Origin of the sequence: Paenibacillus taichungensis, from assembly GCF_013359905.1 — a bacterium.
In the GTDB taxonomy this organism is placed as follows: domain Bacteria; phylum Bacillota; class Bacilli; order Paenibacillales; family Paenibacillaceae; genus Paenibacillus; species Paenibacillus taichungensis.
The window spans coordinates 115,344-173,014 of the sequence record NZ_JABMCC010000121.1; the positions used below are offsets into that span (position 1 = coordinate 115,344).

At 45.9% G+C, this 57,671-nt stretch carries 52 protein-coding genes (2 of these 52 cut by a window edge); 37 read left to right on the forward strand and 15 right to left on the reverse strand.

The genetic code is table 11. The features are described 5' to 3' along the window. From HP548_RS28230 to HP548_RS28240, 3 genes are all read left to right on the forward strand, one after another. Positions 1-1,828, forward strand: partial view of a DEAD/DEAH box helicase family protein gene (locus HP548_RS28230; RefSeq protein ID WP_175383507.1) — the 3' portion only. It extends 632 nt beyond the left edge of the window; the window shows 1,828 of its 2,460 coding nt (coding positions 633-2,460); the start codon falls outside the window, past its left edge; the stop codon is at positions 1,826-1,828. A gap of 521 nt (positions 1,829-2,349) precedes the next feature. After that, positions 2,350-3,540, forward strand: coding sequence for a matrixin family metalloprotease (locus tag HP548_RS28235; protein ID WP_175383508.1), 1,191 nt, complete (start codon positions 2,350-2,352; stop codon positions 3,538-3,540). Positions 3,541-3,767: 227 nt separating this feature from the next. Then, positions 3,768-4,151 carry a hypothetical protein gene (locus HP548_RS28240; protein ID WP_175383509.1) on the forward strand — a complete coding sequence of 128 codons (384 nt, stop codon included), beginning with the start codon at positions 3,768-3,770 and terminating at the stop codon, positions 4,149-4,151. Between the two features lie 396 nt (positions 4,152-4,547). On the opposite strand, the gene HP548_RS28245 is transcribed toward HP548_RS28240, so the two are convergent. From HP548_RS28245 to HP548_RS28260, 4 genes are all read right to left on the reverse strand, one after another. After that, complete coding sequence (locus HP548_RS28245; RefSeq protein ID WP_175383510.1) at positions 4,548-4,886, reverse strand: hypothetical protein; 339 nt, start codon at positions 4,884-4,886, stop codon at positions 4,548-4,550. A gap of 329 nt (positions 4,887-5,215) precedes the next feature. Next, positions 5,216-5,983: a MerR family transcriptional regulator gene (locus tag HP548_RS28250; RefSeq protein WP_175383511.1), complete on the reverse strand. Its 768-nt coding sequence runs from the start codon at positions 5,981-5,983 to the stop codon at positions 5,216-5,218. Beyond that, positions 5,958-6,884: a DUF2268 domain-containing protein gene (locus HP548_RS28255; RefSeq protein ID WP_175383512.1), complete on the reverse strand. Its 927-nt coding sequence runs from the start codon at positions 6,882-6,884 to the stop codon at positions 5,958-5,960. The genes HP548_RS28250 and HP548_RS28255 overlap by 26 nt, the downstream gene beginning before the upstream one ends. Before the next feature lie 204 nt (positions 6,885-7,088). Further along, positions 7,089-7,553, reverse strand: a complete 465-nt coding sequence (locus tag HP548_RS28260; protein WP_175383513.1) for a hypothetical protein — start codon at positions 7,551-7,553, stop codon at positions 7,089-7,091. A gap of 135 nt (positions 7,554-7,688) precedes the next feature. Here HP548_RS28260 and HP548_RS28265 point away from each other — a divergent pair, with 135 nt between their 5' ends. The 6 genes from HP548_RS28265 to HP548_RS28290 all read left to right on the forward strand — a co-directional run bounded on the left by HP548_RS28265 (position 7,689) and on the right by HP548_RS28290 (position 12,936). Next, positions 7,689-8,429, forward strand: coding sequence for a hypothetical protein (locus tag HP548_RS28265; protein WP_175383514.1), 741 nt, complete (start codon positions 7,689-7,691; stop codon positions 8,427-8,429). Between the two features lie 31 nt (positions 8,430-8,460). Continuing rightward, positions 8,461-9,225: a hypothetical protein gene (locus tag HP548_RS28270; protein WP_175383515.1), complete on the forward strand. Its 765-nt coding sequence runs from the start codon at positions 8,461-8,463 to the stop codon at positions 9,223-9,225. Positions 9,226-9,378: 153 nt separating this feature from the next. Continuing rightward, positions 9,379-9,870 carry a MarR family winged helix-turn-helix transcriptional regulator gene (locus tag HP548_RS28275; protein ID WP_175383516.1) on the forward strand — a complete coding sequence of 164 codons (492 nt, stop codon included), beginning with the start codon at positions 9,379-9,381 and terminating at the stop codon, positions 9,868-9,870. A gap of 162 nt (positions 9,871-10,032) precedes the next feature. Continuing rightward, positions 10,033-10,851 carry an NAD(P)H-binding protein gene (locus HP548_RS28280; protein WP_175383517.1) on the forward strand — a complete coding sequence of 273 codons (819 nt, stop codon included), beginning with the start codon at positions 10,033-10,035 and terminating at the stop codon, positions 10,849-10,851. Positions 10,852-11,055: 204 nt separating this feature from the next. Next, a complete protein-coding gene (locus HP548_RS28285; protein WP_175383518.1) occupies positions 11,056-12,354 on the forward strand; it encodes a galactokinase in 1,299 nt (432 codons plus the stop codon). Between the two features lie 300 nt (positions 12,355-12,654). After that, positions 12,655-12,936, forward strand: a complete 282-nt coding sequence (locus HP548_RS28290) for a hypothetical protein (protein ID WP_175383519.1) — start codon at positions 12,655-12,657, stop codon at positions 12,934-12,936. A gap of 413 nt (positions 12,937-13,349) precedes the next feature. On the opposite strand, the gene HP548_RS28295 is transcribed toward HP548_RS28290, so the two are convergent. After that, on the reverse strand, positions 13,350-13,664 hold the full coding sequence (locus HP548_RS28295; protein ID WP_125477260.1) for a DUF1433 domain-containing protein: 315 nt from the start codon (positions 13,662-13,664) through the stop codon (positions 13,350-13,352). A 94-nt stretch (positions 13,665-13,758) separates the two neighbouring features. Here HP548_RS28295 and HP548_RS28300 point away from each other — a divergent pair, with 94 nt between their 5' ends. Beyond that, on the forward strand, positions 13,759-15,114 hold the full coding sequence (locus HP548_RS28300) for a lipase family protein (protein WP_175383520.1): 1,356 nt from the start codon (positions 13,759-13,761) through the stop codon (positions 15,112-15,114). A 40-nt stretch (positions 15,115-15,154) separates the two neighbouring features. Further along, positions 15,155-15,451 (forward strand): WXG100 family type VII secretion target, encoded by a 297-nt coding sequence (locus HP548_RS28305; protein ID WP_175383521.1) that lies wholly within the window; start codon positions 15,155-15,157, stop codon positions 15,449-15,451. Between the two features lie 106 nt (positions 15,452-15,557). On the opposite strand, the gene HP548_RS28310 is transcribed toward HP548_RS28305, so the two are convergent. After that, positions 15,558-16,088, reverse strand: coding sequence for a hypothetical protein (locus HP548_RS28310; RefSeq protein ID WP_175383522.1), 531 nt, complete (start codon positions 16,086-16,088; stop codon positions 15,558-15,560). Between the two features lie 148 nt (positions 16,089-16,236). On the opposite strand from HP548_RS28310, the gene HP548_RS28315 reads away from it, so the two are divergent. Together HP548_RS28315 and HP548_RS28320 are read left to right on the forward strand one after the other, a co-directional pair. Then, positions 16,237-16,605 carry a hypothetical protein gene (locus tag HP548_RS28315; protein WP_175383523.1) on the forward strand — a complete coding sequence of 123 codons (369 nt, stop codon included), beginning with the start codon at positions 16,237-16,239 and terminating at the stop codon, positions 16,603-16,605. Positions 16,606-16,797: 192 nt separating this feature from the next. Continuing rightward, positions 16,798-17,127: a hypothetical protein gene (locus HP548_RS28320; RefSeq protein ID WP_175383524.1), complete on the forward strand. Its 330-nt coding sequence runs from the start codon at positions 16,798-16,800 to the stop codon at positions 17,125-17,127. Between the two features lie 145 nt (positions 17,128-17,272). Here HP548_RS28320 and HP548_RS28325 read toward each other — a convergent pair whose 3' ends face one another. From HP548_RS28325 to HP548_RS28335, 3 genes are read right to left on the reverse strand one after another with little or no spacing between them, the layout of a single operon-like run. After that, a complete protein-coding gene (locus HP548_RS28325) occupies positions 17,273-18,436 on the reverse strand; it encodes a Ger(x)C family spore germination protein (RefSeq protein WP_175383525.1) in 1,164 nt (387 codons plus the stop codon). Continuing rightward, entirely contained in the window at positions 18,433-19,938 is a 1,506-nt protein-coding gene (locus HP548_RS28330) for a spore germination protein (protein WP_175383526.1), read from the reverse strand. The genes HP548_RS28325 and HP548_RS28330 overlap by 4 nt, the downstream gene beginning before the upstream one ends. Beyond that, positions 19,895-21,031, reverse strand: coding sequence for an endospore germination permease (locus HP548_RS28335; protein WP_076290323.1), 1,137 nt, complete (start codon positions 21,029-21,031; stop codon positions 19,895-19,897). Before HP548_RS28335 ends, HP548_RS28330 begins: the two co-directional genes overlap by 44 nt. Positions 21,032-21,227: 196 nt before the next feature. Here HP548_RS28335 and HP548_RS28340 point away from each other — a divergent pair, with 196 nt between their 5' ends. The 5 genes from HP548_RS28340 to HP548_RS28360 all read left to right on the forward strand — a co-directional run bounded on the left by HP548_RS28340 (position 21,228) and on the right by HP548_RS28360 (position 28,509). Next, a complete protein-coding gene (locus HP548_RS28340) occupies positions 21,228-22,121 on the forward strand; it encodes an NAD(P)-dependent oxidoreductase (RefSeq protein ID WP_175383527.1) in 894 nt (297 codons plus the stop codon). Between the two features lie 248 nt (positions 22,122-22,369). Continuing rightward, a complete protein-coding gene (locus HP548_RS28345) occupies positions 22,370-23,104 on the forward strand; it encodes a nuclease-related domain-containing protein (RefSeq protein ID WP_175383528.1) in 735 nt (244 codons plus the stop codon). Positions 23,105-23,442: 338 nt separating this feature from the next. Further along, positions 23,443-24,342 carry a hypothetical protein gene (locus HP548_RS28350; RefSeq protein ID WP_175383529.1) on the forward strand — a complete coding sequence of 300 codons (900 nt, stop codon included), beginning with the start codon at positions 23,443-23,445 and terminating at the stop codon, positions 24,340-24,342. A gap of 581 nt (positions 24,343-24,923) precedes the next feature. After that, entirely contained in the window at positions 24,924-26,687 is a 1,764-nt protein-coding gene (locus HP548_RS28355; RefSeq protein ID WP_175383530.1) for an ABC transporter ATP-binding protein, read from the forward strand. Next, a complete protein-coding gene (locus tag HP548_RS28360; protein WP_175383531.1) occupies positions 26,668-28,509 on the forward strand; it encodes an ABC transporter ATP-binding protein in 1,842 nt (613 codons plus the stop codon). Before HP548_RS28355 ends, HP548_RS28360 begins: the two co-directional genes overlap by 20 nt. Positions 28,510-28,641: 132 nt before the next feature. Here the strand turns inward: HP548_RS28360 and HP548_RS28365 are convergent, their stop codons facing one another. Further along, positions 28,642-30,633 carry a DUF4832 domain-containing protein gene (locus tag HP548_RS28365; RefSeq protein ID WP_175383532.1) on the reverse strand — a complete coding sequence of 664 codons (1,992 nt, stop codon included), beginning with the start codon at positions 30,631-30,633 and terminating at the stop codon, positions 28,642-28,644. A gap of 642 nt (positions 30,634-31,275) precedes the next feature. Here HP548_RS28365 and HP548_RS28370 point away from each other — a divergent pair. The 5 genes from HP548_RS28370 (at position 31,276) to HP548_RS28390 (ending at position 36,820) form a co-directional block, all read left to right on the forward strand. Then, positions 31,276-32,376 (forward strand): Gfo/Idh/MocA family protein, encoded by a 1,101-nt coding sequence (locus HP548_RS28370; RefSeq protein ID WP_175383533.1) that lies wholly within the window; start codon positions 31,276-31,278, stop codon positions 32,374-32,376. Between the two features lie 11 nt (positions 32,377-32,387). Next, entirely contained in the window at positions 32,388-33,278 is an 891-nt protein-coding gene (locus HP548_RS28375) for a carbohydrate ABC transporter permease (protein WP_072735121.1), read from the forward strand. A 12-nt stretch (positions 33,279-33,290) separates the two neighbouring features. After that, complete coding sequence (locus HP548_RS28380) at positions 33,291-34,124, forward strand: carbohydrate ABC transporter permease (protein WP_175383534.1); 834 nt, start codon at positions 33,291-33,293, stop codon at positions 34,122-34,124. Positions 34,125-34,194: 70 nt separating this feature from the next. Beyond that, positions 34,195-35,538, forward strand: a complete 1,344-nt coding sequence (locus tag HP548_RS28385; RefSeq protein ID WP_175383535.1) for an ABC transporter substrate-binding protein — start codon at positions 34,195-34,197, stop codon at positions 35,536-35,538. A gap of 253 nt (positions 35,539-35,791) precedes the next feature. Next, positions 35,792-36,820, forward strand: coding sequence for a LacI family DNA-binding transcriptional regulator (locus tag HP548_RS28390; protein WP_099855532.1), 1,029 nt, complete (start codon positions 35,792-35,794; stop codon positions 36,818-36,820). 60 nt (positions 36,821-36,880) lie between these two features. Here HP548_RS28390 and arr read toward each other — a convergent pair whose 3' ends face one another. Continuing rightward, entirely contained in the window at positions 36,881-37,297 is a 417-nt protein-coding gene (arr, locus tag HP548_RS28395; RefSeq protein WP_076290309.1) for an NAD(+)--rifampin ADP-ribosyltransferase, read from the reverse strand. A gap of 240 nt (positions 37,298-37,537) precedes the next feature. Continuing rightward, the gene (locus HP548_RS28400) at positions 37,538-38,443 is read right to left on the reverse strand and encodes a helix-turn-helix transcriptional regulator (protein ID WP_175383536.1); all 906 of its coding nucleotides are present in this window, start codon (positions 38,441-38,443) and stop codon (positions 37,538-37,540) included. 202 nt (positions 38,444-38,645) lie between these two features. Here HP548_RS28400 and HP548_RS28405 point away from each other — a divergent pair, with 202 nt between their 5' ends. The 3 genes from HP548_RS28405 to HP548_RS28415 are packed head-to-tail and all read left to right on the forward strand — an operon-like array spanning position 38,646 to position 41,239. Then, positions 38,646-39,272, forward strand: coding sequence for a carbohydrate-binding family 9-like protein (locus HP548_RS28405; RefSeq protein WP_343054946.1), 627 nt, complete (start codon positions 38,646-38,648; stop codon positions 39,270-39,272). A gap of 50 nt (positions 39,273-39,322) precedes the next feature. Continuing rightward, entirely contained in the window at positions 39,323-40,171 is an 849-nt protein-coding gene (locus HP548_RS28410; protein ID WP_175383538.1) for a sugar phosphate isomerase/epimerase family protein, read from the forward strand. Positions 40,172-40,228: 57 nt separating this feature from the next. Beyond that, positions 40,229-41,239 (forward strand): Gfo/Idh/MocA family protein, encoded by a 1,011-nt coding sequence (locus HP548_RS28415; RefSeq protein WP_175383539.1) that lies wholly within the window; start codon positions 40,229-40,231, stop codon positions 41,237-41,239. Positions 41,240-41,333: 94 nt separating this feature from the next. Here HP548_RS28415 and HP548_RS28420 read toward each other — a convergent pair whose 3' ends face one another. Beyond that, positions 41,334-42,980, reverse strand: coding sequence for a bifunctional metallophosphatase/5'-nucleotidase (locus HP548_RS28420; protein WP_175383540.1), 1,647 nt, complete (start codon positions 42,978-42,980; stop codon positions 41,334-41,336). 219 nt (positions 42,981-43,199) lie between these two features. Between HP548_RS28420 and HP548_RS28425 the strand changes: the two genes are divergently transcribed. The 5 genes from HP548_RS28425 (at position 43,200) to HP548_RS28445 (ending at position 47,344) form a co-directional block, all read left to right on the forward strand. Beyond that, positions 43,200-44,216: a phosphate/phosphite/phosphonate ABC transporter substrate-binding protein gene (locus HP548_RS28425; protein WP_409347683.1), complete on the forward strand. Its 1,017-nt coding sequence runs from the start codon at positions 43,200-43,202 to the stop codon at positions 44,214-44,216. Positions 44,217-44,389: 173 nt separating this feature from the next. Further along, the gene (gene phnC, locus HP548_RS28430) at positions 44,390-45,190 is read left to right on the forward strand and encodes a phosphonate ABC transporter ATP-binding protein (RefSeq protein ID WP_063565947.1); all 801 of its coding nucleotides are present in this window, start codon (positions 44,390-44,392) and stop codon (positions 45,188-45,190) included. After that, on the forward strand, positions 45,187-46,050 hold the full coding sequence (phnE, locus tag HP548_RS28435; protein ID WP_246318256.1) for a phosphonate ABC transporter, permease protein PhnE: 864 nt from the start codon (positions 45,187-45,189) through the stop codon (positions 46,048-46,050). The genes phnC and phnE (HP548_RS28435) overlap by 4 nt, the downstream gene beginning before the upstream one ends. Then, entirely contained in the window at positions 46,050-46,853 is an 804-nt protein-coding gene (gene phnE / locus HP548_RS28440) for a phosphonate ABC transporter, permease protein PhnE (protein ID WP_409347684.1), read from the forward strand. The genes phnE (HP548_RS28435) and phnE (HP548_RS28440) overlap by 1 nt, the downstream gene beginning before the upstream one ends. A gap of 161 nt (positions 46,854-47,014) precedes the next feature. Then, complete coding sequence (locus HP548_RS28445) at positions 47,015-47,344, forward strand: hypothetical protein (RefSeq protein WP_175383542.1); 330 nt, start codon at positions 47,015-47,017, stop codon at positions 47,342-47,344. Positions 47,345-47,435: 91 nt separating this feature from the next. Here HP548_RS28445 and HP548_RS28450 read toward each other — a convergent pair whose 3' ends face one another. Together HP548_RS28450 and HP548_RS28455 are read right to left on the reverse strand one after the other, a co-directional pair. Beyond that, a complete protein-coding gene (locus HP548_RS28450; protein ID WP_246318257.1) occupies positions 47,436-50,246 on the reverse strand; it encodes a chitinase N-terminal domain-containing protein in 2,811 nt (936 codons plus the stop codon). A 205-nt stretch (positions 50,247-50,451) separates the two neighbouring features. After that, on the reverse strand, positions 50,452-50,928 hold the full coding sequence (locus HP548_RS28455; protein WP_175383543.1) for a sigma-70 family RNA polymerase sigma factor: 477 nt from the start codon (positions 50,926-50,928) through the stop codon (positions 50,452-50,454). A 206-nt stretch (positions 50,929-51,134) separates the two neighbouring features. Between HP548_RS28455 and HP548_RS28460 the strand changes: the two genes are divergently transcribed. The 6 genes from HP548_RS28460 to HP548_RS28485 form a co-directional block, all read left to right on the forward strand. Further along, positions 51,135-51,848: a response regulator transcription factor gene (locus HP548_RS28460; RefSeq protein WP_175383544.1), complete on the forward strand. Its 714-nt coding sequence runs from the start codon at positions 51,135-51,137 to the stop codon at positions 51,846-51,848. Then, on the forward strand, positions 51,845-53,308 hold the full coding sequence (locus HP548_RS28465; protein WP_076290300.1) for a sensor histidine kinase: 1,464 nt from the start codon (positions 51,845-51,847) through the stop codon (positions 53,306-53,308). The genes HP548_RS28460 and HP548_RS28465 overlap by 4 nt, the downstream gene beginning before the upstream one ends. Continuing rightward, positions 53,305-54,462, forward strand: a complete 1,158-nt coding sequence (locus HP548_RS28470; protein WP_076290299.1) for a hypothetical protein — start codon at positions 53,305-53,307, stop codon at positions 54,460-54,462. The genes HP548_RS28465 and HP548_RS28470 overlap by 4 nt, the downstream gene beginning before the upstream one ends. Positions 54,463-54,695: 233 nt before the next feature. Beyond that, positions 54,696-55,400: an ABC transporter ATP-binding protein gene (locus HP548_RS28475; protein ID WP_175383545.1), complete on the forward strand. Its 705-nt coding sequence runs from the start codon at positions 54,696-54,698 to the stop codon at positions 55,398-55,400. Then, positions 55,397-56,761, forward strand: a complete 1,365-nt coding sequence (locus HP548_RS28480; protein WP_175383546.1) for an FtsX-like permease family protein — start codon at positions 55,397-55,399, stop codon at positions 56,759-56,761. The genes HP548_RS28475 and HP548_RS28480 overlap by 4 nt, the downstream gene beginning before the upstream one ends. A gap of 53 nt (positions 56,762-56,814) precedes the next feature. After that, positions 56,815-57,671, forward strand: the 5' portion of a protein-coding gene (locus HP548_RS28485; RefSeq protein WP_175383547.1) for an efflux RND transporter periplasmic adaptor subunit. 253 nt of this gene lie beyond the right edge of the window; only the first 857 of its 1,110 coding nucleotides appear in the window; the start codon lies at positions 56,815-56,817; its stop codon lies beyond the right edge, outside the window.

Sequence of the window (57,671 nt, forward strand, 5' to 3'; positions counted from 1 at the left end):
GCTGGTGCCGATTCAACCGCGCTTTGCTCAGTTGGATGCCCTCGAAGCACTTCATGGCACGATGGAGGAGCAGTACGACAAGGCGATGGTCGTTATGGCGACCGGGCTTGGCAAAACGTATCTGGCGGGTTTCTTCTCCCAGCGGTTCCAGCGGATGTTGTTTGTGGCGCATCGTGAAGAGATTCTGTTCCAGGCGAAGAAGTCTTTTCAACGGATCATGCCGGAGCGCAGTCATGGGATCTATAACGGGCAGTATAAGGATGGGACGGCGGATTGTGTGTATGCTTCGATCTTTACGCTGAGTATGCAGAAGCACCGGGATGGTTTTGCAGCGGATGCATTCGATCAGATCGTGGTAGATGAGTTCCATCATGCGGCGGCGAAGACGTATATGTCGGTGATTGAGCATTTTCAGCCAAGGTTCCTGTTGGGCATCACGGCGACCCCGGATCGACTGGATGGCAAGGATGTGTATGCGCTCTGTGATGGGAATGTGGCGTACCAGATGCATTTTATCGAAGCGATCCGGCGAGGTTGGCTGGCGCCATTTCAATATTACGGGGTATTCGACGATACGGATTATTCGCAGATTCGCTGGATCGGGACAAAGTATGATGAGGAACAGCTCATGGCCGTTCAATTGCAAGAGGAGCACGTAGAGACGATCTATGCAGCCTGGGTCCGGCACAAACAGACGAGAACAATTGGCTTTTGCTTGTCGATCCGGCAGGCGGATTATTTGGCTGCGTATTTCCGAAGTCAGGGCGTGAAGGTACTCAGTTTGCATTCGCGCACATCGGAGATGTCGCGGGAGGAAGCCATTCGACAGCTTGATGCGGGTGAGCTGGAGGTTGTGCTGACGGTGGATCTGTTCAATGAAGGTACGGATATTCCACGTGTGGATACGCTATTGTTCGTGCGTCCAACCGAGTCGCTCACGGTGTTCACCCAACAGGTGGGGCGTGGTCTACGACTGGCGGAGGGCAAATCGCATTGTGTCATCATCGACCTGATCGGGAACTACCGGAATGCGGATGTGAAGCTGAACCTTCTGGATGTGCGCGGAGATGAGGAACGAAGCGGAAAAGCGATGGATTCGGCAGTGCCTGAGGTTCCGGCTAACTGTGGGATTCATCTGGAGACCCGGGTGGTGAACCTACTTCAGGAGCTAAGCCGCAAACGGCTACCGCGCCGCGAGAAGCTGCATCAGGATTTTCTGGATGTGAAGCGAGAGCTGGGGCGTATTCCGACGTATCTGGAACTGCACCTGATGGGGCGTTCGAAGAGTGTCGGGTATCGGAGCGAGTTTGGTTCGTATGTTGGATTTCTGTATTGGGCGGAGTTGTTGTCTCCGACTGTGGGAGAGATGTACGTCCGGCATGAGGCATGGCTGCGCGATGTAGAGAAGACGGTCATGAACAAAAGCTATAAGATGATCGTACTGCTGTACATGTTGGAGCGAGGCGAAGCGCACTGGATGGACCCGATCACGCCGGGGGAGATGGCAAGCTTTTTCCATACGTACCTGACGGAGAAGGAATACCGGAAACGGAAAGACTTTTCAGACAAGGACAAGCTTGCGCTCTGGGAATGGAACGAGAGGACGGCAACACGGATTGAGAAACTGATAATTGATATGCCGATGTCTATGTGGAGCGTGGCGAAGGGTAGCATAACGCGATTCGAGGATGGCCTGTTCTCACTGAATGTGCAGGTGCAGGATGCGGAGGAACGGGCGTTGCTGTATCGCTGGACGCAGGAGATTTGTCTGTATCGGTTGCATGTGTATTTTGAACGTGGGACAGTAGCGGTTACATTAAGAGTTTAGTAATATTTTTATAACTAAATTATTCATCGATGATATTCCTTGATAGTACCCCCATCTTTTTTTGAAAAGATATATGAAGCAATTGGAACCATTTCGGAATCAAGAAATACTACTTTGTAGCATGAAACCATGTGATCGTGATCTCCATTTTCACTGATACTATACACCTCACGGGTCTCAAAGGTATATCTTTTCAAGCTGCCAAATAAAGCCCGGAAAAAATACCATAAAGGTAAGGGGGGGGGGGTGAGAAAATCGCCCTTTTTTTCTTAAAGATTGCGAATTAGATAAAAAATAACATTTTAATGAAACCTTTACCTTTTTGATAGGGTATATATGGTATGTGCCCTTTTGCTTAGTAAAGCCTAGCACAACTGAGAATATAGAACACATTGCTTTATAAGCATTTCACGGGGAACCTTTGAAGGGAGGTGCTCTTGTATGATCTAAGGTTCGAGTTCATTTCAGATCACTTTATTTTTAAGCTACTAAATTCTAGATTTATTGAGAGGGGAAACAAGATGTCTAAAAAACAATTGAAAAAACCTTTAATTATAGCTGGCTCATTACTTTTGTTAATGAGTAGCGCAGGAACGTCTTTCGCTGCCTACAGTCATGATTTGTACCCTAACTATTGGCCACAGGGAAGATCAAGTGTCACTTATTCTGTCCAATCTACTTTTGATTCTACTACCAAAACACAAATGCAAACTGCAATGAGCCAATGGAATAACGCATTGCCTTCAGGCAGCTTTCTTTACAAATCGGCTTCAGATACCAATGATTCGACACCAAGCCAAAACAACATCAATACGATAACAAAATATCCTTACGGAGCTGATGGGTTTACCGGTGAACATGTGCCTTATCTCAATTCTGCCGGAAAAGTAATTGAATCAGATATAAGAATTAACAGCAGCCACAACTGGTCCAACTCTCCAAAACCAAATTATCGTGATATTCAAAGTACGATGACTCATGAATTCGGTCATTCTCTTCGTGTAGGGCATTCTCCGATTTATGAAGATACCATGTTTGGAGAGGGATCATTGAATACAGACTACAAAAGAACGTTGACAACTGCTGATCGGGAGGCAGCCCAAGCTTCAGTGTCGAGATGGTTAACTAATTCACTGAGAACAAATGATGATGAAAGCTCCAATTCAGATCTTAGTGATAAGGTTGTTGTTCATTCTGAAGCTGAAGTTATTCAATTTGATAAGAATCAGCTTGTAAATGAAGCTGATGTTATTGTGTCTGGAACAGTTATTTCTCAAGAAGTGAAAAAAGACTTTGAAGGATTCCCTGTCACAGATACTACCATTCGGGTTCAAACTGTTTATAAAGGAGAACCTGGTGAAACAGTAACAATACGGGTTAAGGGTGGGGAAACAGATAATATGATTTACACCCTCAATGAAGAAGCCTCTCCTACATTTAAAATTGGAGAAGAAGCCATTGTATTTCTTACTGGCAATAAAGGATCGAGACCGGATAAGAACGATTTCGGCTATTATTTGGTAGGACAAGCTCAAGGAAAGTTTGATTCTGGTATCCAGTCACAGTCACAAGGCGTAGTCAAAAATAGTACAGATACTCACAGTTTGGATCTTAACAATATTCAGAATGAAATTAATTTGATCGAAAAATATAACAAATTAAATAACATTCCGAAATTATATCTTCCAGAAGGTCAAGAAAGTAATATTTAACTTGAACGGTATAAAAAAGCAGCCCGAGTGGGCTGCTTTTTAAATTAAAATGCAACATTTATGGTTTTTATTACGTTTATTAGGTAACAAGTGCCAAGGAGGGGATTGTCATAAAAGTAAAGTCAATATATTTTATTCTCAGTGTTGTAGCGGTTTTTTTATTGTCAGCTTGCGGAAGTGGTGTTACTGGCTCAAGCCAGCAGAATGAACTAGGTGAACCTTACCGTGTGGCGTTGGATGAATTAATATCAACAGATAAGGCTCTTAATGAAAACATGGAGTATATCTCATTGGATTTCGATAAAGGACTTCCAATAAAGGATTCTGATAAAAAAAGCATCGAGGATTACCTTCAAAGCAAATATAATGTAAAGATATATAACCTAACCTATGAAGAATTGGTTGAAGAAGGACTGTCTGAACAGTCTGAAAGCAAGCTTAAAGGGGTTTTACTGAAAATTGAAAAGCAGGAGCAACAGTCAGATAATAACATTACCATAGAGGTCAGTAAGTATCGTTCCAATGAGGGTTCGCTCTCTGCAAAAATAACATTAATCTATGAGAAAGGTCAATGGAGAGTCGCTACTCATACTCCGACAAGAGAAAGTTAAAGAAAGTATTTATGGATCACCCAAACACTGGTAAAGTATTTTATAATAATTTCAAAAGCCCTACAAGGGCTTTTTTTGTCCTGTATTTTCTGATTTTACTACCCTTAAAGAAAAGTTAGAATTATACTACATTACATGTTCGTATGAGTGCGACCATATTAGGCGTATATAATCTGTAAAGGTATACCTTTAAGGACAAAGGAAAGGAAGCCTAGTGTTTACTAAGCTTCCTTGAAAACAGAAATTTAATGGGGTTTATGCTTTAGTCAGCATTATACAAATATTTATGAATACCGTCTTGTACTTTGTTGCTATGCCTCATTTCAGAATAGATAAGACTCAGTAAGACAGTTATCAGCACCAGTAAAACAGATACAATTTTTTGGAAATTATTCATTACCAATTATACCCTACGTTAAATGTGTTACTTAAATCAAACATGTGTTCAACAGCACTGTGCCATTCCGTGACATGGCTTATTTGGAGTCCTGTATAAGGATATGCAGAAGCTGCCTTCCAACTGGTGCCGAGTTGAAAGTTATCTGTTGACTGAAGATTCTGTAACCAATCTGGTGTAATTACCCATTTTGCTGTGTCTGTGCTTTCTTCGGTTGTAGCAAAAAACAGCCCTTCTTTTGGTTCAATAGGAGCTGCATACAAAGATGTGCTAGTCACTGTGAACATAAGAGATGCAGGCAAGCTTAATCTAAACAATTTCACCTTGCCCTGAAACATTTCTTCACTCTCCTAAAATTATTTAAGCAGAAAATGATTGTATGTAACATAATATATATGAAATCATTTTCCAACTCTAATAATGTATAACAAAATAAATCAAGAAAAGTTTCAGAAATATTATAAAATAGATTCGATTCACAAAAAAAAGGCGAATCGAAATGGTAATCGCCTTCTGATGATATTCTTGTTCCTCTGTGTCAGACAGTCCTCCGTAACTTATAAGCTTGACAAGTTATGGGCAAAAAAGAGAAGGAGCGTTGGATTCTAGGAACGGGTGTAATTAATCGCTTGTCGTGTTACCGCGTCTGGAGGAGCTTGAAAGCAACTTATGCTTCCCCACCCTCCACAAAAACCATAATCGCTTGATACAAAAACTTCAAAAATTCCTCATCACCAAACTGATCAAAATAACCCGCATAGCGACGATCCGTCGTATAGGCTTCTGCAATACATCTCAAAATCTCAGCATCACAACTCATAAATTGCTCCAGACAACTCTTCCATTCACGCACTAGCGCCTGCACCTCACCAGAAGCAGGGGACAGATCCTGATGCTTCGCCAATTTCCGAAATACCTGTTCCATGTTCACCGAGAACTGCTGGTAGGCTTGTTCTTGCTCTTCCGCAGATAGCTGGCTCACATTGGCTTCAAATTCCTGATATTTCTCGGTATCTCCATATACAAACTTCGCCTCGGATTCGTATTGCTCTTGAATGGACAGAATGGAAGAGTCGTCAAACAGATGAAGATGAGAGATATCCTTCCCATCTACATACTCGTCCAATTGGTCGATGATGGTTTCGAGCTTTTGTTTGCGTTGAACGAGTGTGCTGCGATGCTCTCTTAGGATATCTTTCTGTTCTTTTTTGGAGAGTTGCATCATGGCTGCAATGTCTTTCAAGGAGAAATTCATTTCTTTGAACAACAGAATCATTTGCAGTTTCCCGAGTGCCTCTTGATCGTAATACCGATAGCCATTGTCCTCGACTTTACTCGGTTTCAATAGATCCGTTTTATCGTAATAATGTAATGCGCGTTTGGTGATGCCTGTAATTTGAATGATATCTTTAACGGTGAAATAGGGTGTCTTCATTCCAAAAGTCCTTTGTTTCAGCAAGGATAACACTTGCCGGAGTAATGGTTGCTTCGGTGATCGGTGTACCTGTTTTGTTCAGATAATATTGAATTAAGTGATAACCGCAGGCATAGCCAGCCGCATAGGGCATACCTACGGGCGTGAAGTTTTGAATGATGGCAAGTTCATCGCCGTATAGATAGGGATTAATCTGGTCAAAACCGGTGACATGCAACTGGTCTTTCATTTTTGGTTTAATGAAGGTGTTCAAAGTCTCTATATCCGTTTTGGCTACCCATGGGCCTAGCAACTCTTCTCCATACAGGGATGTCGCAAAGCTCTCGGCCAGCCCCTCACTAACAATCATTTCCCCAAGGGTAATCTGTGGATCCCACTGGATAAATTGATACCTCACGTTATGATTGCATTCATGAGCTAACACGGATTGCATACGAGGTAGAGTATAGCTATTGGGGGTCAGGTTCGCAATAATATAACCCGGGATTCCACCATCTCCGCTGATGCCTTCGTTCATCATGAGTGACGGGCTATTCTTGTCGCCTAATAAAATCGTGTATAGATATTCGGAGACCGATAGCTCAATCCCGTGATCTGTAAAGGTAGATAAACTTCTACGAACAGCTTCATGACACTGTTGCCAAAATGCTTCAGACGAAATCGCTGCTAACGATTCGTTAATCTCAGGTGTGATATCTTCGGGAGCGATATTCAACAAGTTATTCATCATGATCACGTCGAAGCCGTAAGGCTCTTGAGATCGAAACGGAATCTGTTGTATGTTCCACTTGTTCATAAAGGGACCCATCATACGCTCGCGGTATAACTCCAATTTCTCATCGGGTGCAGCCTGGATGATCTCCTCATAGATTTGATCTGAACGTAACGCGATAATCTTCATCCTTGATCTCTCCTTTAGGTGAACTTGAGCCCATTATCAAGTATGACCTTACGTAACAGTCAAGGAGGAATTTGCGATACGTTTAAGTGCATTAATCGATCCGATTCTAAGATAAGTTGTAAAAAAAAATTGGCTGCAATCCAGATATCTATGGAGAACACAACCAAAAGTTTTTGAACGTTTATAATCCCCTCACACCGCACGTTATCCACGTTTCATTAATCCCCAAACTACATATATGAACAACGCAGCCAATAGAAACGCAGGTACGATAATGGGTTGTGCCAGGTTACCAACGGACATTGACGTGACCTGTGAACCAACCAAACTGACCGCGCCAACCCCAACAAACAAAGCGACATTCCATAAGGCAAAAGGGAGTAATCTTCCTACATTTCTTCGGTACCGCGTAATCATGATAATCATCACCAGTATGAAAAGAACTAGAAACAGTAATTCAGTAATTGACGTCCATCTTCCCAGTTGACTCATTGACTCGATCGCTTGGTCGCTTATGGAACCACCGGAAGTCCACTGTTGTGATTGAGCTATCCGATCCGATTCCAAGGAAACATAAATGCCATAAAATAAAATCATTAGTACGAGATACATAAGCATCGCTACGTTTATACGACGTTTATCTGGTTCTTTGTTTAAAATAACGTTCATAGATTCACCTCTTAACCTGAATAGTGGGTTATCTCATGAAAATAACATTGAAACCGATCTGACACCAAAAATGGATATCTTTGTAGTATAATCCATTTGGTTCTGGATCGAAACCATGCACGAAGGAGGAGTGCTATGAAAAAGAAAATGTTCTTTTTGCTACTAGTTATAGTACTCGTTACTTCAGAGGTAATTATGATATGGTTTTCTGGGTTAGAACCTCCCGCATATCAGGTGGAAAATGATAACGATACCAGCTCTTCAGGCTTGCATAACAAGGCATCATCAATACCCAATATCATTGAAATCACGAATGAAGAAGCAACCCTACAATTACCTCTTAACGACGTCCCAGAGTATAAGCGCTACCTGATGAACGAACAGGACTTCCAAACTGAAATAGATCGTACATATGTGGAAGTATTGGAGGTGCCTTCTTCGGAAACATATTCGATGCTAAAGTATGGCTGTGGAACCAAAGCTTGCTTTACCCTTCTCGTGAAGACTGATGATATAGGGACGCATAGCTTGCCGTTGCCTGAGGGCATTTTACAAGATTATAAACTTTCCTCTGACTATCAGCAGGTGTTAATTCGATATGCTTATGATGAAGGCGGTCTGGTCAAGAGACATATCCTTGTTGCTGTGGATCTCAAAAAATTAAAAATCATTCCATATGCATCAACTGATTTGGAAGAAGCATTTATGTTGAAACCGACCTGGCCAATCATCTCTTATGAATGGATAGACAATAACCATTTCACGATTGAAACAGCAGCATTAGAAACAAGTGAATATAACGTACTTAAGGATTGGTTTGATTCCAATGATCGTGAAACGAGGAAGGTAACCATTCGGTTAAATTCATTGGATTAATTTTAGCTATTTAGTGAGAGGGGACAGTGATTTGATAAAAGAAATAGCTTCATTGATATTGTTGAGTGCAGTTCTTTTTGGAGGATGCCAATCAGATTCGTTAGTTTCTATACAGCAGGAACAAGTAGTGTCTCCCACCATGCAGGTAACTAAGAAGCCGAAACAAGAAACAAATTCAAAATTAAAATTAATCGGACCTTCTGAGGATGGACAAGTAAAACTTTATGCAAATAAAGAAACGGAAGATGCAATTGAAAGAGTAACTCTAGATATAAACGGGCGCACAAAAGATTTTGATTGGAGCATCTCTCATTATTCGGGAACGGAGCCGCAGTTATTTTATACCGATCTTACCGGTGATGGTAAGGAAGAGGCTGTAATAATCATTCAGACTGGCCGAGGGACAGGCTTGAATAACTATGAAATTCATGTCGTTAACTCTGATAACTTAACTGAAATTAAAGTACAGCGTTATGAGGATATTGTTACTGAGCATATTGAATCGCGTATATCTAAAAATGATGATGGTACATTAGCTATTACAGTGAATTCAAAAGGACAAGTAGATAATTTCAATTATGATTTCGATCCAGCACCAGACTATAATCAAGATGAGCTTGCTTTCGGCGGTGTAGTTATTTATACAATGGATAATCACAAAATTAAATTAAGTCTTCCAGGCTCTATTGGTATATCTCCTACATATGTGTGTGACTTCAATATCACGTATACCTTCGATAAAGACGACAATGAATTTATTGTTGATCAGATTGAAGTTGAACCTGTTGAAAAATAGATAAAAAGCTTGTTCCAATTTTGGGGCAAGCTTTTTGGGCATTTGAATGAATTAATTCCATGGTCATAATTTAATGAATTGACATTTTTAATGGGGAAAGTTATCTTAGTCTAAATAGTTAAGTTATTAACTAAATGGAGAGGAACAGAACGTATGGATCATTTACAAGAAGAAAACTTGCCATTAATTGACTCTAAACGAGATGCGCTGCAGGAATATTTACTTCATCTGCCGCTGCCAAATGCAGCTTTTTTCACGATGGTTGAGGCGACTGCCAACCTGGTAGCCGTATCGGAAAAATACTGGCAATCTCAAGGGCTGAATGGAGCAAGAATCCGTGTGCTTGTGGAGATTGCCAAAGATGGGGGAACGATGCTACCTTCAGTGCTTGCCGAAAAGATTGGTGTTACCAAGGCCAACATTAGCTTACTGCTAACCCCACTGGAGCGTGATGGTTATATCGCAAGAGCTGAACATGCACGAGATGGTCGCAAGACAGTCATTTCCATTACCGATGCTGGGCGGACATTATTGAGTGGGCATCTGCCGGGAAACCGTGAAGCTGTGGCCAGACAGATGGGCAAGTTGGATGAACAGGAGCAGCATCAGTTGATTGTTTTATTACAGAAGCTGAACAGGTCTTAATACATTTTAAAACGATTTTAAGCTCATTCTGGGGCCGGATATATGGAAAGGAATATGATTAGTTCAGCGAGGAATATGTTGAAGTCCAGCTGATCATTCTGTCCATTTAGTTAATAGCTTAACTACTTAATGGTGATTCATTTATAGGAGGGGGAGAACACGATGTCTATTATGATTACTGGAGCGAATGGACAACTAGGCAATCTGATTATCGCAAATCTGCTAGCCAAGATCCCGGCTACCCAAATTATTGCAGGTGTCCGTAATTTGGGTATGTCCTCAACCTTAGAAGCTCTGAAGGATCAGGGTGGAGAGGTACGCTACATGGACTATGATCGTCCGGAAACATGCCAGAAAGCTTTTACCGGTGTGAATAAATTGCTGTTGATCTCTAGCTCACATACCGATGATACAGTACGGCTAACTCAACATACTAGTGTAATTAATGCAGCGAGGAAAGCAGGAGTTGAACATATCCTCTATACTAGCTTTGCTTTTCCGCAGACGGGTCTTAAAATTCCAGTAAGCGTTCATAGACTTACCGAGCAGGTCATAATTGATTCAGGTATAAAGTATACGATTTTGCGTAACGGGCTGTACATTGATTTTGTGGATGTACTTGGATTAAATGAGGCGATACAAAGTGGTGTACTGACAACTCGTCCAGGAAATTGGCGATTCAATGCTGTAACACGTAGCGATCTTGCACAGGCAATTGCGAACGTACTCGCAGGCAAAGGATATGAGCAGCAAATCTATGAGCTGGCCGCGTCAAAAACTTGGACCTTTGCTGATCTCGCTGAGGTGCTTACAGCGTTTGCAGGAAAGACCGTTATTCACAGCGAGGATGTGTCGGTGCAGCACTGGATCTACCCTTTTTTAAGCAGTATAGATACGGTATCTACATCGAAAGACCTTGAACAATTGATGGGTCATCCGGTAACTTCGTTGAAGGATAGCATCGCACCCTTTCTGAAATAAGCGAACGTAAAATTGGAGCGAAGTTAAGCCTATGATTGTGAAATATAATTAATTTAAAAAACGCTTACAAACTTTCAATTCTACCCTACCTTTTACGAAACGAAGCTGAGATAATGGGAGAGTAAAGGGGCATAAATTGTTCCCCGTATTGTTTATCATCTACATCAGAAAAATAAATGCTGCATATCCATAGGAGGATTATTAATGACTACACAACCACTGGAACTGATCCAGTCCACTTCAGGCCAAGCGCTGCTTGCCCAAATGTATGGTCAGCAACAACTAGAAGAACAGACAGCACGTTACACCAAGCTCAATGAATCATTCGAACAGTATTTTGGCGTACAAGAGGGCAGCAAATTGTTCAGCGCGGCTGGACGTAGCGAAATTGGCGGCAACCACACGGATCATAACCATGGTAAGGTGCTGGCGGGAAGTATTACGCTGGATACGATTGCTGTGGCTGCGCCAACGACGGATTCGGTAATTACCTTTTATTCAGAAGGCTATGACCAGAAGTATGTAATCGATCTCACGGATTTGGCACCGAAGGCTGAGGACGACGGCACTACGGCGTTGATTCGTGGTATGGCTGCGGGATTTGGGAAGTTTGGATACAAAGTGGGCGGCTTCCAGGCGTACATCTCCAGTAACGTGTTCTCGGCGTCCGGGCTGAGCTCGTCGGCATCGTTCGAGATGCTGATTTGTACGATTCTGAATCATTTCTACAACGATGGATCACTGGATGTGGTGGTCATGTCCAAGATTGGTCAGTATGCGGAGAATCAATATTGGAACAAACCTTCCGGTCTGCTGGATCAGATGGCTTGTGCCTATGGTGGGCTGATTGCGATTGATTTTGAGAATCCGGCCGAGCCTGTAATTGAGCCTGTACAATGGGATTTCCAACAAAACGGCTACTCCTTGGTCATTGTAAACACAGGTGGGAATCACGCGGATCTGACTGAGGACTACGCTGCTGTACCTTATGAGATGAGAGCGGTTGCTAAAGCGCTGGGCAGCAAGTATGTCCGCGAAATAACCGTCGAGGCGATCTACGCCAATCTCAAGCAGGTACGTGAAGCAGCGGGGGATCGTGCGGTACTGCGTGCGCTGCATTTCTTGGAGGAAAACAATCGGGTGGACGGTCAGGTACAGGCCTTGAGGGAAGGGCGTTTTGCTGATTTCCTGAATCTGATTACGGCATCCGGGAGCTCATCCTGGAAGTGGCTCCAGAATGTATACCAGAGCGGCTCGGTGAAGGAACAGGAGATTGGTATCGCACTGGCGTTAACTGAAAATTACTTGCAAAAGCTGGGTGATGGCGCTTGCCGTATACACGGCGGTGGATTTGCAGGGGTCATTCTGACGATTCTTCCCAACGAAAAAGTTGAGGAGTATATGTCCTGGATGCACGGCATGCTGGATACGCCAATTATTGTGGTTAATGTGCGTGCGCAGGGTGCGGTATGTTTGAACACATTAATCGAAAACGTGGGTTAATCTTGTCGGTGTAACACACGCGATGTTTAACCTGTATAAGTAGTATTAAACAGTACATTATAGCGGTTCTCCAACTTGACGCTGGTCATGGAAGAGGATCGCTTTTTGCTGTCTACATGAGGAGAGATAGCTCGCTCTGGACTTTTTCTGAGGGAACGGTCCGTTAATAAAAAATTCAGATCAGGAGTTGGCGAAGGCGAAGATGATTGTGGAACGTGAGCAATCTTAAGTTCAGTGCTCTATATAATTCCAAACTTTGGACGCGTTTCAGTGTTAATTAGGTAAGGGAGGGGACACAGAATGACGACAACCACAATGGCTGAGCAGGAAGAGGCGCGTTTGTATGACGAGTTGCGACATACGCTGGAAGAAGTGGAAGAAGGAAAGCAGCGGCAGAAAATGTTGAAGCGTATGATCAGGCAACTCAAGTTTGCCAAATGGCGGAAGGAACGATTTCACTGGTTTGATCAATACTTCCTGAATGTAAGGCCAGTAACACTTTGGATCATGTTAGCCACTGGGGCACTTATGCCAGTTGTATTGTTCAGCACTTTTATATGGGTGTCCTTGTGGGTGGAATGAATCATGATTGATTAGGGTAAATACCTTTGAATGAATAGCATGTTAAAGTGAGGGCAGTGGCATATATAGAAATTATGTGGACAGTTACTGCCTACTAACTTTATTAGGATAAAGCTAAATTTATTTCCTCACGTATACACGCAAAAGTGTGAGCTTATTACTGGTAACAACTGCCTAAGTACTTGAATGTACCTACTGTCTACTACCCAAAAGGATAAAGACTTTGTACTCATTTTTCAGTTGTTATGTACACGTCACGCCGAAGATGCACTATAATGATTCTACTTCTTTTGGAAAAAGAGGATGGAATCTAGTGAAGTGGTTCCTTATTACATAATTAAAGAGCCGAGTATATCTACAAGGCTCTCAGATAAAAAAATCGTATATGTTTGTTTGAGTTAAGTAGAATTCATTTATTGAAGAGGCTTGATTTCATCTGGCACTGAACCCGTTTTGACTTCATAGGTATCATAATCGACCATAGTGAATATTTCCTGATCTTTGTTTCCTTTCACATATCCAGTTAAAGAAACGGTATGGGATAAATCAGCGGGAATAAATTTATGGTCTGTGAATTCAACATCAATTCCATACTTTTCTTTAAAATAGGCTTGGCTTGCTACCTGAGCTTTTTGAATAATCTCTTTTTTCTCGTTTGACATACATCCTCCTAAAGTGAATGATATGGCGCAGATCATTAATATAAAAAGTAATCCTGATTTTTTCAAGTAATCACCTCATATTCCTAATGTTGTCGTTTGATAATGTGCATTATACAACTTCCGTTAACTAGAAGAAAGGGTGAATAGGATGGATAAATACATGACTGACGAATTATATTTAAAAATATCTGAGCTTGCATATACGGATGTTCCTGCAGGTCGTAGTGATATTTTGGACAAGGATGAGTACAAGGATTGGAGAACGGTTGAACCAAAGGGTGCAAGTCTGCATAGTGCGTATTCAGGATTTGATGCTATAGTTCTTGAGAATCCCAAAACAAATCAAGTTATCATCGGTTATAGAGGTACTGAACCTGAAGGTATTATTGGAAAAGCAGCTGATATTGAGACAGATGCCTTCGATGTCGTAGGTGGTAGAACCAAAAGGCTTGAAGATGCGATAACCGATCCAGAACGTCATAATATATTTAAAAATAGTCCCTTCAAGCTTATGAAGGATAACATGGATTGGGAAAATAATCAGTTTCACCAAGCTGAGGAATTGTATGAGGCGGTGAAGGCGGCGTACCCTGATTCAGACATTTCATTGACGGGTCATTCCCTGGGTGGCGGTTTAGCTCAATATGTAGCTGCTCGTCAGGATGTGTCTGGGATGACGTATAGTGCTCCTAGTGTAACGAATCTCCTGGATGATGTCAGTTTGTCCAAGGTCAATGAGGGTCATTTTGATAACAAAATGGTTAACGTGGTTCATCCCAATGATTCTGTAGGGGCTGGGGGAATAAGTGAATATGACAGGCACGTAGGAAGTACCGTGTATAAGGGTCAGGACTTTGACACCGCTAATGCGATGTATCAGAATTGGAAATTTCAGTTTCAGTTAAAGGTTCCTTTTCAGCCTCTGGGTGCAGGCTCGCCCATGTTAGTTCATGACGTAAGAATAGGTGTGGATCTGGACAAGCTTCATGTTGGTGATATTATAAGATTTTTTGATTCATTCTCGAAGGACGAAGGCAAAGGGTATCATTCCATGGATCAATACGAGTTTGATGAGAATGGGAATCTAAAAGGACCGCTAATAGACCGGAACACTGGTGAAACCATTGATATTTCTCCTAGGTGGACGGCCCATCAGGAGGCATTTGCCACCTTCTCCAATTTGATGGCAGGTATTGTTCCTCCGTTGATCGCAGCAGCTACAGGATTTGTTAGTGGAAAAGGCGGGGGCAAGATTCAATTAACACCGGAAGAGTTAGCGCAGGCTGCTAGGGAGATGAGGCTAAGTTTAAGTGGCTTCTCGAATGATGCCCAGACTTCGATTCAGATGTTTCAGACACATATATCTACCAGCGAAAGTCAGTCCTTTACACCCATCGCCTATAACGCAACAGCAACGTTACAAGCAATCAATCGTTGGTATCAGGAATCCATTAGCGAAATTGCGGAATATATTGAACGTAAAAGAGAAGATTTTGTAATCGCAGACCAACACTAATGCATTTCTACATAGAAGGACTAACAGGAGGAAATGAGAAATGGGCAGAATATCCGTATCCTTGTCTGATTTAAGAAAGGCTGTTCAGCAATGTGAGCAGTTGCAGCAACGGCTCATGCAGCAGGAACAGAAAATGCGCTCCATTCATGGCCGATTGCAGCAAGACTGGATCGGTACATCCGCAACAGAGTTGACACATAAGATGCAGTCATTTATGGATGGGGCATCTGCAAAGCTGAATGAACTCGAAGCTCATAAAGAAGAACTGAAGCGATATATTCGTAAAATGGAGGAAGCGGACAGAGAAGATCGCAGGGATCGCAGCAGGGTAGAGTAATACCTCTTTACAAGAAAATAGTTAGATAGGAATGAACCTTCCCACCTAACTATTATGGTTTGTTTTTTAAACAGTGGAGCAATGCTATCTGAATAGCCGATACAGATTAATGTGTGGCAGACTTAGCCTTGTTTAAAGTCTGAATTTTCTCTTGCATGTACTGGTGGTAATCTCGAAAACTGCTGATGTGGTGCAAAGAATCGGAGTTTTCAGACTGGATCTTAATTTTACCGTCCTGAGGCAGTTTTTTCATCTCAGCAACCACTTGTTTCGAGCCTTGAATATCTCCAGCCATCTCCTGAATTCGTTGTAACAGTGTTGGATGGCCCTCATGTTGCAGCATTTCAGCGAGCGGTCTCATTTCCTCCAGCTTTTGGGTGGATCGTTCAAGAGTGGTCATTACTTTGTCTTCATCCATGCTCGCATTTAGCGAAACCATGCGATGAATATGATCCTTTTCCATCCGTTCCAGCGCTTCAAGATGGGAAGCCTCCAGTCGTTTGGGATCGCTCCAGCTCTCGGTTTGAACAGTATCCTTCTGCTGCGAAGCATGGTTCATATTGGCATTGCCACAGCCCCATAACAGAGTCGAGCAAGTTAACACTGTTCCAACGGCGATGATGCTTTTTAACCTCATGTTGTCACTCCTTATATAATTTCCTTATGGTAGTATGAGCCGTAAATTGGTAATTATGCATGCAAACCAATGGATCAGAAGGTCCAACTTTTTAGCAAAGGTATTGTTTATAAAGTAAAAGGGTTGCTTGTTACAAAGGGGGAATCTCATGAAACTGTACACCAACAGCATCTGGCGATGGAGCACGACACTGTTGTATCCACTGCTAATTTTTTTAGATAGGAGTTGGACGGGGCAGCCCCATCCATGGTTCGCGTTAACCATTGCCATTGTGTTTTGTTTTCTATGGAGTGGGGTGAAGGAGTTATTCATCTCTACCGGACTGACCTGGTTTGTTGCCATCCCGTGCTGGTGGTACTTCATTGAACTTCCCAAACCATCGTTTGGCGCAGAGAATTTTGCCGCTCATCTGTGGCTGATCGTGCTGATTTTTATATTTGTGGTGCTACTGCCACAGACCTTAATACTGACCACACGCATGCGAATAATGGAGTATTATAGGCAGAATGGAAAATAGTCTGATAGACGGTCGCTGCTTAGGGTAAATACAATAATTTAACATCATAAAAAGATCTCTAACCTGTATGGTTGGAGGTCTTTTTATTAATCAGCAAGGAATAAACTATTTATATTTCCATATCCATCCTGTAAAATCTTCTGAAAAAGTTATTCACGTTGGGCGATTACGTTTAGGCATTCAGGAGGGAATATGAGCAAGAGGAAAAATGAGAAGTTATACAATTATTTATTATTATTTTTGATTTTGTATGGAGTTACTTTGTTCATTTGGCCTATGGCTCTTTTTGGACTTGGTATGTCCTTATCGGCACCGTATCCACACACATATGATACTTCCCGTGATCTATTGGTTAAAATTCTTTTCACCTATCCTTTAGGTGTATTATTTGCGATTTTTTATTGTGGGATCAGTTACGAGAACGGGCGATATAAAGCCCCTTATTGGGTTGTTCATGTTCCATTACTTTGGCCTATTTCATGGATCTTAGTCGAATATTTAGGATTGAAATTTAGCTTTTAAAGAAAAGAGGGATGCATACATCCCTGGACAACGAAGATTAGAAGATCACATGAAAGTTATGTAAAATCTCATCTCCCTACACAAAATAATAGCAGCATCAACCAAACAATCCCCTATCCGACATACGGCAGGGGATTTGTTATGGCTACACTTTCCTACGGAATTTACCCGTATATGGAATGGTAATATGAATGTCCAGCTCCTGAATGGAATCTTCCGTCAGGATCATCTTTGAGCCGTTGTTGGACAGCTTGCGCCATAGGCTTGGATTTTTGCGATAAACCTTCTCCTGAAGTCCATAGACATCGACCCCACGTTTCAGACCTTCGCGATACGTTTGCAAAATTTGCTCCCGCAATGTCTTCTCGCTGAATTGGACCATCTCGTCATAGGAAACAGGGGTGATATATTCATACAAGGCGGTCAGGTACTTGGCATCGATGTTGAAATAAACCTCATTCCCACGAATGACAGGCACAATTTTGACGTTGGGCAAACCAACGCTGAGCGCGCCATAGATGGTTCCTTCATTTTCAATAATCAATGGCGCACGCCGCATATCCTTAAGTAACCAATGAAATCCAGGAATTGTGCTATGGGGCAAATATTCAAATTTATCCCCGGTTCTTTCAAAAAAAGCACCGTCAATCATAAACAGTTCATAATTTTTTTTGTTCTGAGACCAGTGCTCCTTGTTCAAGGTGATGCAAGGCAGATAAGTTGTCGTGGACGCATCATTATGGGTGGCAATGAGTTTGAAACTAAGCACTGGAGGAAATAGCGATTCTTCCAGGAATGAGGGAAGAGGGTTATGCAGAATACTGTCCAGCGGCGACATATTGTATATGGACGTGGCGCTCAGAATATTTTCCAATGGATCGCGAGTGCCGTATACCCAAGTTGTATAACGTGATTCAGGGAAACGTCCAAGCATGTCGAACACTTCAGTAATATGCTTGCTTGTCAGGACATTTTCGGCCATGACAATGGCCGTCACATGGCCCCAGGCGATATGGAGCTGGGAACTTCGGAACAGTTCGTTTACCGCCAGATTCAATGTTCTCCCCGATGCATGTCCAACCCATACAGGTGGAGCTTCCGCAGTTTTGGTTGAATTATCGCTCTTGGCTACACTGGCAAAGTCCATGCTTTGAACATACATGTGATACATCCCGTCCTTGTAATCGATCCCGATCGCTTTGGCATAGTCCACCTGTTGGATCTCATAGGCACTCCAGCACCCGCTGGTCACAAAACAAAGAGAGAGACTTAGCAGTCCTAGCAACCATCGTTGTACAAGCCGCTTCATCGCTCATTCCCTTCTTTGCGCGGCTCCTGCGTTTCCAAATAGACAGGTCTGCGTTTCATCCATCCTTTCGGAAGTTTGAACAACGAGGCCAGCGCCTGTTTGAAATTAAGCGGACTGAGAGGGGTCAGATAAGGAATACCGAACGATTTCAGATCGGTCAGATAGATCAGGAACAGGATAATGGACAGAATGAACCCATAGATGCCAAGGGATGCCCCCAGTACAAAACAGAAAAAACGCAGAATCAGAACAGAACTGGTCATGACCTGATTCACAATCGTTGCTCCAGCCACTACGGTTACAGCAATGACGACAATCATGAGCGGGGAAACCATGCCTGCACGGATAGCCGAATCCCCAATAATCAATCCGCCAACAACGGTCAGCGTCTGACCAATGGCGCTGGGAAGCCTCACCCCTGCTTCCCGGAATAGCTCCATCAGAAGCATAATGAGAAACATTTCCACACCAGACTCCATAGGTAGACCCATGCGCCCAACCGAGATCGTGGCTACGAGCGGAAAGGGTAGCTGGTCCATGTGAAAAGAAGTCAGCGCAATATAGAAACCAGGCAAGAACACGGTTATTAATAGCCCGATAAAACGCAGCATACGGCCTACATTCACCGGAAGAAAAGGGAAGCTGGCATCCTCGGGGGATTTGAGAAGCAGAAACAAATTGACGGGTCCGATGATGACGCTGGGATTGCCATCCACGATAATGACGAAACGTCCGTTCAGAAGACATTCCGCCGCAAAATCAGGTCTGCCCGTGTAGTGGGTTACCGGAAACAATGTGACTTTGGAAGGGGACAATAATTCCTCTAGTTCATTGGCGGTCATAATGCGTTCGATATCGATTTTGCGCAGCCTATTCTTCACATCATCAATCAGCTCGGGATTGGCAATGTCCTTAATATACATCAGGGCGACTTTGGTCACGGAGCGAGAACCAATTAATTCAATATTACAGGCTAATTCGGCCGTACGCAGGCGTGTACGAATTAACGCAATATTGACTGATAGTCGTTCGATAAAACCATCTCGTGCCCCGCGGATCGATACTTCCGTAGTGGATTCATCCGGCGACCGTGTAGGAATGTTGGATATATCCATGCTCCACATCTTCTGGATGGAAGGAATGCAGATGAGCATATGCCCCTCAAACACTCGCAGGGACATGAGTTCCTTTCCCAGCGGATTGTTCTGTATGTCTATACTTGTCCATTGCAGGGTAATGGACTTCTCGATGTCCGATGCACGAACAAAGTGAGTACTCTCGTACGTTCGCGTCAGTTCGGGAAGAATAATATCATATATGGATTTGCTGTCGACCATACCGCTGCAATACACGATGACAATCTGCTGTGGAGACTCCCCAATCATATGGCTGCTGATGATCACATCATCTGAACCTGCAAAAAACGTCGTAAGATTATGCTCATTGATTCGGAATGGTTCAGCCAGATGGGGGTTTTTCTTTGGTGTGGTTGTGAGCGGCATGGGCGGGAGCCTCCTTGTCTTTTTTGTGTATGAATGCGGCGAGTGTCAACAGGATTGTTACCGTGGATACATAGGCCAGCATCACGGGGAATTGAATATGGTTTACATAATAGTCAACGTAATCAATTCTCCACCACTGTACAGCTATGCCACACATGATGAAGGTGACAATTAGAACGGCAACGTACCTTTTCTTGGGTCTGCGAAAATCGAGCAGATCGACGATAAGATAGATGGAGATCGCCACTCTGGCAAATGAACCGCTTAGCCATTGATAGATGGACAAGAAGTCCACGTGCTGGAGCAATTTTCCTATATTCACCAGCTTCCATTGCTCATAGGGGCTATTTCGCTGTTTTGCTGCTTCCTCCGGACCGAACTCAACGATGGCTCCCAGCGTTGGACCAATCGCCATACTGAGCATGAATAACCCGAGCAGCAGAAGATGCCACCAGCGAATTTTACTTTTGATATCGTGTTGGAACAGCATCAAGATCCAGATTTCCATCAGTCCAGCAAGCGAATAGATCATGCCCCTTAGGACGGGGCCGGAACCATATTCCATGATGGGAAACAACTGGCCATAGTCCTTGTATTTTATGTTGGCTGACATCACGAAATATCCAAGCAGGATCACGAACGGAAGCAGAAGACTTGAAGTCATGGCAATGGAACGGATACCTTTGGCAGCCGCCCAGGCAGCAACCAGTGCTCCCACGCCTGCGAGCACATAGGGTGGGGTGAATTGCAGATAGGTGGATACCGTCCAGTTTGTTGTTTCATATAAGGTATGTGATCCAAGTGCAAGCAGCATGAGTGAGGCAGTGATACGGAAAATCCATGAAGGAATTGCGCCAAATTCCCGCGTGATCCAGTCCGTCAAACGCTGCCCGCGTACCCGCCGGATAATAACGAACATCATACATAGAAATAACAAAAAGAAGGGAGCAGCAGCGACTACCGATAGCCAGCCATCTCTGCCTGCATAATCCAGAATCGCCGGAATGGACAGAACATGGCACACGAGGCCTGCACTTAACAAAATGATGGAAAAGGACAGCCATATCGTGATTTCTCCCTTTTCACGGCTCATGGGAATTCTCCTTTCCGTTCAAGGAAGTTTCCGTTAGGTTGTACAGGAAATGGATTTTCGATTCCTATTTTATTTTTTTGAACAATAGAAGACGAAACAAGATAGACGGAAGAGACAGAAAGCATTAACATACAGATATAGCAAGTTTAGAAGACAGGCTCCAAACGAAGTATAGAGAAATAGGAGGAAACCTACGATGACAAATACAACGAAGGCACCTGGAGAGACGAAAGTTGGCTTTATCGGTACAGGCGTAATGGGCAAAAGCATGGCAGGGCACATCCAGCAGGCAGGCTATCCGTTGCATGTCTATACGCGCACGGCCGCCAAAGCGGAAGCGTTGGTGAAGGAAGGTGCCGTATGGCATGACACACCAGGCAAACTGGCAGCCGAGTGTGATGTCATCATCACGATGGTGGGGTATCCGAAGGATGTTGAGGAGATTTATCTTGGTGAAGATGGTCTCGTGGCGAACGCGAAACCGGGCTCTTACCTGATTGATATGACCACATCCAGTCCGCTGCTGGCTGCACGGATCTATGAAGCCGCGGAAGCCAAAGGACTGCATGCGTTGGATGCACCAGTTTCCGGTGGGGATATCGGAGCACGGGATGCCAAGCTGTCCATTATGGTTGGCGGCAGCACGGAGGCCTTTGAAGCGGTTCGTCCGTTGTTCGAGCAAATGGGCACCAATATTGTGCTGCAAGGCAAGTCGGGAGCAGGACAGCATACCAAAATGTGCAATCAGATCGCGATTGCTTCAGGCATGATGGGTGTGTGCGAGGCACTCGCTTATGCCAAGACATCCGGTCTGGACGCGGAGAATGTGCTGAAGAGCATCGCTACCGGTGCAGCCGGAAGCTGGTCACTTAGCAATCTAGGTCCGCGCATGATCGCAGGCGATTATGAGCCTGGATTCTATGTGAAACATTTTATCAAAGACATGGGTATCGCTCTCGAATCTGCCAAAGCCATGGGCATGAAAACACCAGGGTTGGCCTTGGCTGAATCCTTGTATCAGGAAATATCCAGCAACGGTCTGGATGAGAAGGGTACACAGGTTCTTTACACATATTATTTACAGGCTTAATCCTCACACCCAAGACAACAGCGTGTTCTTTTTCTTCAATAGAAAGGAATACGCTGTTTTTATAAAATTTCCCCTTCTCGTATGCGTCTAAAGTCACAGTATTGGTTAAAGAATCGTATATACTTTAGTTAAACAATGGATTTTTGGCCCTCTTCCCTTTATTTTTGCCCCTCTTTATCCGACATAAGTAATAGAAGTATACATAATGGATGTGCGAAATCCACACTACAATAGAACGGAGCTTGCCCATGTTCAAAAAAATCTTGTCTCTGTTCAAGTCACAGCCAGAGCTCGCGAACCAGATATCAGCTTCCGCTTCATCTTTACCGTCAACGGCCCCCATACCTACGCGTATGGTCCGCAGTAGACGCAAAAAATCGAAATCAGATGGAGATTGGACCCGTCAGCCAGAGGAACCAAGCACTGCCCAGCAGCTGCATGCTCTTCCGGGTGAATACAAAATTCTGAACGACTTGCTTGTTGCCAATACCAAGTCCCGCTCGGGTTATTCATCGATTGATCATGTTGTCATCGGTCCGCGGGGGATCTTCGTGATTGAGACACGAAACCTGACGACGGGTGAGATTCGTGGCGGCCGAAGAGAGGCCAACTGGACAGTTAGCAGCAGCCGAATCAAGATGTATAACCCATTGATGCAGCACCGGGGGCATGTGGAGGCCATTCAGGCACACCTCGGCGATTATAAAAGAGTTCGTCTCGTCTCCATGGTGACCTTCACCAATCGCTGCCGGATCAGTGTTGATCCAGCTGTGCGGTATGTCAATTCGGATGAACTGATTATCTATGATCATGAATTGGTGGAGACCATTCTGCGTAAAACGGAAAGGCTTGAGACCGAAGTCCCCGAAACGTTGTATAAAGAACAGGATATTCAGGCGATCTACAACATGCTGTCCGCAGTCAATTCCACGGATCCCCAGATTCGGGCTGATCATATGGAGAAGGCCAAAGGCATTAAATAAGAGGAACCTGAACCTGTGGCAACATCCATGCGCGATGAATTGAAACGATTAATGTAGACCACTAAGCATACATATCAACACGGTTGTCCTTCATTTCATGGATGACCGTGTTTTTTGTTCTCTCCGTATGTAAGAATGGGACAGCCAGAAGTGCAGGTGAGCATGCAGGCACATTGTCGTATACACCCAGTATTTAACTTATGATAAAATAAAGACCAGATTACACAGTGATATATCTATGTTATCCGAAAGGATATTTATGGAATGAACTATTCATGGATTGAAGCAGAGGTTAATTGAACTCAGGTACATACATAAGATAAGGGGAAGATTACAAAATGAGATGGAATCATAGAATCAAGATGTTCACGGCCATTTTCAGCTTGGTTGCCATATTGACTGCATGTGGCGGTGGGACGAAGGAAGCAACGACGAAGGAGTCTGCTCAGGATGCTGGCACGGTGGCTACAGCAACCAATGGCTCGGCCACGTCAACAACTGACTCGTCGGCAGCAGATACGAATGCTGAAGACTCTGCGGGCACCTCCTCAACTTCCGATACAGCGGGGTCTTCGCCTGAAGAAGGCAAAATCGGAGTGGACTCTACACTGGAGGAATTGAAGCAGAAGTATGCAGACAAGCTTGGCTATATCCGTGTCCCGCTTAACGATCATCCGGTTCGCAGGGTAAGTGAAGAAGGCTCCAAAAATATTAATATCGCCAACTATAGTGATGCGGTAGTGAATATGAATACAGGTATTCCAATCCATTCCGATTCACAGCGTTTGATCGATGATGCCTTTCCTTTTTTCACAACCGTTCAGGCACCGGAAGTGTCCTATGTGTCATGGGAAGAAGCAACCAATCTGGAGCGTGCCATGGTGAAGACATTGTTTATCTCTCGTCAGGCGCTGCTACTCACGGAGGATGCCATGAAGAACAAGGATTACACCAGTCAGTCCTTTAAGGACTCGATGGTATTTTTCAAGAATGCAGCGGAGTTCGACTCCATGGCACCTGTTGCGCAGCATACGTATGACATCACATTAACGAAACTTTACGATAAAGCCCGCGAGTCGTGGGCCAAACTGGCTGCAATAGATCCGGAACAGGACGAAGCTGCATTTGCCGAGAAGTATACGGAAGCCAGAACAGAAGCGAATAACGTGATGGGGCTGCTGAATATTCTGCTGTCCACCAATGAAGAAGAACGTTTGGAGCAGACGTACGGCAAATAAATGTGATATTTCGTTGTAAAAGTATTTTTGGTGTAAATCGAACATTCTAAAAAAAATGGAAAGCGAAATCATTGCGGGGATGTCCCATAAGTCATGAATATGACAGGGGCATCCCTTGTTCGTGTTACTTTGTGTTAATGAACCTGAGACACGCTATTCGCTTCCATTTACCCAGATCTGAGATCTAAGGAATCACTGAGACGTTATTTCGTCGATTCGGTCGATTTTTTAAGTTTTGACACGTTTTATGATGAAATAGCGTTACTGAGGTTCGTTAAATCATGTGAGCGTTGATGATCCGCCTTTTAAGGTGCGGTAGGTTCGTTAACGCTTGGAGCGAGGTAGATTCCTTCTGAGACAGCCTCTTTTTGTTGCAGATGCATGTTCACTCCAAGTCTATTTCAGGTTAATAATAAAAAGGAAAGAAGATATTAGCGATTTGAAGGTTCAAAATGCGATATAATAAGCGTATTGGATACGTGAAATTTTACATAGAGTTATGGAAAGAGACTAACGGAGCTGGCTGCGTGAACATACCAAATCGTCACGAAGATTAAACGCTCTGGGCCGGAGGAATGGTTATGATCAAGCTGTTGTACTACTTGAAGAAGTATCGAGTCGCCGCCATCGCAGCACTGGTCATGATGCTGATTGAATTGACGGTCGAATTGGCTCAACCCTATTTGATCTCGAAGATCATTGATAACGGTATCCAGCAAGGAGATCTGTCAGTGGTTTGGCTATGGGGTGGGGTGCTTGTGGGCAGTGCCGTCGTTGCATTTGCCGCGGGTATTGCGAGTTCATTTTTTGCGTCACATGCGAGTCTCGGCTTCGGTTACGATCTGCGGGAGAAGCTGTATGACAAAGTGCAAGCGTTCTCTTATGCGGTGTTTAACCGTTTTGCCACATCATCCCTGATTACCCGCTTGACCGGGGACGTTACACAGGTGCAGGATACGGTGTTTATGAGTCTGCGTTTCATGACACGTGTACCGCTGGTGGTGATTGGGAGCATGATCATGGCGGTTGTGGTAAATCCGAAGCTGGGTCTGCTGCTTGTTGTGATGGTGCCTGTACTGCTCGTGTTTGTCATCTGGATGATTAAAAAGGCAGCGCTGCTGTTCCGCAATGTGCAGCGCAGACTGGATGCCGTCAACGGAGTCATCCAGGAAAATCTGACAGGCATTCGGCTGATCCGTGTCTTCGTCCGGATGGGCCACGAGATTGAACGCTTTGCCGGATATAGCGGCAAGCTGATGAAGGGCACGATTTCCGCGCTGCGCTTGACGGAGACGACAATGCCATTCATGCTGCTCATGATGAATGGTTGTATCATCGCCGTGCTATGGTTTGGACGACGTGACATCACTACCGGAAGTGCTACCGTGGGTGAAGTCGTCGCAGTTATTAACTATCTGCTTCGCACCATTGGCGCCATGTCTGCGCTGTCGTGGATTCTGGTGACCTTCTCCAGAGCGAGTGCTTCAGCACAACGGCTTAACGAAGTTTTTGACACGGAGGAAATTTCGGATTCGGGTCAATCCATGGACACAGATCGTTCTGTAAAAACGGGTAAAGGGAATCCTGTTATCCAGGGTGCAGTTGATTTTCAGGGTGTAGGATTCAGCTATCCGGGCAGTGAAATTACCGTATTGGAGGACATTACGTTCTCAGCCAAACGAGGTGAGCGTATCGCCATCATGGGAGCGACAGGCTCGGGTAAATCATCACTGGTACAGCTTATTCCAAGGCTTTATACCGAAGATCAAGGCGAGGTTCGTATAGATGGTAATGATGCAGAACGGTTGGACATTGCCACATTGCGCGGAGCAATCGGTTATGTGCCGCAGGAAGTGGTCCTCTTTACCGGATCGGTACGGGATAACATCGCCTGGGGCCGGGAGGACGCAACGCTCGAAGAGATTAAGGAAGCAGCGCGGCGTGCACAGATTCACGAGACCATTGAGAAGCTGCCGAATGGCTACGATACACAGCTCGGTCAGCGAGGAGTCAATCTGTCGGGTGGACAGAAGCAGCGGCTCTCGATTGCCCGTGCATTGATTCGTCGTCCAAGCATCTTGATTCTGGATGACAGTACAAGTGCTCTCGATGTAGCCACGGAAGCAAGGCTGCTGGGTGCACTGGAAGAGCTTTCGTGTACAACGTTTATCATCACGCAGAAAATCAGTTCAACCACCTCTGCCGATCTGATTCTGCTGTTGGACGATGGGCGTCTGATTGGACAGGGGAAACATGAAGATCTGATGGACTCATCTGAACTGTATCGCCGAATCTATGAATCACAATACGGGGAGGGTACACCACATGTTCAAAGCATTCATTGAACCTTTCCGTCAGCCCCCACCGCCGATTGATCCCGAGACGCTGAAGGCAGGTGGTGGTCGTAAGCCGAAGGCACGGGCGAAGAACTGGTCCGGTACGTTAGGCCGAATCTGGGCGTATCTGGCCCGTCGCAAGGTCAAGCTGACGATGGTGCTGCTAATGGTATTTGCCAGTTCTGCGCTCGCTTTGCTTGGACCTTATATGGTCGGTGTAGCTGTGGATAAATTCATTGATGGAGAAGCAACGAGTTCCAGTTGGACGACATTTTTATTGGGTCTGGTGGCAGTCTATGTTCTCTTTTCCTTGTCGTCATGGCTACAAAATATATGGATGATTGAAATTGCACAGGAGACTGTGTTCCGCATGCGGTATGATCTGTTCTCCCATCTGCACAAACTGCCGATTCCATTCTTTGGCAAGCGCCAGCAGGGGGAGATCATGAGCCGGGTTACCAACGACATTGAGAATGTTAGCGGTACGCTGAACAGCTCGGCCATCCAGATTTTCTCCAGTGTGTTAACTCTGATCGGAACGTTTGGCGTGATGCTCTGGTTAAGTCCGCTGCTGACCTTGCTTACATTTATCGTAGTTCCGCTGATGGCCATTGGCATGCGCTGGATTACCCGTAGAACCGGGCCGTTGTTCAAACAACGTCAGCGTAATCTCGGCGAACTTAATGGGTACATTGAGGAAACATTGTCAGGACAGAAGATTATCAAGGCGTTCTCTCAGGAAGAACGGGTCATTCGCGGGTTTGAGGAACGAAATACGAAGATCCGGTTGTCCGGTTTCTGGGCACAGACCATCTCTGGTTTTATTCCAAAGCTGATGAATGGCCTGAACAACCTGAGCTTTGCGATTGTCGCAGGCATCGGCGGGATCTTGGCGATTCAAGGTTCCGTTACCGTCGGCGTGATTATCATCTTCGTAGAATATGCCCGTCAGTTTACCCGTCCGCTCAACGATCTGGCCAACCAGTGGAATACGTTGTTGTCTGCGATTGCTGGTGCGGAGCGCGTGTTCGAGGTATTGGATGAGGATGAGGAAGCGAAGGATGAAGGCGCAGCAGTATCTCTCGAAAAGGTGGAGGGAGCCGTTCGCTTCGACAAGGTATCCTTTGGATACGATGAGGGACGCAATATTTTGCATGAAATTAACTTTGAAGCCAAGCCGGGCGAGATGATTGCTCTGGTAGGTCCGACCGGGGCGGGGAAAACAACATTGATTCAACTGTTATCCCGCTTCTATGATCCTACAGCCGGTACACTAACGGTGGATGGACGTGACATTACGACCATTCGGCGCGAGAATTTGCGCTCACACATGGCATTTGTTCTTCAAGATTCATTCCTGTTCCAGGGCACGATTCGTGAAAATATCCGATTCGGCCGCCTGGATGCGACCGACGAAGAAGTGGAAGCCGCTTCAAGATTGGCGAATGCTCATTCCTTCATTGTGCGAATGAAGGATGGGTACGATAAAGTGCTTCAGGCCGACGGAAGTGGCATAAGTCAGGGACAGAAGCAGCTGCTTGCGATTGCCCGGGCAATTCTGGCCGATCCTTCCATTCTTGTATTGGATGAGGCGACCAGCAGTATCGATACCGTCACGGAGATCAAAATCCAGGAAGGGCTGCAGCGCCTGATGCAAGGCCGCACCAGCTTTGTTATCGCTCACAGACTGAACACAATCCGCCAAGCCGATCGTATTCTTGTACTGAAGGATGGTCAGCTCCTGGAGCAGGGTTCGCATGACGCATTGCTGGAACAAGGTGGCTTCTACAGCGAACTGTATTACAGTCAGCTACGGAACAAGGCACAGTAGTTATTGGAGAAAATCATAATGACGGTTGTTCGGTAAGTTGGCAATGATGATTCACTCGAAAAAGAGCAGGAATGAGAGCATAGTGCCCCCATTCCTGCTCTTTACATTTTCACTAGTCGAAGTAATTTGAGATTACTTCGTTACACTGCTCAGTTTGAACGAGCCGTCGGTCAATTTATTTGTATTGGCAAAGTCTACACCAGGTTTATTCGTTTCCGGGTCAATGATCGCAATCGCGATATCATAGGTTCCGGCAGCAAGACCGGAGACCGGAATGGAATCGGTCACGGTGTAGGTACCCGTTTTCCACGTGGTCAGATTAACGGTTGTTGTTTTCTTGGCGACCACGGTATTGCCGCTGCGCAGTTGAATTTCAACTGGCCAGGCAAACGGGAAGTGCTGTACGCCTTTATTCTCCACTTTAATCGTTGTTGTAAACGTGCTTCCGCTAATGGTGGATGGATGGGAGATTTCCTTCACTACAAAGTGGTAACCCATTCGTTTCTTGAGTGCATCGATATTGGCCTGTAAGGCATGATTCAGCGGAAGCGACGCAGGGGAATTTGGTCCCAGCCAGCTTGGTTTACTAAGCTCCGTCTGACGCAACGTTTCCGTAAATCCGCTACCGGTAGTTAATGCCGCAAGCATACCGGAAGCTCCCCCGTAAAATTCGCCGCCTGAGATACGTGTCTCCCAGAAGTTCGCATGTGCTGGCTGCTGTTGACCGATATCATCCCAATAGCCATTCTGGGTGCCTGTGTACCAGCCCCAATCCGCATCGAAGCTGTCTTTATGTCCAAACACATCGTTGAACATGCCCATGACCATGCCTTTATTATTGGTTTTGGCGAGGGCGATACTGCGCCGGATCAGAACCTGCATTTTGTCCTCTTTGCCAGCAAAGGCATCAATATAATGCTGAACATACTTGTTCGAGATGTCATTGGTAGGGAAAGCGCCTGTGTAATTGGTTTCACCATTTGGTCCGACATAAGGCCATGTATGGAACTCGCCCCAGTGTCCGAGTGAACCGATCTGGACAAAGGCGACCGGACGATCATTGGTGTTGTATCTTGCCGCAATGGCTTCGATGGCTAATTTGTGCCGTTCTTGCAGATAGGTGGAGTTGTAGTTGGGAGAGAAGCCCATGTTGTTGCCAGTACCCATGCCTCCGGTTGTATCGTTGTATACGGTCCCAGGCGATTCTCCGCGTGCAATCATGTCATTGTAGAGCCAGTCGGGAATATCCCTGTGAGCCTGTCCTGTCGGGCTATCCAGAATGAAGCGAAACACCACTTTGACGCCTTTACTTTTCCAGTATGCAAAATTGTTGGCGGCTTCAATTGCACTAAAATCATATGTGCCTTTGGTAGATTCAAGTTCCTTCCAAGTCACTCCGGCATATACGAGCCTGTGTGGCTGTGCATATGTGGTGCTCTTGGCCGAAGGCGCCCAGCCTTTGAATGGATTGTTAAGTGGGCTGTCCAGCTCTACGGGATTCACTACAATATTGTTCCCCGTACCACCACCTGATCCAGCCGAGGTCAAAAGGTAAGCGGGCAGTGTTTGTCCAGACGCGGGCAATCTCGACGTATCCGAGCTGTTGTCGATATACCCGACTCGCACTGTGCTACCAGCACTGATTTGCAGTGTAGAGAGAGGAATAGCGACCTCAATGACGGTGGAGCTGCGGTAGAATTGGGAGCTGGTCAACGTGCTGTTGAAGTTCCAGACCCAGTCGGTTCCGCTGCCGCCATAGCGGTATAACCCCGTATTTTCAAGCAGCCACTCCACACCTGTAACTCCCCAGCCCGCAGCCTGGTAACCGGTTGAAGTATTGTTATCGGTATTGATCCAGAAGTTGCCCATCGTTGTACTCAGACCAGAGCCTTGAATAAGCAGATAGAGATTGGTTCCATCATTGGTCACCTTGAGCGTTTGGGCAGTGCCACTATTGGTGGTGAGAGCACTAACGCTGCTCCAGTCACTGACATTGCCATCAATGGTGATGGTTGCAGCAGAGGCTTTGGGTAAGGCTCCCGCAGGCAATAGCAGGGTAATCATGAGGACAAAAGCCAAAAACAATCCAAGGCTCCGCTTGCTTTTATCAAACAATCTTGTCATGGTATACCTCCTGAATAATGGATTTTGAATGATACCTCGTTCTGCCCACCCCGAATTTCGTTATGAGGGGAGAGTTAGGAGAGCTCAACTCCTTTCTGATCCGCATGAAGTAGCAGAATAGTAACGTTTTATGTGAGAGTCATGGTAGTAATCAGGGAATAAACAACTGAAAGATGAGATTCTGGTTTGCGGCAAATATAAAATGTGTTTTTAGTTCTTAGATTCCGTGTCTAATTTGCATTATAGGGGATGGGTACAGGAGATACAACAGATATCTTTCCAGAATTTATTATGTTTTCTATTGAAAATAGGCGTATTTTATTGAATTTTGAACATAAGTATTCATAACTTGAATATAATTTTTGCCGCAAATAAAAATAAATACAAATTAAAGTATATGATAATATAACAAAAATGTAAACGCTTAATTTATGATGAATAAAGAGTTGTACTGTTTAGTAGTATGTAAAATGCACTGCAAATATATTGCCGCAAAATAATTAAAAATTTAGCCAAAATCAATTGACAAGGGATTAAAACTATTTTACTATCGTTACATAGTCATAGTCCTGTTAGATTTCTTAACATCGAATTGGCTTCATGGCATTTGCCGCAAATTAACGAGCAACGGAGAGTGTAAGCATGGGGAAGATAAAAATGGCTTTTATCGGTGTAGGAGACATGGGGTCACATCATTGCATTGGTTTTGATTTGCTCGAGGAGAGTGAGGTTCGTTATATCTGTGATATGAATGAAGCCAATGTGGCACGTACGTTGGCTGAACTCAAGAATAGCAACCCCACCATAGTTAGTGATTATCGTGAACTGCTTGCTAAGGAAGATTTGGATGCGGTGGTTATCAGTGTTCCGAACTATTTGCATCGCGAAGTGGCAGTCGCTTTTCTGGAAGCTGGCAAGCATGTATTTCTGGAGAAACCGGTCGCGCATACCATTGAGGACTGTGATGCCATTATAGAAGCGGCGGAAGCCTCTGGACAGGTATTGCAGATCGGATTGGTTTATCGATATTCGAATCTGTATCGCCGAATGGAGAAGGAATTGGAGAACGGACGTCTTGGTGACGTGAAATTGATGTGGTGCAAGGAATTCCGTGATCCGTTCCCACCTGCGGATTGGTTCTATGACAAGACCAAGTCTGGGGGCGCGATTGTAGAGAAGGATTGTCATCACTTCGATATTTTCAACTGGATGATCCAGGCGAAACCAATCCGTGTGTTTGCCTCTGGAGGCCAGCATGTCATGAAGCAAGGAGAGCCCAATCGGATTCAGAATTCATACAGTCACTATCCCACGAAAGAAATTTCGGATACCTCCATCGTCGACCATGCATTTATCACCATTGATTATGATAACGGCAGTAAGGCCAATCTGGGCCTGTGCATGTATTTGAAACCGCGCAATCTGATGGGAGAAGGGCTTGAGATCGGCCTGATCGGAGAGAACGGCGGCCAGATGGTGGCCCGTAATGACAAAACGATTGATATCGTTGGCGGGCAGGACTGGACGAAGGACCATTTGGAGATTGATGTGACGTCGGATTCCATTATGGGTGGACACACGGGTGGACAGACCCAACGCATTGATTTTCTGAAATGTGTACAGGAAGGTAGACAGCCCTTTGCTAGTGCGCAGGTTGGTCGTAACGCGTTGCTTATTGCCCTGGCGGCAGAGAAATCTATTTTGGAAGAACGGTACGTCTATTTAGAAGAAATTTCAGGCTGAGGGGTGTCATCATGAACAGGTTGAGAAAATATGACACACTGCTGTTCTTTCTCTTCATTTTGCCTTGGATTATCGGATTTATCACCTTTTTCCTATTTCCTTTCGGGACTTCGGTTTTCTACGCCTTTACGGATGCGAGACTTCCGGGAGCGACCAACTTTAATTTTGTCGGGATCGATAATTTTACGCACATGATGGATGATCCCATCTTCTTGAAAAGCTTGATGAACACGATGTTTTTCGTTGTATTCGGTGTTCCGATCGTAACGGCGGGTATGCTGGGTCTGGCGATGCTGCTTAATTTTAATGTCAAAGGTATTGCCTTGTTCCGCACCTTCTTCTATTTACCGACACTGGTGCCTATTGTGGCAACGGTTATTATCTGGCGGCTCGTATTCAACTCCGAATTCGGCATCCTGAACGCCGGACTTGGCGCGCTGGGTATAGGCAAAGTGGACTGGATTGGCGGGGAGCATACGATCAAGCCTGTTATCATCATGCTCCAGGTCTGGATTTCGGGCAGTGGAGTACTGATCTTCCTGGCTGCCCTGAAAAATGTACCCAGACATTTGTATGAAGCTGCTGCAATTGACGGTGCAAGTGGGATTCGCCGATTTTTCCAAATTACACTGCCGATGATTAGTCCTTCCATCCTGTTTGTCATCATTATTCAGACGATGTATAACTTTCAGATGTTTACGGAAGCGCTGCTGCTATCCAAGGGTGGCCCGAACTACTCTGCTTACACGTTTGTCTACAATATTTACAAGTCGGCCTTTACCGATCTGAAATTCAGCATGGCGATGACGCAGTCGATTTTCCTGTTCGCCGTGATCTCGCTTGTCACCCTGATCCTGATGAAAGTATCGAACCGCTTTGTGTATTACGAGGGAGAACGATAGGAGGAGAGTTACATGAACAGCCGAAAAATAGCGGTAAAAGCGTCCCAATATACCATGCTGATTGTAGCATTAATGCTGTTCGCAGGGCCTCTTGTATGGATGCTCTCGACCATGCTGAAAACCAAAGCGGAAACTTACAAGGTACCTCCAACCATCCTGCCAGACACATTCAGCCTGGAAGCCTTTGAACGGTTGTTCGCTGTGCAGCCGATGATGTGGCAGTGGATTCAGAACTCATTTATCATTTCCTTTTTTGTGGCAGCGGGAGCGGTGGTGTCCAGTTCACTTGTCGCTTACGGTTTCTCCCGTTTTGCAACCAAGTATCGGAATATTCTGTTCCCGGTTGTACTTGTTACCTTAATGATTCCTCCATCCATTATGATGATTCCCTCGTACGTTCTTTTTTCCAAGCTGAACTGGATTGACACCTGGTTGCCGCTCATTGTGCCATCCTGGCTTGGAGGTGCCTATTATATCTTCCTGTTCCGACAGTTTTTCATGACTATTCCCCAGGAGCTGGACGAGGCTACATATCTCGATGGCGGCAATCGCTGGACGGTATATGCACGAGTCATTATGCCGCTGTCCAAACCCATTATTATGACGACCATTATTTTTGCCTTTGTGAACTCCTGGCTCGATTTTCTGGGGCCGTTCCTGTATATCAAAAACGCAGAAATGTTTACGCTGAGCGTGGGTCTGCAGCTGTTAATTGGTCAGACGAGCCAGGATTTGCCGGCGCTTGCTGCAGGTGCATTTATCAGTATTGTACCTATTGGTCTGCTGTATCTGTTTGCACAACGTTATATCGTCGAGGGGGTGGTGCTTACGGGCACCAAAGGGTAGAGTGGCTGCCTGCTTTCCGGTTTTCAGGTGAACAGGACTTATTGATATGACTTAAAGGGGAGCTGTGTATATGAGAGCGAAGAGTAAACGGCTATTCAATGTTTGGGCACTTGTACTTGCTACAATGGTGGTGATCAGTGGATGTGGAAACGGGGGATCGTCCGAAAACGCCGACTCTTCTGGTTCCGGCAGCAGCCAGAGTGAACCTGTAACGATCACATACTCCCAGTGGGGGACAGCAGAAGAGCTTCATCGTACACAGGAACTGTTGGATCAGTTCATGAAGGCCAATACCGATATTAAGGTCAAACTCGAAGGCAAGGATTGGGGCAGCTACTGGGACGGACTAACAGCGAATGCAGCGGGGGGCACACTTCCAGACGTGTTCAAAACGAGTTATGCATACGTGGAGAAATACGCCGAGCTGGGCATTTTCAAGGAATTGGACGGCTTGCTCGCGGAAAATCAGTTTGATCTGAACAATGTGGACAAAAGTCTGCTCGGTCTTCACCAATATCAGGGCAAACAAGTATCCTTGCCTATCGATGCCAACGTCATCGTATGGTATTACAACAAAGCGATCTTTGAGAATGAAGCCACGAACCCTCATAAAGCACCCGTTCCATCGCTTGAGCCAACGTGGGATGAAATTACCGACATTGCAACCAAGCTGACGCTGGATAAGAACGGGAAAAGCGCAGACGAAGAGGGTTTTGACGCCGGAAACATTGTGCAGTGGGGCTTGTCCATTTCACCAGGATCAACGATGGATTGGTTCCTGGAGCCGGAATTGTGGTCCAACGGCGCGAAGCTGGTGAATGACGATGGCTCCCTTGCGCTTGAGACACCTGAAGCGATGGAAGTGCTGAACTATTTTATCGACTTGACCAAAAATAAAAAGATCAACACCACACCTGCACAAATTGAAGGTTTGGGTGGACAGGTGAACCTTGCGATTACTACATCCAAAGTAGCGATGAATCCGGGTGGCAGCTGGAATACAACCAACTACCAGGAGGCTGGCGTGGATTACGGCATCTCTTATTTGCCGAAATTCAAAACGAATCAAACCGTTGTTCAGCCAGCAGGTCTTGCAATCAGCTCCAATACAAAGCATGAAGAGGCGGCTTACAAGCTGCTGGCTTGGCTAGCAGGTCCGGAAGGACAGACAGAACTGGCGAAGCAGGGGTACTCGATTCCGGCGAACAAGGCCGCAGCGGATGCTTATATTGCCACTGTAGGCGAAGATAATAAAATCTTCCTGGATGCGCAGCAGTATGGCATTGTATCTCCCTTTACAACCAAGAAAACCGATCTGGTCTGGACGTATGGTGAGCAATCACTCAAACTTCCACTTGCCGGAGATGGTGATCTGAACGCAGCGCTTAAGGATTTGGCCTCCAAGATGCAATAAGCAGATAAAGAGATGGCAATGCTTCATACGTTTTCTTAAAAAGGATTAAAATTGCGGCAGTTATGGGGGACATCAAGCTCCCTGACTGCCGCTATTATTTTATAAAAAAACTGCGCCCGTGCACCATTTCATTGACTTCTGGCCAGTAGAAATATAGAATTATATTTGCCGCAAATTTGTGTTTTCAGAGATGAAATTGCCCCAATACGAATGGGGTTTAAATACATAGGTAGAGGAAAGGTGGGGACTTCACATGGCAAAATTGAAGGATATTGCAGACCGCGTTGGTGTATCGATCTCTACCGTTTCACGTGTGATGAAGAACGATGTCAATCGATCAGTCAGCGATGAAACCCGCAAAAAAATATGGGACACCGCTGAGGAACTGGGTTATCGTTCACAGCGTCCGGCCAAGAAGAAAAAGGTCCAGCCCAAAACGGCATATGCGATCGGCTGTGTGGTGGCTATTCCTCAAAATAAATACAACAGTCCCTATTTTTCAGTCATTATGGAAGGGATTGAGAAGCAGCTTGCTGAAGCGGGCATGCGTCTGGAATTTGTGTACAGCATCGAAAACGATGGGGATATCGTGCAGCTGCAGTCTCTGGTGAAGGAACATCAGATTGACGGCATGATTGTGGTGGAACGGATTGATCCGGAAGCCTATCGCTGGCTCAAGGCCAATGTACGGACTGTTGTGGGTGTGGATATTACGGACCCGAACATTCCAGTCGTCGGATATGATCGTGAAGAGGCAGCGAGGGAAGCAACGAATCATCTGATTGCCCAAGGTCATCGGATCATTGCCTACATTGGCGGAGCAGAATTCAAAAATGATTTTCTGGAGGAAAAACGGTTTCTTGGTTATCGCCGTGCCATGACGGATGCGGGATTATCTATTGATAATGACTGGGTGATCGACGTGAAATGGGATGTTTCGCTGAGTTATGAATTGACCAAGCAGGCATTTACCAACAATGCGAACAGACCTACAGCCATCTTTGCAGCCAGTGATATGATGGCGATTGCGGCCATGCGTGCTGCAACCGAACAGGGGCTCCGTATTCCGGAGGATATCGCCTTTTTTGGGGTAGATAATATTGAAATATCCGAATTCACCTCTCCGCCGTTGTCGACCATTCATGTACCCAAGCTGGAGATGGGCATGTTCGCGGTTAAACAGCTGCTCGATTATCTGGATCATTCATATGAAGTGGCTGTCAAAATGATCGTCCCGTACCGCTGCATATTCCGCCAGTCTTCCAATGGCAAAATCGAATAGCTATCAACCAAAGAGTTCCCTTGTCCTGATTTGGACGAAGGGAATTTTTTTGGTTAAGAATTAATCGTAGATCACATTTTTCCCTTCTTCACTTAATTTTTTTAAAGATGTAAGCATATGATTGATCTCTTCATCGGAGTGTCTTTCCCAGGAAGCTAATTCAGCTACTATTTTTAGAGGTGATTTAGATCTATATGAGCGTGTTGGGTTGCCGGGAAATTTTTTATCCGTTAAGTTAGGATCATTTTCAAAATCTCCTAATGGTTCTACAATGTAGATTCTTTCTTTTGCATTCGTTTTTGCTAATTCAGCACCCCACTTGGCAGCATTTAATGTTCCTGTAAAGTAAATATGGTTAGATTTTTTATCTTGGTAATTGGATAAGTATTGCGGCTCTAATAAATCTCCAATGTTCAGTTCTGCTTTAGTACCATGAAAAAAAGGCCCATTATCTAAGAGATTTTTTTGGTTATCCATACTGAAGCACCTCTTTTTTTGATTTGTATTTAGCAGTATAGTGTAGGAATCGCCCAAAAAACAGTCTATAAAAAACATAAAAAAAACGTTACAATATAAGTAGAAAGAATGATATTGAGCGGAAATTACCTATATAGGCTGAATTAAAGGGTATAGTTTGGCACGGAAAAATGAACCATTTGGGTTAGCGATATTTCAAAAAGCATGGAGCAGACTGCACATTGGCAGGCTGCTCTTTTTTTATAACATTCTGGACAACTTTCGGTATTCCCGGGGGGAAATGCCTTCATATTTGCGGAACATACGGCTGAAATAATGAATGTCCGGGTAACCGCTTTGTACACCGACAGCCTCAATGGAATGATCGGTTTCCCGCAATAGTTTGCGTGCCTCGCTCAGGCGGATGGATTGAATGTATTCGTTGGGAGGCATGCCCGCAATCTGTTTGAACAATTTGGCCATATGATCCACACTCAGGTTCAATTGTTTGGCGATGCCCGAATTGGTCCACGGGTCGGAAGGGGCAGCCTCTATACGTTTCATGAGTTCGAGCAGCTTCTCTCCGTGTACTGAATCATGGCGTGACGAACTTCGCCAGGATGAACGCAGGAGATGGGTCAATATTTGCAGCATCAAGGCTTTACATACCAGTTCATATCCCGGTAGGCGCATCGTAAATTCATGTACCAATTGCTCCATAAGCTGCACGGTAGCTGGAGAAGGGGTATACACCGGGTTGATGGATAGCGGCGTCATGCCCTCTGCGCAAGCTTCCACTGCAAATTTATGGTGCAGAACAGTCTCTTCGTTAACAACCATATCTGCCTCGGTCTGAATGGTCAATTCGTTGAAAAAATCAAAATGAATGCCAATGAAACATGCTTCCGGGCTCGAAACCACCTCGTTCTGATGATAGACCCCGGCAGGCAGCAAGATTAGCTGACCCGCCTTCAAAATATGGTGTTTATCGTCCATATAAGTTGCAGCTTCACCTTGAGAGACGTACAGAAGTTCAAAATCATACAAACGCCGCCTGGCCAGCTTACCGGGAGGAAGGCTCTGGAACTGAGCATAATGTACGTTGGGAGACCATTCCTTGTAAGTGACGGTGCGTTGCAGAGGATATACCCCTTGTTGGAGAGACATAAATCCCATCTCCTTTTTCAATGAGATTGGCACAAACAGATTTAATTAAAACTGAACGGAATTGTGCAAATAATCTCTTTATCTCCTAAATAAATAATCACATAATTTATTTATAATATATGTATTATCACATGTCTTTACGAGAGAGACAACATCACGGATTAAGCTAAAAAAGGAGAGGATTAAGATGCGCTCTCTCCCTGTGGAACGGAGCCCGAGTTATTGCTGCGAACCACTTAGGTCAGTTGCACAGAGTGGATTTCCCTCGACTGCGGATTGGGAACGATGTGTTCCAGTGGAACTGGTGGACACGGTAACAGGCAGACCCCCTCATCAATCCACAGAAGTCCGTTTTGGCTGGAGTCCCGAATACTTGCATATTCGCTTTGTATGCCAGGATGATCACGTTGTATCTGATTTCACGGAAAGGGATCAGCCATTGTATGAGCAGGATGTAGTTGAACTGTTCATTGATGAACAGGGCGATGGCAGGAATTATATCGAACTGGAGGTCAGTCCGCACAACGTAATATTTGATGCACTCATTCACAATAACAGCGAAGGTTCAGAATTGAAGGCAGATGTAACCTGGCAGTTGGAGGGGTTGCAAACGGCTGTAGAAGTGGATCGTCAGGGCCATCGGGTGTATGTGATCCATATTCCAGCGAGTAACTTCAAGTCGCCCCTGACTAAAGGCGTATGCTGGAGGGTCAACGTTTACCGTATTGATGAGAATGTGCAGGGAGATCGGGAGTATCAGGCATGGCAGCCCACGGGGGCTGTAAACTTTCATTTGCCTGCCCGGTTTGGTCATTTTCAATTAGGATAGCGATGCGATGCTGAAGAACAGGTATTCATATTTTGAAGGAGGGTATTCGGATGAAAAAAGGGATTAACATATGGTCGTTTCCAGGAGATGCTTCTATTGCGGATTGTATTCAGACGGCGAAGCAATCTGGCTTTGAGGGGATTGAACTTTCGCTTAATGGAGAAGGCGAGCTGAGTCTGTCTGCCACGGATCAGGAGGTACGTGATATTCAGGGACGTCTCGAAGAGGCCGAACTCGAAATCGCGGGACTTGCAACCGGATTGTACTGGGATTACCCGATGACGAGCGCCCGTCCGGAGATTCGCACGAAAGCACTGGATGTGTGTAAAAAACAGTTGGAGCTTGCCGCGGCATTTGGTGTGGATACCATTCTGGTCATTCCGGGTGCGGTTGGTGTGGACTTTATTCCAGACAGTGAAGTTACGGATTATGAAGTTGCCTATGAACGGGCACAAGAAGCCCTTGCGCATCTGCTGCCGTATGCGGAAAGTGCTGGAGTATCGATTGGCATTGAGAACGTGTGGAACAAATTCTTGGTGTCACCGCTAGAACTGCGTACCTTTATTGATTCTTTTAGCTCAGATTATATAGGTTCGTATTTCGATGTGGGCAATGTGGTGCAGAATGGTTACCCAGAGCAGTGGGTTCGCATTCTTGGTCACCGGATCAAGAAAGTGCACTTCAAAGATTACCGTCGTCAAGCGGGAGGACTTCATGGATTTGTGGATCTGCTGGCTGGAGATGTGAATTATCCGGCGGTTATGCAGGCATTACAGGATATTGGTTATGACAACTACGTTACTGCCGAGATGATTCCGCCATACACCCATCATTCGAAACAGATCATATTCAATACATCCAGAGCGATGGATGCCATTCTTGGACGTTCTCAGGAATAAATTCAGATAACAACGTTTATAAGTAAATGATTCTGTTTTTATATGGGAGGTAGAAATATGTTAAAAGTGGGATTGATCGGTTTTGGGTTTATGGGACGTATGCATTTTGATAACTATGTACGCCTTGCCTCAGAAGGGGAACCCGTGGAATTGGTAGCCATCTGCGATCTGAGAATAGAGGAACTGAAGAACGGTAAAGCAGCCGGCAATATGGCGACAGAGCAAGAGGTATATGATCTCACACCTTATCGTTTGTACGACAACATCGACGCGATGCTAGAGCAAGAAGAACTGGATATCATTGATATTACGCTGCCTACGCCACTGCATGCCGAATTAACGTGTTCCCTGCTGGAGAAAGGCTTGCATGTGTTGTGTGAGAAACCGGTTGCGCGTCATTCGGCGGAAGGCTGGAAGATGGCACAGACGGCCAAAGAGACCGGGAAAACACTGATGATTGGTCAATGTTTACGCTTCTGGCCAGCCTATGCCTATCTGAAATCCGTAGTAGAAGACCGTCGTTATGGAGCGGTCAACGCAGGTTATTTCTTCAGGGGTTCAGGTTTGCCTCAAGAGTGGTTTTTGGATGGGGAGAAAAGCGGTGGCTGCATATTAGATATGCACATCCATGATGCGGATATTATTCACTGGGTGTTCGGCAAACCGGATCAAGTATCCACGCTGGCTCGCAACGTCATTCCGGGAAGTGGCTATGATACCGTGTCGACCAATTATGTATACCCTGACGGAAAAGTACTGAATGCCCAAGCTGACTGGACGCTGGGGGGAGACTACGGTTTCTCGATGACCTATCGCGTTAATTTGGAGCAGGGGAATCTGGTCTTTGAGAATGGCGAGCTGAAAGTAAATCCGAACGATGCTTCCGGTTTCGTCGCTGAGCTGTCACCCGACTCGGGATATTATCACCAACTCAAATATTTTATCCAGTCTGTTCAAGCAGGTACGCCTGTATCTGTATGTACACCGGAAAGTGCAACAGGCACGCTTGAGTTAATTGAAGCGGAGATGCGCTCGGCGGATGAGCGTGGGGCATTGGTTTCATTATAATAGAAAGAGCAGAACCTGTGATGCAGGTTCTGCTCTTTGCATTTCTGAAGTAGTACGACTTGTGGTAACGATTATACTCCTTCAATTACAGTAATTACTCAGTACGACCAACAACCCGCCAGTTATTCGCCTGCTCCACTGTTAGTGGTTGATGTCTGCGAATATAATCCTCCACCAGTGCCGCCATATCCGTGGCGCCTTCGTGAAGTACCTTTTTGCCTGGGTACATCGCATAATCACCGCCACCTGCCGCGCGATAACTGTTCATCACGACAGAGTACGTCGCGTCCATCGCAACAGGTATGCCCTCACGTTCCAGCTTCACCACACGACTTCCTACAGGTTTGGAGATATCCAGCTCATATTCGACGCCCGCCCACATGTCATAATTATAATGCTGTGGTTTCGGCTGCATGTAAGCAGGATTAACGACTACTTCGCCTGAAGGCTCCATTTCAAAGTAACGCGCCGTTTGCTCTAATGCATCTCGAATGTCCTGACCCCGAAGCTCCAGCACCGTTAGTGTGTTGGGATAGATAAAGTTAGACAACACATCCCGAACGGTAATGAGGGAACCGAAACCGCGGGCTTCTTCGCTGAGTAATGCGGTATTTGAGATTTGAGCTCCCGTTGCTTCCATCTGCACCTGATGTACAAAAGCAATGAAGGGATGCGCCGCGAGCCGCAAGGCGGCAGGATCGGTGATGGATAAATCTCCGGCCACCTCGCCAATCGGCTGGTCCAGCCATGCCTGTGCTTTTGCTTCAAGCTCGTCCGTCAGTCTCATGACAGCCGCATCGGGCTGAACATCACTATTCTCGTCCAAGAGCAGCAAGCTAGCCTGTTTTCCTGCAATCTGCCACTTTCCATTCGATAACCGGTCCAACTCAATGGATACATGACCCGCACCGTTCCCACTAAATCCAGGCTGAACCACGGTCACACCATGTATTTCAGCGGTAAGCTGACGGTGTTGATGTCCGGTAAGAAGAACGTCAATCCCATCAATGTCACGGCAGATGGCGTACGCCTGATTTTCTCCGGTTAACCGCTCAGCAGGTTCGCCTGTCTCCAGATCACTTTCAAAACCACCATGATAACTGACCACGAGCACATCCGGCTGTTCATTTTCACGAATATAGCCAACCCACGCACGAATAGTCTCCAAAGCGTCAAGGAACTGTAAACCTTCTATATTTTTCGGATGCTCCCAATTCGGAATATAGTGTGTCGTTGCACCCAGCAAAGCAATTTTAACACCCGAAGACAAAGTTTTGATCAGATAGGGAGGACCAAAGGCGGGTAAGCCTGCTACAGGAGGTGCAGTGTGTGGTGCCTCTTCGTCAGGCTTTCCTTCATTAACAATATTTGCAGATAGCCAAGGGAAATGGGAATCTTCAACGGCTTTACGCAGCAATTCCTGACCGTAGTTGAATTCATGATTGCCCATCACGGCTGCATCATATCCAAGTTCATTCAGAACATTAATGAAGGGATGCACTTCGTGATCTGAAACAAAGGACGCAGCATACGAGGCTAAAGGAGAGCCCTGCAACAGATCACCGTTATCCACGAGCAGCAGTTCGGGTGAACGCTCTCGTTCATGCCGGATCAGCGAAGCGAGCAAAGCAAGTCCGGCTGGGCGATATGCATTGGTGTTGTAATGTATGGGACGAATGGCCCCATGAAGGTCACTGGTTACCATGATGTCGAAGTTTGCCGTAGTTGTTATGGATGTCATTTTACAATCTCCTCTAAATATATAAGTTTAAACATATCAAATCACAGGTTATTCTAGCGGCAGTGTACAAGGGAATTCACCATTTCTACTTGTATTATCAACCGTAATGAGGCTATTCTAACAGATCAAAGCCGCTCTGACAGCCTGACAGGAAACTTTACAAAACTCCAAATTTCGTTTCACATCGCGCAAATAATTGACGACTATAGTAGACAAGTAATGAAAAATAGAAACTCTTTGGAGGGTGTTCGCTTGAAGAAGTCTGCTTTATTTTTACCATTGTTGATTTTGGTTCTGTTTCTAAGTGCTTGTGGGTCTAACAGTAGTACAACAGGTTCGGCTAACGGGGCTGATACGAGCTCGAATTCATCCAGTACTGACACGGCAGAGACAGACAAAGCCGCTGAAGGTTATGTGCCGACTGAGCTGACTGTACAATTCGTTCCATCACAAAATGCAGATACACTCGAAGCCAAAGCAAAACCGCTCGAGAAGCTGCTGGGTGACAAATTGGGTATCCCGGTGAAGGTCAGCGTATCCACAGACTACAACACAATTATTGAAGCAATGGCTTCCAATAAAGTGGACGTAGGTTTCCTGCCTCCGACGGCTTATGTACTTGCCAAAGAAAAAGGCGCAGCTGAAGTTATCCTTCAGGCACAACGTTTTGGTGTAAATGATGAGACTGGCGCTCCAACTGAGGAACTGGCAGATTCGTATAAATCCATGATTATTGTGAAAAAAGACTCGCCGATCCAATCCGTTGAGGATCTGAAAGGCAAAAAAATCGCTTACCAGAACGTAACTTCTTCCGCTGGTTATGTATGGCCGGCAGCCCTGTTGCTCGACAGAGGTCTTGATCCTTTGAAAGATGTACAGCCAATAACGGTTAAAGGCCATGACCAAGGCGTATTGGCAGTACTGAACGGCGACGTTGATGCTGCAGCAATTTTCCAAGATGCTCGTAACACTGTAGCGAAAGACTACCCGACTGTATTTGAAGATACTCGTGTACTGGCGTTCACTGAGCCAATTCCTAACGATACAATCGCAGTACGTACAGACATGAATGCAGATTGGACAGCGAAGATCAAACAAGCGTTCATCGACATCGGTAAAGATCCACAAGGTCACGAAATTATCAAAGAAATCTACACACACGAAGGTTATGTAGAGTCTGATGACAGCAAGTTTGATATCGTTCGTCAATACAATGAAAAAGTAAAAACCGAGTAGTTTTCTATCAAAAGAAAGATCATTAATGATCACTTTGCATTGATTATCTTTTCATTGGATAACTTCATCGTATCAGCGGGCAGGCCAGTTCAGCGTGACATACGCTGCGCTGGCTTGTCCCATTACAGCGTGACCCTGCGAAATACCATATTAATGAAAGAAGGATTACTGCCATGATTGAGCTTCACAATGTAACGAAAACATACGCTAACGGCACCAAGGGCCTGAATAATATTAATCTGAAATTTAAACAAGGAGAATTCATTGCCGTCGTTGGTTTGTCTGGTGCGGGAAAATCGACGCTTCTGCGTTCCATTAACCGACTTCATGATATCAGTGACGGTGAGATTTTGATTAATGGCAAGTCGATCACGAAAGCTCATGGCAAGTCACTTCGCATGATTCGCCGGGATATCGGCATGATCTTCCAGAGCTTCAATCTCGTGAAACGTTCCAGTGTGCTTCGTAACGTGCTTGCTGGACGCGTGGGATATCATTCCACGATGCGTACCATTCTGGGTCGTTTCCCAAAAGAAGATACAGAACTCGCATTTGGAGCACTGGAACGGGTAAATATCGCAGAAAAAGCCTATTCCCGTGCAGATCAGTTGTCCGGTGGGCAGCAGCAGCGGGTGGCTATAGCCCGAGTACTTGCACAGGAAGCCAAAATCATTCTGGCAGACGAGCCTGTCGCTTCACTCGATCCACTAACAACGAAGCAGGTAATGGATGATCTGAAACGCATCAACCAGGATCTCGGTATTACAACGATCGTTAACCTTCACTTTATTGACCTAGCCAGAGAGTATGCGACCCGTATTGTTGGATTGCGTGCCGGCGAAGTGGTGTTTGATGGTCCGGTATCCGAAGCAACGGATGAGCGTTTTGCAGAAATTTATGGCAGACCTATTCTGGCAGACGAGCTGCTGGATAAACAGGCTGTACAGGAACAGCGGGGAGAAGTTCTGGTATGAAGCAACCCGTAAACGTATCGATAGATGGATCATTGCAGAATGAAACAGGAAAGGGAAAGCGTCCTGGCACAGGTTCAGGCTCGGCTGTCCTCCGTCCCAAACCACCGGGGCGTACCAAACATCTGCTCACGCTAGTTATCATTCTGCTGCTTTTGTGGGCAAGTGCCAGACAGACCGATGCCAGCTTCAGTGAGCTGTTTGAAGGTTTGCCCAACATGCTGGATTTGCTGCGTGAGATGTTCCCGCCGCGGTGGAGTTACTTTGACAACATCGTTCAGGGCATGCTGGAGACGATCCGTATGGCTCTGATTGGTACAACGATTGGTGCGATCATCGCAATTCCGGTCTCGATTATCTGTGCAGGAAACTTAATGCCTAGCCGTTGGATCTACTATCCAGCCCGCTTTGTACTGAACCTGATCCGTACCGTGCCTGACCTGCTGCTTGCGGCGCTGTTCGTTGCTGTGTTTGGACTGGGACCGATTCCTGGTATATTGGCACTCGCCGTCTTCTCGGTGGGACTGATTGCCAAGTTGACCTACGAAACGCTGGAAACGATTGATCAGGGACCGCTCGAAGCGATGACGGCTGTCGGCATGAACCGGATTCAACTGATTGTTTATGGCGTGGTGCCACAACTGGCCGCTCAGTTTACTTCCTATGTACTGTATGCCTTTGAGATTAATGTACGTGCCGCTGCGATTCTCGGATTGGTTGGAGCTGGGGGTATCGGACTGTATTATGAAGCAACACTTGGATTCCTGGAATATGACAAAACGAGTGTAATCATTCTGTTTACCCTTGTCATTGTTCTGATCATTGATTATGTAAGTACTAAGCTGCGGGAGAAATTGTTATGATGAAAAATGAAACAAGCGTAATCCGGCGCAAACCACGGAAGAACCCGCTTCGCTGGGTCATTGTAATCTTGCTTATTCTTGTGTACGCTTGGGCACTTGCCGGTGTACCGTTTACCGGTTTGAAAGAAACCGCTGGTCAGATCATGAAGGCGATTGTCGCCGGGATTTTCTCCCCGGATTGGGACTTTGTTTATCTGCCTGAGGGTGAAGATTTGCTGCGAGGATTGCTGGATACGCTGGCGATCTCGGTGCTGGGTACCGTCATTTCCGCTGTACTGTGTATCCCGTTTGCATTCTGGTCTGCCCGAAATATGAGCAGCTTCCATCCTGTATCGGGTACGGGCAAAATGGTGCTCAGCTTTATCCGTACGTTCCCGGAGATTATTATGGCTTTGCTGTTTATCAAGGCGGTGGGTCCGGGTTCCTTCGCGGGTGTACTCGCCCTTGGACTGCATTCCATCGGGATGCTTGGTAAACTGTTCGCTGATGAAGTGGAAAATATTGATTATGGTCCTTCTGAAGCGTTGCTCGCTTCTGGGGCGACTCGTATGCAGCAGCTGTGGTTTGCTGTACTGCCACAGGTTTTACCTGGATTCCTTAACTACACGTTGTATCGGTTCGAGATTAATGTGCGTTCCGCAACCATTCTGGGGGTTATCGGGGCAGGGGGGATCGGTACACCGCTGATCTTTGCACTCAGTACTCGGAACTGGCCACGAGTAGGGATTATCCTGCTGGGGATCATCGTGATGATCACGATCATTGATCTGATCTCGGGATACATTCGCAAGAAGCTGGTATAGAGACGAATAAAATAAAGAACATGATGGATATGTTTCCATCCATTATTGATCTATCGGAAGAGCAGCCCATGCAATAGCAGGTGCTGCTTTTTGTATTTTATAGGGTATTTATAACTATACTTATTTTAATAGTCGCCATGTCTCTCACGGGTTGTTCCAAATTGCAAACAAGAATTAATCTGATGGGAGAGAGTGAACATTGGAGAGGCGAGCTAGATACCACAGTAACAAATGAAAGAGCGGAAAATGGAGCCTATACTATATTTTATAAAAAAGATAATTTAGAAGATATTAAAGAATATAAAATTAACATTAATGAAGGAATGATAATTAGAAAAGAAAGCGATTTAACTTCGAAATCGATAGATTTTCCTATAAAGCGAACAAAAGGTTCACAAGTCAGTAGGAATGAAGACCAAACTATTGTCATTGAGTGGACAGATATGAATGGTAACAACTTTGAAGAGAAACTGATCTTAAGAGAAAAATAACAAAAAAACCGAAGCGAGTGCCTGGAGTCCCGGCAAACTTGCTTCGGTTTTTCAATGCTTGGATAAAACGTTAGGCATTCCTTATTGAGATTTAGCTTGCTGCTGGCAGAGATACAGCGGATTTCGTTACTTGTACCGTAATCGTTTCCGTGCTTGTCACACCCGCTGCATTGATCAGCTCGGCGCGATACGTGTACGTTCCATTCGCGTGACCGGATACATCTGTCACAGCGCTTTGTGCATTAGGTGTTACTGCGTTCAGTGCTTTGGTATCGATCAGTTGACCATTCTCATAGAGACGGTATTCTGTTGCATTTGTTCCCCACCACAGATTCATCGTCACTTTGTAGTTGCCGTCCCCATCCCAATTGTCTTGGGAGAGAACGGCTTTGCCAGGTGCAGCATTCGCAACTTGTACTGTGAGTACTTCACTGCGAGTTGTACCCTTGGAGTTCGTCAGCTCAGCTACGTAGGTATAAGTACCGTTAGCTTTGCCATTGATCGTTGTTTGGGCTGATTGTGCCCCTGGTGTAGCGTCAGTCAGCTTTTGTGTGTCAATCAGCACGCCATCTTCATACAGCTTGTAGCTTGTGCCATTGTCACCCCACCAGAGGTTCATCGTAACCGTATAAGATCCTTCAGACAGACCGTTGCTATAACCATTGTTGGAGGTAAGCGCCGGTTTACCTGGTGCGCCAACAGCTGGCGTAGAAGGTCCCTCTTCGCCGCCTTCTTCAACTTTTACGAAATCGTCCAAGCTTCTAGGCTTCAATTGAAATACATCTTTGAAAATAGCGGCAACACCTGTCACGCTGATTTTATCGCCTGCTGCATAAGGGAAGGTCGTTTGCGTTACACCTGTGCGTGTATCCACACGTACATGCGTGCTTGTTCCGTCCGCTGCAACTGCATCAAATTCAAAGGAACCTACTGGTGTTGCACTAATGATGTTCTCAACAGTTACTTCTTTCAATTGAACGAGTTGACCTTGGTTTGCAGCCGTAACTGCTGGCACTTCAATGGCAGCAGGGATGGAGGCTGTACCCGTTTTCTCGATCGCTACGATATCCGTAAGCTCAAATTCACTGTTGTACAGCGCCGTTGCTGCGGTTACTTTAACCACATCTCCAGCGTGGAAGCCGCCAGTGCTTTGGAAAACATAAAGGCCGCCGGTTGTGTCTTGAAGATAGAAGGATTGTCCACCAAAAGCACCTGGCTCTGTAGTAACTACGCCCTCAACCGTAACTGTTGAACCAGCTGCTTTGGTGCGAGCATCAGCAATGCTGATTGTTGCCGGGATTGGTCCTTCTTCTTCCGGAAGCTGCTCAGCCGGAACATTGCCGACGGTAACTGCAGTCGTGATCAGGTTGCTGCCGTTCAGACGCAGACGCAGGCTGGCAGCGCCCGTTGTACCTGATTTAATGCGGACATTCAGGTCCTTGATTGCGCGACCTTTGCTGTCGGAAGTTACGCTAAAGTTGGAGCTGTAACCGTACGAAGTCGGCCATGTACCACCTTCATTCTGAATCATGGCGACCTGTGTTCCGCCAGTCAGGTAAATCCCTGCACTGTAACCGGAAACGGTTGTGTTCGCAGGCATGTTCTCTACAACCACACGGATCTGGAAATCCTCCGCATTAGGAAGGGTGTCCTGCTTCACGAAGCTGTAGGAAGCGTTCGCGCTTGAAGCTGGTCCACCATAAGAACCTGCTTTGAACGTGGAACGATCATACCACTTGTATCCTGCAGCTGGTGCAGCCCAAGGTTCAGCCTGTGGTTCTGTGGAAGCCGCAGGTTGTTCGAACGGAAGCAATGCTGTTGCATTATCCAATTGAAGTCCGCTCACCTGAGTCAAGCTAGTGTAATTTTCTTGATTAGCAAGCCAGTTAACGGTATTGACCAGCAATTTGCCATCATCCACTTCTTTGAAGCCGTCATACGTTGTTTTGCGAGCGCCAGTCTCTTCGCGCAGATATTTCGGTGAAGCATCCTCAACCGGAGAAGAGTCTCCGATAAACGCTGCTTTACCTGCACCCAGTTTGGATACGGCTACGTAAGGACCTTCTTCAACTCCACCACCGTTGTATACGCCCTGGTCAACAGCGTTTGGCCAAGCCGCATTCGTTTTCGGCAGGTATACGATACCTTTAGCTTTTGTTGGATCGGTGATCGCAAGTGTGGACCCTGCATGCATGGCTACAGCAGATACACCTTCCGTAATGCCAAATGCCTGTCCAGCAGGCACAATGTTAGTGGCGTTAATATCGCCTAATGCGTTGTAACGGAAGCGTACGCCGAAATTATCGGACAGCCAGTCCGTGCTGGTTACATTTTGCATCGCCTCAGAGTTACGCTCCTCTGTGCTCATGCCTTTGGCTGGATCTTCGAATGCGCCACGACGATAGCCGTTAATCGCTTCAGAACCGTCCCAACGGTTTTTGTTACGGTCAGCATTGTAGTGATCTCCAATGAAGAAGATGCTGCCGCCTTTTTCTACATATTCTTTCAGCGCTGCCTGTTCTGTCGTTTTGAAGGGAACATTCGGTTCAGCAATAACAAACACGTTATAATCTTTCAGATCGTCATAGGTAAAAGGAGACGTCTTGCGCAGTTCCTTAACATAATATCCATCGTTCGCGAGTGCATTGCCGAAGTCCGAGAAGCCTCCGTCAATGACCCAGTCAGCCGCTCCGGCTGTCTGTGCATGAGTATTGTCGAACAATACTTTCTTGCCTGCATTTCCATTAACAACCTTTGCCTGAATGAACGGTGCAGGGTCTGTTGCCCATTCGGCCTGAACCGATGCATCTCCATTCCACAATCCAATCTGAAGCGGCAATGCCATGGATAATGCCAGGAGTGATTTTACCCATACTCCTCGCATACGTGTCAATTTACCCAACCAAATCCCTCCCAAATATTAGTTAAAACATGAGTTCGTCCATATTCTAACACACCAAAATCTCACATAGTCATAACAATTTGTAAAAACGAACTCGACTTTTGTAAAAATGAGTCCTTTGTCATGCTCCATAGAACAAATTTTGATACTTTCTAACATCAGATGTTGATTTCACGTCATTTCTGCTCATGAAAAAAGCCATCTCTTATGAGATGACTTTGGCCCGAATCCGATTGACAGCATGGAATACCGAGGATTTGATCATGCCTTCACTGCGGTTGACGAGCTGGGCGGTTTCCTTGATGCTGTACCCGTGAATCACGCGTAATTCAAGAATTTTGCGATGCTCTGTATTGTTAATGATCGACACAAGATCGTTAACACCTTCAGTGATCTCCAATTCGGATGTATCACAGTGATACGTCTGCATCTCCAACTTACTGTCCCGCTTCAGTGTACGGGTCCGCTTGCGGAATGTATCCATGGCAAGGTTGCGGGCAATTCTTTTGAGGTAGTAGAGAAGCCGCTCTTCCGGAATATCTGCCGCTACATTCATCATTCGGATGAAGCACTCCTGCGTGAGATCCTCTGCATCCTGTTGATTTTTGACGATCTGAGATAGATACCGTGTCACTTCTGATTTATAGTTTACATAAGCATCATGAATGGTTGTTTTGTTCACGTGATGTTTTCCCCTTTGGATACCGATCTGACTTTGTCCGGTCTGGTTTGTTCTCTGTGTTCCAAGTATATCGGGATGATGTTTCCAAAGACGCCAGACTTGTATCCGAGTTGTAACATTTCCGGTGAACCTCTGTTCAATCCTGGAGCAGAGATACAAAATATAAGGCAGATGAAATTCATAGAGCAAGGAGATTAAGATTCATCATGAGACCGAAACAGATTTTGATTATTGAAGACGAAGAGTCCATTCGCGACATCCTGTCCTATTCTTTGCGCAAGGAAGGATTTGAGATGATTGAAGCAGCAACAGGCAGAGAGGGCTTGGATCTGCTCAGAGAGTCCAGACCAGACTTGATCCTGCTCGACCTGATGCTGCCTGATATGAGCGGGTTCGATGTATGCAGACAACTTTCCGTGAATTCGAAGATTCCCGTAATTATGATTACGGCGAAGTCCGATATGCTGGACAAGGTGCTCGGCATGGAGCTGGGGGCGGATGATTATATTACCAAGCCATTCGACATTCGTGAGGTAATTGTGCGCATTCGGGCCATTTTCCGCCGGATTGATCTAATCAGCGAGACGCTGGAGAATCAGTCTTATGAAGTGGTACGGCTTGGTAGACATATTGAGATACGCAAGGATGAGCGTGAAGTCTGGAAAGATGGGGAACGCGCTGGACTGACCAATAAGGAGTATGATCTGCTCTTATATTTGGTCAACCATCACCGCAAAGTACATACAAGGTCCGAGTTACTGGATAAAGTGTGGGGATTTGATTTTCCCGGAGATACCCGGACGGTAGACATTCATATTCAGCGCATCCGCAAGAAGCTGGATAGTGGGGAGCAGGGGATTTCACTTATCGAGACGGTCTTCGGCGTAGGTTACAAACTGAATATTCAGGTGCATACATGAAGTGGACGATCCAGTTCAAAATGGTCGTTCTTTTCTCGGTCATCGTATTTATCGGTTTTTCAGCCTTGCTCATTATTTCGAATAAAGTGGGTGAGGAGAACATGTACAGGGAAGTGCAGGAGGACATGGTGCAATCCAAAAAAAACCTGGATATCGCGCTCAATCAATACTTCCTGATTCATAACAAACGGATTAGTGAGGACTCCCTGGGAACAGGGAATCGAGACCTCGCAGAACAGATCGGCTCCGCAGTAGGCGGCAAGGTCGTGGTCTATCGGTCTGATGGCACTCCCTTTAGCAGCACGGGTGCGAAGGCGAAGCTGGCTGCTGCTCAAACCTCTGATCTACAGGCTGCCATGAAATCAAAGATCGCCTATACAACCGTGGTGGACAAAGGCAGAGTAACAGGAAATCTGTCTTTCCCTGTGCTGTCGGAGGGGAGCATCCTTGGCATTATCCAGCTGGAAAGGGATTATACGGATCTGTTCAAACGGCATCTGCGATTTCAGAACACCATCAAGGGCTTTGCAGCCGTCATTTTTGTGTTTGTTTTCATTGGATCTGTCTTTATTTCACGCCAGATTACGAAGCCGATTCGTGTGTTGACAAAACGTTCAGCCGAAGTTGCTCAAGGCAGCCTGAATGCAGACATCCACATCTCCACGAAAGATGAGATTGGAGAGCTGGCTTCCAGCTTTACGGTCATGATTGCTCGGGTAAAGGAGCAGATTGACGTGATTGAGAGAGAACGGGATGAGGTCAAGCATTTACAGGCACGCAACAAGGTTTTTTTTGACAATGTGACGCATGAATTAAAGACACCGCTGACCACGATACTGGGGTATGCCCAGATTTTGCGGGATAATGGATTTACGGATCAAGCGTTCTTTGATAAAGGGTTGAAATATATTATCAACGAAAGCCAACGCCTCAACGTCATGGTTGCGGATATCCTGGAAGTGACCGTATCGTCCACACCGATTCAGACCTTTCGTTTTGAGCGGGTGAATGTATCCAATATTATTCGGGAAGCCTGCGAAGACATGTCCATCAAGGCGGGCAAGTACAATATTGGCATTCGCTATGAGCTGGAAGAAATGCTGTATGTCCAGGGGGACTGGAATAAGCTCAAGGAAGTTTTTTTGAATGTGCTGGATAACTCGGTCAAATACGGGAATGTGAATTCCATCATTCAGGTCCAATCATTTCGGCTGGGGGAATCAGTAGCTATACTGATTCGTGATGAAGGAGAAGGCATTCCGGAGGAAGCGCTGAAGCATGTATTTGAACCCTTTTACCGGGATAACGGGATGAACAGGACAGAGAAGGGAAGCGCTGGGCTGGGCTTGTCAATTGTGAAAAACACGGTGGAGCAGCATGGGGGAACGGTGGAGATGAAGAGTATATTAAACAAGGGAACACAGGTGAATATCAGTCTGCCTGGAGAATCGGACGTATGAAGAAACGAGGATTTTGGAGCAGATATCGCGATATGCTTATGTTATCCGGTTTGCTGATTGTATTTGTCGGAGGTATCTTTGGCATTGGTAGCCTGTTCAGCATTGGACATGGGAAGCCCAGAACCGTCATTCTGCCGGATAAACAGTTCAACAGCCGCCTCACCCCGCCGCCAAGCAGCACCATTCAGATTGAGTCGGCTACCAAGCTGCCCAATGACTTTGCCATTTATGATTTTGAGGTAGCAGATCCCAACACGGTCATATTGAATCGGCCGGATCGTTCCTATACCGGGATCAAGCTGTCGCAGCTGCATATGGATGATAACATCTTGAAGGACATCGCCACGAATACAGAGTATGGCATTACCTTGAGTCCGGATCAGAGCAAGCTGATTTACTCCCAATACCGATCGAGTCAGGCGCAGAAGACAACCTATGAATATGACTTGAAAACAGGAGAACATCATAAGCTGAAGAATGACAACTCCTATTCACGTGTCTTTGTAGGTAATGAATCCTACATCGGATATGATGACCTGGTGTTCAACATGGTGGATCTGGATACAGGAAAGAAACATGAATTGTACAGTTATGATGAGTTAGTTGCCAAGGTTGCGCAGGTGAGTAACATTTCAAGTCCGGATGATACCCTGATTATGCTGGATTCATATGAGATTAGCCGGGATCTATCACGGGTGTATGTGCTGGTCAAACTGAAAGAAAATTACGCCGTCTATAGCTTCTCTCTGAACGACAAAAATGATATCACCGCATACACCCCTGCCCAGGATATACAGCAGTTTAAGGTATTGAAGAATGGGGACATGCTGATTCAGGGCATGATCAACAACGAACAGGGATTGTATAGATATCGAGCTGATACCAAGAAGTTTGAGCTGCTGGTGAAAGGGCCCATCTGGAGCTTCGATCTGGATGAGGAGGAGTCCCGCATTGCCTATTTTTTGACACTCGAAGGACAGAAGAACGAGGTGCACATTGCCTATCTGAATGACCGCAAGCTGGGGTCCGATACGGTTATCTACCGGAATATCGATTACTTTATCAAGTTGAAATGGAATGACAGCAATCTCTTTGTGGTCGGGAGCTCCATGGAAAAAAGCGAGTTATACCGGTTTAGCTTCCGTGCTTGGTAAAGATGTGAATATGAAAGCTCAGAAATTAGGCCCTATGGAATCAAGTCGCTATGTTAAGGACTGAACCCATAGGGCCTTTTTGTGATTTGAACATTTTGCATAAATCCAAAGAAGGCCTTTCAATCCAATGCAGCTAAAGGCTGATTTTACAAATTGGATACAAGTCCAGATTGGACCGATACATCTGATGGCTATAATTACCTCTATTACATCGATGAGAGGAAGCCGGATTCATGCTGCGAGTAGAACAGGTGTCACACACATTCCGCAATACACAAGGGACTGTTCCCGTGTTGCAGGACATTAACATATCCGTGGGTAAGGGTGAGATGGTTGCACTGCTGGGAAGCTCCGGTTCAGGCAAATCGACGTTATTGCATCTGATGGCAGGTCTGATGAAGCCAGACACAGGCAAGATCCTTATAGCAGATCAGGATATTGTGCGTATGAGTGAGAACCGACTGGCGGAATTCCGCCGGACACATATTGGCTTTATTTTTCAGGCGTATGAGCTGCTGGCGAACCTGACAATTCGGGAAAATGTAGAGCTGCCGCTCGTGTTTCAGGGCATTCGCCCATCACGGCGTAAGCAAAAGGCGATGCACCTGCTGGAACAGGTTGGCCTTGTCGGCAAGTCCGAATTATTCCCTTCCCAGCTATCGGGAGGGCAGCAGCAGCGCGTCAGCATTGCGCGTTCACTGATTACGGAGCCGTCCGTCATATTCGCGGACGAGCCTACCGGGAACCTCGATACCCGAACGGAGGAAGAGATCATTTCCATTTTGCAACAGCTGAATCGGGAGATGCATACAACATTCGTTATTGTCACGCATGAGGCTGAAGTGGCGGAGCAGATGCAGGTTGTCATTACATTGCAGGACGGATGCTTGGTGGAGAGTAGCCAGTCCAAGGCAGTAGAGCAAGGAGAGCGGTTGTGAGAGTTCTGGATGTGTTGCGAATGTCATGGGGACAGATTGTGCGCAGGAAGGTGGTAACTCTACTGTGCATGATTGGCCTGTCCATCGGCTGTGCGGCCATGATTATTGCATTAAGCGTGGGGCAGTCGGTACAGGTCTATGGTGAGAAAACGTTAAATGAGAATTACAAAATGGATGAGATTACGGTATCACCCAATGAGGGAATCGGTTCGGGCGGAAGTAATGGGCAGACGTCCACCTTCGAACGAGGAGCGCTAACGGCTCGAAAAATCGATATTATTGCCAGCCTTCCGCATGTTGTCGCCGTTGCTCCGATGCTGAAGCTGGATATGCTGGAGATGGCTACATTGGATGGCAAAAGCTCCAATGTGGAAGTCATCGGTACAGAGCTTGGGTCATTGAGCCGTTTCGGCTACCGTTTTGACAAAGGCGGGGCATCGGAGATTAGCGGAGCCGCTATTGTGAATTACGGTGCAACCTTCGGACTTGTGGACGCCGAGGTGATCCGCGAACTGAACAACAAGCTCATGGAGGATTCGTTTAATGACGAGTTTCTACAGCAGTACATGGCATTGATGTCTACCCAAGCCGAGCTGTTTCAGGCACAGTTTAACCTGAAATATCAGGACATGAATGATTCCGCCAAAGCCAAAACAAGCTCTCCTTTGCGAGTGACGGGGGTACTGAAGGTGCCTGGCGGCATGAGTGAGAACAATGCCATGTATGACAAAAAGGTCTACGTTTCCCTCGAAACCGCCCGGATGCTCGCGGAACAGTTCCAGAGCAGTCAGGCACAGGCCGCGGCAGCAGGACGGTTGAATTCGGCGCTCGTGAAGGTAGAGGACAAGAAGTATGTGGCACAAGTGCAGGAGCAGATTCAGAAGCTGATGCTAATGACAGACAGCAATCTGTATCAGGAGCAGGCGATGAAGGAACAGCTTGGCATGTACCAGAAGGCCGCTATGGGCATAGGGATATTCGTCATGCTGCTGGCTTCGCTGTCCATTATTGTTGCGATGATCATGTCCACGCATCAGCGCCGCAAACAGATTGGCGTCATGAAGGTGCTAGGAGCCAATCTGTGGCAGATCAGGCAGATGTTCATTACTGAAGCTGCTGTACTTGGAGTGTTGGGTGGCATTGTTGGCGTCTTCATCGCTTACGGAGCCATTCAGGGGGTAAATGGACTACTCCAAGGACAAATCTCGATGGAGGCAAGCACACCTCTCCAAGTGGTTATTGAGACGTCGACCCTACCTGCTGGTATAGCGTTTGCGGTGTTGACCGGAGTACTCTCGGGAATCTATCCGGCGATTAGCGCCTCGCGTACAAATGCGTTGCAGGTGATAAAATCGGCATAAATAAAGCAGAGATATAGGGGAAGCACAGTTTAGGGATTGAACAGACAGATTCAATGAAGGGACATACGGCAATGAAGAACTCGGCAATAAACAAATGGATAAAGAGAATTATCATGATCGGACTGCTCGCAGGCGCTGGATACTTTCTGTACCAGCAATATAAACCGGTTCCCGAAGCGCCCATCGAGGCCCCGCAGCCCATTACATTTGAAGTCACACAGGAGACAATCACGCAGGAAATTCAGGTTAAAGGCAAGTCGGCTTATGCCAAACAGACGGATGTGTATGCTCCCTTTGCCGCGAAAATAAAGCAGTGGAATGTGGAGAACGGGGAGCCCATTCACAAGGGAACCGTCATGTTCTCGCTTGATTCGAAAGCATTGCAGACGGAAGTGCAGCAGTTGGAGACCGATATTGAGAAATCGAGGCTGGAAGCTCAATTGAATGAGATTGGTCTTACTCAGGGAGAGGGCCCCGAGCAATTAGGGGTTACTGAAGATGAACGGAAGAAAGCCTTCGCCGAGCGGGAAACCAAGCGACTGACCAACGAAATGAACAAGGAATCCATCGCTGTAAAGGAGCAGGAGGTTCAGGCTAAGAAAGCGGTCATTGGTTTATCTACCGTGTACGCACCGGTATCCGGTGTGTTTTTGATGAACGATACGGAGACCAAGACACGTATGGTGGGTGAAGGTCAGTATGTAGGTACCATTGTGGACACGGGCAAACTACAATTTGTGGCGACCATTAGCGAGCAGGAGCTATTCAAAATCCAAACAGGCATGCCTGTAAGTGTACATATGACGGGAAATAAGGAGGTTCCGTTAACCGGAAAGGTCAGCAAAATCTCCAAGTTTGCCAAAAAGGGAACGGAAACAGATCTGAAGCAACCTTCCCAATTCGATATTGT

What these genes read in the sequence shown, in the direction of transcription:
- HP548_RS28235 (WP_175383508.1), top strand. Translation starts at nt 2,350, where the DNA reads ATGTCTAAAAAACAATTGAAAAAACCTTTAATTATAGCTGGCTCATTA.
- HP548_RS28245 (WP_175383510.1), bottom strand. Translation starts at nt 4,886, where the DNA reads ATGTTTCAGGGCAAGGTGAAATTGTTTAGATTAAGCTTGCCTGCATCT.
- HP548_RS28250 (WP_175383511.1), bottom strand. Translation starts at nt 5,983, where the DNA reads ATGAAGACACCCTATTTCACCGTTAAAGATATCATTCAAATTACAGGC.
- HP548_RS28255 (WP_175383512.1), bottom strand. Translation starts at nt 6,884, where the DNA reads ATGAAGATTATCGCGTTACGTTCAGATCAAATCTATGAGGAGATCATC.
- HP548_RS28260 (WP_175383513.1), bottom strand. Translation starts at nt 7,553, where the DNA reads ATGAACGTTATTTTAAACAAAGAACCAGATAAACGTCGTATAAACGTA.
- HP548_RS28265 (WP_175383514.1), top strand. Translation starts at nt 7,689, where the DNA reads ATGAAAAAGAAAATGTTCTTTTTGCTACTAGTTATAGTACTCGTTACT.
- HP548_RS28275 (WP_175383516.1), top strand. Translation starts at nt 9,379, where the DNA reads ATGGATCATTTACAAGAAGAAAACTTGCCATTAATTGACTCTAAACGA.
- HP548_RS28280 (WP_175383517.1), top strand. Translation starts at nt 10,033, where the DNA reads ATGTCTATTATGATTACTGGAGCGAATGGACAACTAGGCAATCTGATT.
- HP548_RS28285 (WP_175383518.1), top strand. Translation starts at nt 11,056, where the DNA reads ATGACTACACAACCACTGGAACTGATCCAGTCCACTTCAGGCCAAGCG.
- HP548_RS28290 (WP_175383519.1), top strand. Translation starts at nt 12,655, where the DNA reads ATGACGACAACCACAATGGCTGAGCAGGAAGAGGCGCGTTTGTATGAC.
- HP548_RS28300 (WP_175383520.1), top strand. Translation starts at nt 13,759, where the DNA reads ATGACTGACGAATTATATTTAAAAATATCTGAGCTTGCATATACGGAT.
- HP548_RS28305 (WP_175383521.1), top strand. Translation starts at nt 15,155, where the DNA reads ATGGGCAGAATATCCGTATCCTTGTCTGATTTAAGAAAGGCTGTTCAG.
- HP548_RS28310 (WP_175383522.1), bottom strand. Translation starts at nt 16,088, where the DNA reads ATGAGGTTAAAAAGCATCATCGCCGTTGGAACAGTGTTAACTTGCTCG.
- HP548_RS28315 (WP_175383523.1), top strand. Translation starts at nt 16,237, where the DNA reads ATGAAACTGTACACCAACAGCATCTGGCGATGGAGCACGACACTGTTG.
- HP548_RS28320 (WP_175383524.1), top strand. Translation starts at nt 16,798, where the DNA reads ATGAGCAAGAGGAAAAATGAGAAGTTATACAATTATTTATTATTATTT.
- HP548_RS28325 (WP_175383525.1), bottom strand. Translation starts at nt 18,436, where the DNA reads ATGAAGCGGCTTGTACAACGATGGTTGCTAGGACTGCTAAGTCTCTCT.
- HP548_RS28330 (WP_175383526.1), bottom strand. Translation starts at nt 19,938, where the DNA reads ATGCCGCTCACAACCACACCAAAGAAAAACCCCCATCTGGCTGAACCA.
- HP548_RS28335 (WP_076290323.1), bottom strand. Translation starts at nt 21,031, where the DNA reads ATGAGCCGTGAAAAGGGAGAAATCACGATATGGCTGTCCTTTTCCATC.
- HP548_RS28340 (WP_175383527.1), top strand. Translation starts at nt 21,228, where the DNA reads ATGACAAATACAACGAAGGCACCTGGAGAGACGAAAGTTGGCTTTATC.
- HP548_RS28345 (WP_175383528.1), top strand. Translation starts at nt 22,370, where the DNA reads ATGTTCAAAAAAATCTTGTCTCTGTTCAAGTCACAGCCAGAGCTCGCG.
- HP548_RS28350 (WP_175383529.1), top strand. Translation starts at nt 23,443, where the DNA reads ATGAGATGGAATCATAGAATCAAGATGTTCACGGCCATTTTCAGCTTG.
- HP548_RS28355 (WP_175383530.1), top strand. Translation starts at nt 24,924, where the DNA reads ATGATCAAGCTGTTGTACTACTTGAAGAAGTATCGAGTCGCCGCCATC.
- HP548_RS28360 (WP_175383531.1), top strand. Translation starts at nt 26,668, where the DNA reads ATGTTCAAAGCATTCATTGAACCTTTCCGTCAGCCCCCACCGCCGATT.
- HP548_RS28365 (WP_175383532.1), bottom strand. Translation starts at nt 30,633, where the DNA reads ATGACAAGATTGTTTGATAAAAGCAAGCGGAGCCTTGGATTGTTTTTG.
- HP548_RS28370 (WP_175383533.1), top strand. Translation starts at nt 31,276, where the DNA reads ATGGGGAAGATAAAAATGGCTTTTATCGGTGTAGGAGACATGGGGTCA.
- HP548_RS28375 (WP_072735121.1), top strand. Translation starts at nt 32,388, where the DNA reads ATGAACAGGTTGAGAAAATATGACACACTGCTGTTCTTTCTCTTCATT.
- HP548_RS28380 (WP_175383534.1), top strand. Translation starts at nt 33,291, where the DNA reads ATGAACAGCCGAAAAATAGCGGTAAAAGCGTCCCAATATACCATGCTG.
- HP548_RS28385 (WP_175383535.1), top strand. Translation starts at nt 34,195, where the DNA reads ATGAGAGCGAAGAGTAAACGGCTATTCAATGTTTGGGCACTTGTACTT.
- HP548_RS28390 (WP_099855532.1), top strand. Translation starts at nt 35,792, where the DNA reads ATGGCAAAATTGAAGGATATTGCAGACCGCGTTGGTGTATCGATCTCT.
- arr (WP_076290309.1), bottom strand. Translation starts at nt 37,297, where the DNA reads ATGGATAACCAAAAAAATCTCTTAGATAATGGGCCTTTTTTTCATGGT.
- HP548_RS28400 (WP_175383536.1), bottom strand. Translation starts at nt 38,443, where the DNA reads ATGTCTCTCCAACAAGGGGTATATCCTCTGCAACGCACCGTCACTTAC.
- HP548_RS28410 (WP_175383538.1), top strand. Translation starts at nt 39,323, where the DNA reads ATGAAAAAAGGGATTAACATATGGTCGTTTCCAGGAGATGCTTCTATT.
- HP548_RS28415 (WP_175383539.1), top strand. Translation starts at nt 40,229, where the DNA reads ATGTTAAAAGTGGGATTGATCGGTTTTGGGTTTATGGGACGTATGCAT.
- HP548_RS28420 (WP_175383540.1), bottom strand. Translation starts at nt 42,980, where the DNA reads ATGACATCCATAACAACTACGGCAAACTTCGACATCATGGTAACCAGT.
- HP548_RS28425 (WP_409347683.1), top strand. Translation starts at nt 43,200, where the DNA reads ATGAAAAATAGAAACTCTTTGGAGGGTGTTCGCTTGAAGAAGTCTGCT.
- phnC (WP_063565947.1), top strand. Translation starts at nt 44,390, where the DNA reads ATGATTGAGCTTCACAATGTAACGAAAACATACGCTAACGGCACCAAG.
- phnE (WP_246318256.1), top strand. Translation starts at nt 45,187, where the DNA reads ATGAAGCAACCCGTAAACGTATCGATAGATGGATCATTGCAGAATGAA.
- phnE (WP_409347684.1), top strand. Translation starts at nt 46,050, where the DNA reads ATGAAAAATGAAACAAGCGTAATCCGGCGCAAACCACGGAAGAACCCG.
- HP548_RS28460 (WP_175383544.1), top strand. Translation starts at nt 51,135, where the DNA reads ATGAGACCGAAACAGATTTTGATTATTGAAGACGAAGAGTCCATTCGC.
- HP548_RS28465 (WP_076290300.1), top strand. Translation starts at nt 51,845, where the DNA reads ATGAAGTGGACGATCCAGTTCAAAATGGTCGTTCTTTTCTCGGTCATC.
- HP548_RS28470 (WP_076290299.1), top strand. Translation starts at nt 53,305, where the DNA reads ATGAAGAAACGAGGATTTTGGAGCAGATATCGCGATATGCTTATGTTA.
- HP548_RS28475 (WP_175383545.1), top strand. Translation starts at nt 54,696, where the DNA reads ATGCTGCGAGTAGAACAGGTGTCACACACATTCCGCAATACACAAGGG.